Consider the following 48,893-nt stretch of genomic DNA (forward strand, 5'->3'; position numbering starts at 1 on the left):
GGAACAGGCAAGGTCGTCGACAAGTCGGGAGTCAAACTCGGCATCTCCTACATCGACTTCCTCCAGATGCAGCTGATCGCCGTGGTGTTCTTCGCCGTGTTCGTCGCGATCTCCGGACAGCTCGCGGACCGCTTCGGTCGCCGACTCGTCCTGATCATCGCGACGGTGCTGATCATCGTCTACGGTCTGTCATTCCAATGGATCCTCGATCCCGCGCACGTCACGCAGGGGTCGATGCTCGCGGTCCTCATCGTCGGCCTCACGCTGATGGGGTTCACGTTCGGCCCGATGAGCGCTGTCCTGCCAGAGTTGTTCGCGACCAACGTGCGCTACACGGGCAGCGGCATCTCGTACAACTTCGCGTCGATCATCGGTGCCGCGATCGCACCGTTCATCGCGACGTGGCTCGTCGCCGACTTCGGGGTCGGGTGGGTGGGCGTCTACCTCGCGATCGCGGGCGTCGCGACACTCATCGCGCTGATCGTCATGAAGGAGACACGAGACGTCGACCTCGACCGCGTCTGATCAATGGGCGTGATCGACGGACCGGCTGCTGCAGCATCACGAGCCCGATGACGGCGACCGCACCGCCGACGATCGCCAGGGGCGGCACGGTGGCGCCGGTTAGGAGGTAATCGAGACCCGCGGCGCACGACGGAACCACGAGGAACAGGCCGCTGACCACTACGGCGCCGCGCTCGCGTGTGATCCGGTAGAGCAGCGCCGTGGCGATCACGCTGACCACAATCGTCACCCACGCGGCGGCCACGACTGACGACGCAGTCAGGTGGATCTCGCCTGGACCGACGGCCGCGACGACGCCGCCGAACACCGTTGCGCTGACTGTCGATTGAACGGCAACGCACGACCAGCCCGTCGTCGACGTGACCTTGGCCTGCACGAGCGTGCCGGCGGTGATCGCGAGCAGTGCAACCGCTGCGAAGGCGAACGCCACGACGTCGGCGCCGGTGCTCGAGGTGTCGGCGATCACGGCGACCCCGACGCCGACCACTCCCAGGCCCGCACCGGCGGCTGTCCGGCGCGATAAGGCGCCCGCGGCGACGACGGTGAGCAGTGGCTGCGCGGACATGATCAGCGAGATCATCCCGGCGCTGATGTGATGGGCGATCGCGAGGAAGTACGCGCCCTGGTAGGTCACCTGCAGGAGGAGCCCTGCGCCGACGACGATCGCCAGGTCTCGACCGGTCGGAAGCGCAGACCGGGCAGCGAGCACGATGGCCCAGGCGCAGGCGGCGGCGCCGATGGCTCGGACGGTCAGGAACAACTGGGGCGACATGCCGTCGAGTCCGACGCCGATCGCGACGGCACCGCTCGACCAGAGCAGTACGAGGAGTGTGGGTTCGCCGACGAGCCGCAGAGACGTGGTCACCGGTGAGACGGTAGGCCCGTGGTGCGGGATGTCGGGAGTGCCACGATCGCAATACCCATACAGTTGACGTATGGCTGAGATAGAGAGGCTGCGGTACGTCGTGACCGTGGCCCGCGCGGGCGGAATCTCGGCGGCCGCACGAGCCCTCGGGGTGTCGCAGCCGACGGTCAGCCGTGCCGTGGCCGACGTGGAACGGGCCCTCGGGGCCCCGCTGTTCGACCGCCGGTCGACGGGTGCTCGACTCGTGCCTGGCGCAGCCGAACTCTTGGTCGGGATAGGGCGGATCGTCGACGGGTACGACGAATTGTTCGGGACCGGCGGTTCGGACGGCCCTCTGACCATCGGATACGCGTGGGGTGGTCTGACGCCGAAGCTCGAACGAGCGCTCGACGCGGGGCCGTCGTACGAACTGCGGCATGCGGTTGATCCGGTCGGTGAACTGGTCCACGGCAGAGTCGACCGTGCCCTGATCCGGATTCCGTCGCCCGACGTGCCGGTGCCGGCGCACACGACGCTGCTCGTGGAGGAGTCGGAGCGTCGGGTTGTCCTGGTGAACGCCCGTCATCGTCTAGCCGACCGGGAGTCGGTGGCGTTGGCCGAACTGTGCGCGGACTCGACACCGGTTCTGAGCGAAGGGGCGGGGACCGTCCCGCATGATCTCTGGGGCGCGTTCGACGGTGAGCCCGTTGTGGTGCCCGATCCGCTGACCTGGCTGAATGCGATCGCGGCGGTATCGGACAGGTTCGGCGTCACGTCGGTCAGCACCGCCGAGTTCCACATTCATCCGCGGACCGTCTATCTGCAGTGTCCGGATCTTCCGCCAGTCACAGTTCGGCTGTTGGGGCCGGCGCCCCGGCTCCGGTGACCCATCACTCGTGGATGCGGGCGCCGGGTCCCGGTTCGGCGTGAATGTCACGCCGGTTCTCGATCTGATGACCTGCTGCGCACCGCAGGTCAAGCGTGACGGGCGCACCGCAGTCGTCGTGGACCATGGTCAGCGCTGGTCCTGTCGGATCGGCGCGATGCGCGTCGCCCCAACTCAGCAGCGAGAGCAGGACCGGTTGAAGGTCGAATCCGGCCGGCGTCAGTCGGTACTCCTTGCGTCGCCGCGCACCTGTCTCCTGGTACTCGACTGCGTGGAGAACCTCGTTGTCGACGAGACGTCGGAGGCGGTCGGAGAGCACGGAGTCGGAGATGCCGGTGTGTGACTTGATCTGATCGAAGCGCCGCACACCGTTGAACACCTCGCGGAGGACGAGGACGCTCCACCGGTCACCGATCACGTCGAGGGTCCGCTGCACTGAGCAATTCCCCGGGTCGATGTCGAGCCACTTCATTTGTCCAGCCTAGCTGACTTCGCTATTGACAGTCAGAGTTCTCTCGATCTAGCTTCGTAATCAGAAGTCAGATGTGAAGGAGAACCCCAATGACTGACAATGCGATGCCAGACGTCGGCCTCGACGGTGCGAGCGAGTTCCTCCGAGCCGCGGGTCTGATACCGACGCTGGTGACGGGAACTCGTGTGGAGGGATACGTCGATCTCGACGAACGCCATCACACGCCGTGGGGAGTGGTGCACGGCGGCGTGTACGCAACCTTCGTCGAAAGCGCGGGCAGTATCGGTGCGAGCGCCGCCGTCGCCGACCGCGGTCAGTTCGCCGTCGGCGTCCATAACGCCACCGACTTCCTCCGCCCGTCGACGGGAGGTCGCGCGACGGTGACCGCTGAGCCGATCCAACAGGGCCGGACCCAGCAACTGTGGCTCGTCGAAGTGGCGGATGAGGCGACGGGCAAGACTCTCGCCCGCGGGCAACTGCGGCTGCAGAACGTTCCTCTGCCCTCCTGACATGAGCCATGATCGGGGTATGTATCTCGATCCCGATTGGGCGACCTCCGCCCTGCTGATCATCGATGTCCAGAACGACTTCGCAAGTGGGCCGAGTGCGGTCGCTGGGACGGCTGATCGAATTCCGGGACTCGCTCGCCTCGCGACTTCGTTCCGAGCAGTGGGCAGGCCGATCGTGCACGTGGTCCGGTCATACCGGGCGGGGGAATCGGATGTCGACCTCGTACGACGAGCGGCGATCGAGTCGGGCGACGCGGTCGTCCAGCCCGGGACGACGGGCGCGGACATCCCTGCCGCGCTGCTGCCTCACGATCTGACGCTCGATTGGAACCTGCTGCGGAGCGGCGAAATCCAGCTGATCGGCCCCGACGAGTCGGTGATGTACAAGCCGCGCTGGTCGGCGTTTCACCGGACGCCGCTGGACCGCAGGCTTCGCGACCTGGGGATCGACACCGTCGTCGTGGCCGGGTGCAATCTCCCGAACTGTCCGCGCGCGACGCTGTTCGACGCTTCGGAACGTGACTACCGGACCGTTCTAGTCGTTGACGCGACGTCGCAGACCACGCCGGAACGACTCGCCGATCTGGAGTTGATCGGTGTTCGTCTTCGGACGGTCGACGACGCCGTCGCCGAGTTGAGCGTGATCCCACCTGCTCCGGGCGCTCATCGATGTGAAGAGGAGTGATACAGATGAACGCATGAGCTCATTGCGCGTCGCCGTCGAACCGGAACACGACCCTCACGTGGTGGGAGCGGTCAGCGACGCGGGAGCGGAACTCGTCCCGCTGGACCACGCTCAGATCCTGGTGTGGCTGGGAGGGCCAGACGGCTTTCCCGAACTGCCGGACTCCGTCGAGTGGGTCGCACTCAGTACCGCCGGCATCGAACGGTTCGTCGACGCAGGCGTGCTCGACGATCGTCGCGTGTGGACCAATGCGTCCGGTTTCTACGCACAGGGATGCGCCGAACACGCGCTTGCGCTCCTGCTTGCGGGAACACGCCAGGTAGTCGCATCTGCGCGGAGCCGCTGGGCGAAGGACACCGTCGATCCCGCAGTGCGCACGCTGCGCGGTGCGACGGTCGTGATCCTCGGTGCGGGCGGGATCGGCCGAGCGCTCACTCCGATGCTGGCTGCGTGCGGGGCCTCGGTGATCGCCGTCAACAGATCGGGCCGACAAGTCGACGGGGCCGACCTCACGTTGCCTGCATCGAAGACCGATGAGGCGTTGACGCTCGCCGACCACGTGGTGTTGGCGGCACCCGACACCGCGGAGACGCGGCACGTGATCAACGACCGGACTCTCGCTCTCCTCAAGCCCCATTCGTGGGTGGTGAACGTCGCCCGCGGGCCATTGATCGACCAGGAAGCGCTGTACCGGGCGCTGGTCGGTGGCGTGATCGCAGGCGCGGGTCTCGACGTCACAGACCCGGAACCGCCGTCGCTCGACGATCCACTGTTCAGCTTGGACAACGTGGTGATCACGCCGCACGTCGCGAACCCGGCCGGGCGTCTGACAACCGAGATGGCGCCGTTTCTGGCCGAGAACCTCCGACGCTTCGCCGCGGGTGACGACCTGATCTCGCAGGTCGAGGTCGGACGCGGCTACTGAGCCTGAAACGCCCGTCGGTACATGGCGGGCGGCATCCCGGTGTCACGACGCAGGTGGACGCGGAGGCTCGCCGAGCTGCCGAGCCCCGATCGTTCGGCGACTGCGTCGATCGAGAGGTCGCTGCGTTCGAGCAACTCGCGCGCGTGGTCGAGTCGCAGTCGTTGCACCCAGACTCCCGGCGTCTGGCCGGTCTCTTCGCGGAACCGCCGATTGAACGTGCGAACGCTCATCTCCGATTGCCGCGCCAGACGGTCGACAGACAAGTTCTCCGCCGGATTCTCGGTCGCCCACCGTCTCGCCGCGGCGGTGCTTCCTTCGCCCCGTGCGGGCACGGGGCGGTCGACGAACTGCGGATGAGTCCCTTCGCGGGCGGGCGGCAGAACGCAGTACCTGGCGACGCGGGCCGCGGCGGCGGTGCCGTGGTCACCACGGATGATGTGCAGGCACAGGTCGATACCCGATGCGACTCCGGCCGAGGTGAGGATGTCGCCGTCGTCGACGTACAGGACGTGATCTATCAGCGTGACCGTCGGATGCAGCCGATGTAGATCGGCGCCTGCCTGCCAATGTGTGGTGACGGGACGGCCGTCGAGCAGTCCTGCGGCCGCGAGGATGAAGGCACCGGTGCAGATCGACACCAGTCGGGTGCTCGGCCGTATCAGGGTGAGGGCCTCGCGCAGATCGTCTGGCAGTTCACCTGACGCACGTGCGGGTGGGCACTTCGTCCCGGGGATCACCACGGTGTCGGCGCGGGCGAGAACCGACGCGTCCGACTCCGGTGCGATCGCGTAGCCGTTCGTCGACTGGACCGGGTCTCCGCTGACACTGCAGGTGACAACCTCGTACAGCGGATTCCCGTCCTCGTCGTCGGCCTTGCCGAAACAGGTGGGTGCGATGGTCGCGTCGAATCCGATGACGGGTTCGACGAGCAGAACGGCAACGGTGTGCATGGCATTATTCTGCCATTCATTGGCATTCATGCCACTGGTTCTGCGCCTGGACGCCGGGCATTCTGATTCACGTGAAACTTCGCATCCACTACGCCTGGGTGATCGCGGGCGTGGCTTTCCTGACGATTCTCGGGGCGGCAGGCTTCCGGTCGGTCCCCGGCGTCCTGATGGATCCGCTGCACCACGAGTTCGGGTGGTCGCACGGCACCATCGGTGCTGCGATGAGCGTCAACATGGCGCTCTACGGGCTCACCGCACCGTTCGCCGCCGCGCTCATGGACAAGTTCGGAATCCGACCGGTGGTGACGGCGGCGCTGGCTCTGATCGCCGCGGGCACGGGACTCGCGGTTGTCATGACGGCTAGTTGGCAGCTCGTGCTGCTGTGGGGTGTGCTCGTCGGGCTGGGCACCGGCGCGCTCTCGACCGCGTTCGTCGCGACGATCGCCACCCGCTGGTTCGTCCAGCGGCGAGGGCTCGTGACCGGAGTGTTGACCGCGGCCTCGGCCACCGGACAACTGATCTTCCTGCCGATCGTGGCGGCGCTGGCCGACGCGCACGGCTGGCGAACGTCGGTTCTGGTTGTCACCGCCGTCGCTCTCGCGGTGGTGCCGGTCGCCGGTCTGCTGCTGCGGTCGTGGCCGTCGGACATGGGAATGGCTGCGTTCGGGTCGACGGAGGTCACGGCACCGGTTCGGGAAGACCGCGGGATGGCGCGTGCGGCACTCAGCGGACTCGCGCTCGGCGCACGACGACCCGTGTTCTGGCTGCTCGCGGCCAGCTTCGCGATCTGCGGAGCGACGACCAACGGACTCCTGCAGACGCACTTCATCCCGGCGGCGGGCGACCACGGCATGCCCGCGACGACGGCGGCGTCGCTGCTGGCGCTCGTCGGAGTCTTCGACGTGGTCGGAACCATCGCGTCGGGATGGCTCACCGATCGTGTCGACCCGCGGATCCTGCTGGTGATCTATTACCTTGGACGGGGCATCGCGCTGGCCGGACTTCCATCGATCCTCGGGGCGACGGCAACTCCGAGCGTCTGGGTGTTCATCCTGTTCTACGGGCTGGACTGGGTGGCGACCGTGCCGCCGACGATGGCGTTGGCTCGCGAGCAGTTCGGCGACGCGACCCCTGTCGTCTTCGGGTGGATCTTCGCTGCTCATCAGCTCGGAGCGGCCGTCGCGGCGTTCGGCGCCGGAGCGATCCGTGATGCGTCCGGCGGCTACGATCCGGCGTTCTACACCGCGGCGGTCCTGTGTGTCGTCGCCGGATTCTTGTGCTGGGCGGTGCCGCGTCAGTGCGTGATGCGGGAAGAGAGCTCGGCCCGGACTCCGTCGCCGATCGGCTGACCCAGCGGCGTCCGCCAACACGCGCCCAGCACGTCGTAGCCGACGGCCGCGATACGCGTGTGCTCGGGCCATTGCTCACGAGCCCACGCGGGCTCGTCACATGCGCTGTCGGTGGCGGCGAGTTCAGCCTCGACGAGCTGCCACTGCAGGTCGCGGCGGTTCTGTCGCATGCCGTCTGCGTCGACGGGCGACGTCGCGCCGTCGGTGAGCACTCGGGTGCCCGCGTGTAGAACGGCTGAGTCGGCACTGTGCAGTGTCCGCCGGTGGATGCGGGGCAATAGCAGCCAGACGGCGGCGATCGCCACGGCCACGCCGAGAACGGTCTCGCCGATCCGCTCGCCTATCTGTACTGGCAGGGGCGTGCTCGGACCGCCCATGAGCAGCGCCAACGGGGTGATGAACAGGACAGCGACGGCGTAATTCGTCGCGACCGTCAACTCGATCAGCACGTTGAGGATCGCGAGGACGACGATCAGCGGACCAACGTGCAGGTCGAGTACGTGGAGGATCGCGTACAGGGCGACGCCCGCCACTGTGCCGAGCACACGCTGAGCGCCGCGGATGGAACCGTGCACGCGATCGGGGCCGAGTTGCAGAACGAGCACGGCGCCGAGGATCGCCCAATCGGGTCGACCGAGTCCGGAGAGCACGGCGATCGACCCCGCGAGTGCTGCGGCGACTGCCGCACGGAACGCCGACACCGCGGCGTGGCTGTCGAGTCGCGCGGCGAACGCCAGGCGGCGGGCGACGCTCGGCCGGGGGAGCGGGGCGACAAAGCTGCTGACCTGCGCGTCGTGGACCTTCTGATGCGCCGCCCACAAGCGTTGCGCGAGCTCGCTGTCGGTGGCGGCCGCATCGTGCAGGACCGTCCACGCGTTCAAGGTCGAGAGTGCAACGCCGTGTCGCGCCGCGGGATCGGCGCCCGAGTTCGATGCGAGGTAACTTTCGGCCGCCTCCAGCGCCGCAGTCGTCGCGGCCGTCTCCGGTCCACGCGGGTGCGACAGCACGGGCGCCATTCCCACGACCAGCGAGGCCAGGGCCCCCGCCGCACTGAACATCACCAGATGACCGACGTCGACGCCGTGACGAGTGACGAGTTGGGAGACCCCCGCGACGAGGACGAAGAAGAACGGTCCGGGAGGACCGAGGCGCAGCGCGTTTCCTGCGAACACACTGATGCCCGCGCACACGGCGAGGGCGCCGACAACACCCAGGTCCACCACGGTCGAGGCGTCCGGGCCTGCGAGCGAACCGAGAGCGCCGAAGAGCGCGGCCATCGCCGTCAGCAGCACCCCGGCGGTCAGGATCACTCGCCATCGGACCAGATACGCACGCCGCTCCCCATACAGGACGGCGAACGCGCCCATGGCGGCGAGGAGCGAGCCTGTGCCGAAACCGCAGAGGGCGAGGATCGTTGCGGGCAGCGCGAGCGACAGGCCGGCCCGAGCGGCGGGCGCCCATCGTCCGCGTGCAGACGGCCGGCGCAGGAGCACACCTCGAATCGCGGGCCGCTGTGGCGGGAGCGGATCCGAAGTCTGCCCGGTGGTCACTCGGCCGGATCTGCCTCGACGTCGGATTCGGCGGCTGCCTCCGCCTCGGCCTGCTCCCGAGCTCGACGGCGATCGCCGTGCAGCGACCGCACACGGCGCTCTTCGCGCAATACCTCGACGTGCAGGGCGCGTTCTGCGGCCAGCCACTCCGGCATCTCTTCGAGCAAGGCGTTGATCTGCTCAGTCGTCAGTGCTTCAGTGATCTCGCCGCGGACGAGTGCCGAATTCGAGATGCCGAGCTTGCCCGCCACCAGGTTCTTCGGATGCGGTCCATTGGCCCGCAGGTCACGGAGCCACTGCGGCGGATCGGCCTGCAGGGCTTCGAGTGCGGTGCGGGTGATCAGGCCTTCGCGGAACTCTGCGGGGGTCGCCGGCAGGTAGACGTCCAACTTCTTGGCGGCGGTGGCCGGTTTCATCGACTGCGAGCTCATGAGTCCAGGGTATCGGGCGGTAGCCTCGAACCGTGACCTCGCCCGAAACGCCGCGCCGCTTCACTCTCGGGTACGTGCCCGGCGTCACCCCGGCCAAGTGGGTGAGGATCTGGAAAGAGCGGCTTCCGCAAGTGCCGCTCGACCTCGTCGCCCTCGACGTCGCCGACACCGCTGGAGCGGTCGCCTCCGACGACGCGGACGTCACGATCACGCGCTTGCCCGATGCTCTCGCACACGGCGATCCCGGCCCCCACCACACGATCTCGCTGTACGAGGAGACCACTGTCGTGGTGCTGCCGAGGGACCACGGCCTCACCGCGGGTGACGAGTTGACGTTCGCGGACGTCGCGGACGAGCCGTTCCTGTGGCCGCTCGACGAGCCGCTTGTGGTGCCCGACCGTCCGGGTGCGGCTGTCGAACATCGACCCGACACGGTGGCCGACGCGATCGAGCTCGTCGCCGCCGGAATCGGACTCCTGTTGGTCCCGCAGTCGTTGGCGCGACTGCATCACCGCAAAGACCTCGTCTACCGGCCGGTGACGGATGCACCGACGAGCACTGTCGGTCTCCTCTGGTCGGCACCGACGTCTGAGCTGTGTGACGAGTTCATCGGCATCGTCCGGGGCCGCAAGGCCACGTCGTCGCGTGGGGGCTCCGAACCCGCTCCGAAACGGTCGGCCAAGGAGAAGGCCGCAGCCAAGCGCGCAAACCGCGAAGCCGCGGGGAAGATCCCGGGCAAGGGGAAGAGCGCAGGCCGCCGTCGTCGGCCGTCACGCTGATCACCGGAGTCTCTTCGCACACAGGTGGAACTCGGGGAAACGGTGGAATCCTTCCGCCGGTCGGCTCACCGTCCGCCACAGTTCAGTGAAACCGGCATCTGTGACGGCTTCGGCGATCGAGTCGGGATGCCATCGCCAGGCGGGGGCGACTGCGTGATCGAACTCGGCGACGCCGGGTTCATCGCTCGACTGTCCGGCCAGGAGGACGCACGCCCCGGACGGCAGACGGGACGCCCAGTCAGCCAGAGCTTCGCGCACACCGATCGGCGGTACGTGGATGAGGCTGTACCGGGCGACGACCCCGGCGACCGCCGACAGGTCGACGGTGCTCAGCGATGCGTCGTCGGCGGAGAACTCCAGGTCGGGGTGCGCGAGTTCGGCCTGTTCACGCATGCCGGTGCTCGGGTCGACCGCCAGCACGGTGAAGCCGGTGTCGGTGAGATACGCCGCGACATGTCCGATGCCGCAGCCGACGTCGACGATCGTCGAGCCGAGGTCCGAGCCGCGTGCCTCCGAAGCGAACGCGTCCACCGCGGCCTGTTCGAGCGGCGATCCGAACGTGTCGGGAATCAGGTCGGCATACGTCTGCGCCATCTTGTCGTAGCCGAGTTGTTCGGCGGTCATGTGTTGCTCCCTCGGGCGATGCGGACGAGTTCGGCTGCGGGGCCCCGCAGTTCACGTGGAGGTCGCCACACGGCGCGGAGCGCACGGGACAGGTCGAGGCCGTCCACCTCGACCGGCCGGACCGCACCGGAGCGTGCGTCGTCGGCGATCGCGAGGCTGCTCAGCACGGCGGGCCCGACTCCGGCGGCGACCGACGTTCGGATCGCGGCGCTGCTCCCCAGTTCGAGGATCGGCTCGGCGCGCGGGAACGCTGACAGCGCGTCGTCGAGTGTGGTGCGGGTGCCCGACCCGGGCTCTCTGACCAGGAGTGGAGTCGCAGCGAGCTCTACTGCGCTGACCTTCCGTCGGCGCCGCGTCCACGGATGATCGGGTGGAACCACGAGCACGAGCCGGTCGCGGGCGACGACGGTGCTGCACAGCTTCGACGGCACAGACGGAGACTCGACAAAACCGAGGTCGCAGGCGTCGTTCGCCAACGACACGAATACGGTCGACGAGTTCTGCACACGTAGATGGACGGTCACCTCGGGAAACTTGGCGCGGAATGTGCCGAGCCAGCGGGGCAGCAGGTGCTCGGCGACGGTCATCGACGCGCCGACGGTCAGTTCCGCCGTGTGATCGGACTTGAGGCCCTCTGCGACGTCCAGGAGTTCGGTGGCGCCGTCGACGATCTGGCGGGCCCAGTGGACCAAGACGGTTCCCTGGGGAGTGAGCGTGGAGCCTGCGGTCGCCCGTTTGATCAAGGGCACACCCAGCTGACGTTCCAGGCGTGAGATCGATCGGCTCGCGTTCGGCTGGGCGACGCCCGTCATCCGGGCCGCCGCGCTCAGGCTGCCGTGGTCGTCGACGCCGACGAGCAGCTCCAGCGCACCCAGGTCGAGTGATCGCACATCCATGCCATGACCATAACCTGCGGAGATGTCGTTCAGATATGGATCACCCATATCAAGTAGATATGAATCCATGCTCGGGATCGGGGTACCGGGTGCACCGATCCGCGGCCACAGTGGACGTATGACGATCCTCAAGCCGCAGACCGCCGGAGTCCTCCCCGGCCTCGCACTCGCAGGTCTCGGGGCGGCCGTGGCGGTCAGTCTGTCGGCCGTGCTCCCAGCGATGAGCCCGTTGCTCATCGCGATCCTGCTCGGCGCCGTGTGTGCGAACATGATCACCCTGCCGGCCACACTTCGTCCGGGTCTAACGTTCGCGTCCAAGACGCTGCTGCGCATCGGCGTTGCGCTCCTCGGCCTGCAGCTCGTCGTCGGCGACATCCTCGGCCTCGGCGTCGGTGTCATCGCGGTGGTCGTGGCGATCGTGGGCGGCGGCATCGTCGGCACCCTCTACATCGGCAAATTGCTCGGTGTGCCCTTCGCCCAGCGGCTCCTGATCGCGTGTGGCATGTCGATCTGCGGTGCAGCGGCGGTCGCCGCCGTCGACGGAGTGATCGACGCCAAAGAAGAGGACGTCGCGGCCGCGGTCGGATGTGTTGTCGTCTTCGGCACTCTCATGATTCCGGCAGTGCCGTTCCTGTCGAGCGTGATGGGTCTGTCGGATTCGACCGCGGGCATGTGGGCCGGCGGCTCGATCCACGAGGTCGCACAGGTCGTCGCGGCCGGTGGAATGATCAGCGGCAGCGCGTTGGCCGTGGCGGTGGTCGTCAAACTCGCACGCGTCGTGATGCTCGCGCCGGTGCTCGCCGTGATCAGCGTGCGGCAGCGCAAGGAGATCGGTGACGGCGGAAAGCGTCCTCCGCTGGTCCCGCTGTTCGTGCTCGGGTTCCTCGGCTTCGTCGCGTTGCGGTCGTCCGGTGTGCTGCCGGACGTGGCGCTCTCGATCGGTGGTGACCTTCAGAAGATCGCCCTCACCACGGCGATGTTCGCTCTCGGCGCCGGAATCCGGATCGACGTCATGCGTCGTGTTGGACTTCGCCCCCTCGTCCTCGCCGCGTCGGGCACGGTCCTCGTGGCCGCGATCGCGCTGGTCGGTGTACTGCTCGCCGCCTGACAACCATTGCCGTAACCGCCGGTAACGCTTACTCTGAGGTCGAAACGGCTCAGGGAGGCACACATGAGTTGGTCTGCGGATCACATCGGGGATCAGACCGGGCGGCGTTTCATCATCACGGGAGCCAACGGCGGCCTCGGCTCGGTGACGGCGAAGCGACTGGCCGACAAGGGCGGCGCCGTTGTCCTGGCGTGCCGGGACGTCGCCAAAGCGGAGAGGGTCGCAGGTGAGATCGGCGGTGATGTGACCGTCGCTCGGCTCGACCTCGCCGACCTGTCGTCGGTGCGATCCTTCGCCACAGGGCAGGGGGAGTTCGACGTCCTCATCAACAACGCCGGGTTGATGAACATCCCGTTCCGCCGCACCGTGGACGGGTTCGAGATGCAGTTCGGTGTGAACCATCTCGGGCACTTCGCGCTGACCGGGCTGCTGCTCGACAAGATCACCGACCGAGTGGTCACCCTGTCGAGCATCGCCCACAGTCAGACGCCCAAGCTGTGGATCGACGACCTCGACTATCGACACCGCAGGTACCAGCGGAACCTCGCATACGCGCAGTCGAAGCTCGCGAACTTGATGTTCGCTCGCGAGTTGGAACGACGGCTCCGCGACGCCGGGAGCTCGGTCCGCTCATACGGAGTCCATCCGGGCGTGTCGGGGACCGATCTGTTCGCTCGGACGGAGACCGTCTTCGATCGCGTTGGCGTGCTGGGCGCGAGCCTGGTGGGACATCCGCCGGAGAAGGCGGCCGAGTCGACTCTGTTCGCGGCGACGGAAACGGCCGATCCCGACGTGTTCTGGGGACCGACGGGGCTGCTCATCGGGTCCCGCGGGCCGGTGCGGCCATCACGCTCGACACGCCTCTCGCGGAACTCCCGCCTCGCTGCACGGCTGTGGACGGAGTCGGAGAAGATGACCGGCGTCGAATTCGCCTTCGACGGCGCGGTGCGCGACGGAGTCCAGTCATGAGCGCGGGACCGTTGGACAGGCTGTGGGGAGCGCGGCGCGGGATCGAGCGCTATGTCGTCAAGAACGCTGCGTCGGCCATGCGTTTGGGCGCTCTCGACCTGGTCGGGCGTGTGGTGGTCGTGACCGGTGGAAGCTCTGGGATCGGCCTCGCGACGGCACGTCGGTGCCTCGGCGAGGGCGCTCGCGTGGTCATCGTCGCCCGGCGACTGGACGAACTCGAGCAGGCGCGCGCCGAGCTGTCCCGATCGGGTGAGATCCACGTGCGCCAGTGTGATGTGACCGACGAGCACGCGGTCAGGTCGATGATGGCCGACATCGAAGAGTCTGTCGGTCCGATCGATGTGCTCGTCAACAACGCGGGTCGATCGATTCGTCGGTCGACGGTGAATGCGGCCGATCGCATGCACGACTACCGGCGGACCATGGACGTGAACTATTTCGGCGCCGTCGCCTGCACGCTGGCAGTGCTGCCGGGCATGATCGAGCGCCGCCGCGGACGGATCGTGAACGTGTCGAGCATCGCGACTCAGGCCCTCGGTCCGCGCTTCGGCGCGTATGCCGCGAGCAAAGCCGCGCTCGACGCGTTCGGCGAGGTGTTGGCCGGCGAAGTCGCGGGTCGTGGCTTGACCGTCACGTCGGTCAAGATGCCGCTGACGCGGACTCCGATGATCGAACCGACGGGCGCGTACCGGAAGGCGTCGAGCATCAGCGCCGGTCAGGCTGCCACGTTGGTCATGCGAGGGATCAAGTACGGCCGTCCGCGGGTGTCGACGCTCGTCGGTGAAGCCGCAACGGTCGGGACGACTGTCGTGCCGGGGTCGATGGCGCTCTGGCGGCAGGTCGACTACTTGGCGGTCCCGGAGTCGGCTGCGGCACGCGGCGGACGGGGACCGTCTGAGCGGTCGTGATCAGACCGCAGGCGTATAGGTCGACGAATCGCTCGTGTACTCGGGCTTGCCGTACGTGACGAGGCGTCGGTCGAGCAGGCGGACGAGATAGTGATCCACCGGGTCACGGAGAACGGGTACCCGGACCGCGGTGCGGACCGCGGCGATGCGACCCACGATGAACGGCGCGGTCGCGGCGATGCGGGCGTAGTCGGCGACGCCGATGTCGACTCCCATGCGCGCCGCAGCTCGACTGTCGCCCCCGCAGAACGCGATCATGAAACCCACTGCGCTGTAACTGCGCTCGACGGCGTCGGCGATCCGGTCGAACCACGACTCGGTGGGTCGTAGATAGGCGCTCATGGTGGAATTCACCAGGCGCCGGCATGTCTCGTCGAACCCGTGACGCAGCACTGCGGCCCGGCCGTGGAACTGACGAATGATGTCGTCGGGCTCCGACGGCACCAACTCCTCGGGCAGGCCGAGGAGGAAGCATCGGTATCGAGAGAACTCGACGAGCGCACGTTCGCCCGGCGTGAACGACGACCGGCCGGCCCGGATCACCCGCTGGGACAGCAGGTACATCCCGATGAGCCCGGCGGGCATCTGGTCGACCTGCGGAACTGGCAGTCCGTACACCGAGGTGTCCCACACGTCCGACTTCGTGAGGGCGTGGAAACGGACCATCGAGTGCATCAGACGCACCATCGCCGCCGCCTCGAACCCCGGGCCGAAGCGGTCGAGCGCACCCGGCATCGTGGTGACCGCGAAGAAGCTTGTCGTCTCGTTGACGCGATGGGCCGCCCGCTTGCCCGACAACGCGCCGGTCAGAGCCATCGGGAGGGCGGCGTACGTGTTGGTGAACGTTGCGATGAACGCGCCGCGGGTGATGAAGGGCGCCAACAGTGCTGCGTCCACTCGGGCGCGGCGCGCGCCCTCGGCTACCAGCGACATGTCGATCCAGTCGGGCGTGTCCTCGAGGGCACGGATGAACGACGAGAGCTCTGGCGGAGCGTCGGGCACCGCGTCCAATCCCTGCTGGCACGCGGTACGCAGCATCGCGATCAGGTGCGACACGCTGTGCGACGCCGACAGCGCCGCGTAGCTGTCGGCCGGGATGTCGCCGAGAAATGTGGCGATGCTCATCAGCTCGACGGTCTCCGGGTCGTCGAGCAGCGATTGCCGGTCGCCGACGCGGGCCGGAAGGGCCGAGGCGTCAGACGGATCAGTCGTGAGCCGGTACGGGACTGCGTCGAAGTCGAAGTCGCCGTACAAACTGGGGAGTCGGTGTTGTTGGCTGTGGACCGTCTCCGCGAGTCGGGGGAAATGCGTGGTCACGACATCCTCATTTCTCACAGTGTGTGAGTTGATGCTCACAGACTGTGAGTTATGATGTCAAGGGTGACCACGGGACGACGACGAATGAGCGCGGCGCAACGCCGTGAACAGATTCTCGACGTCACCAGGTCGATCGTGCTGGACGAGGGATTTCACGAAGTGACGCCCGGCCGGATCGCGGCAGGGGCAGGCGTCGACCGGTCGCTCGTCTACCAGCAGTTCGGTGATCTCGCAGGCCTCTTCGTCGCGCTCATCGACCGTGAGATCACCATCGCGGGCGAGGGGTTCGCTGCAGCGGTCGCCGCGGCCGCAGACCAGCCGGAGCGCCCGACGTTCGACACGGTCTTCGACGGTGTTCTCGCCGCGATCGACGAGAATCCGTCTGCGTGGCGACTGTTCTTGTCTCCGCCGCAAGGCGCTCCGCCGGAACTGCACGCGCGTCTCGCGGAGTCGACGAAGCTGGTCCGGGGCTTTCTGCAGGACGAACTCGAGCGTTTGAATCCCGACTTGGAAGACCCAGAGCTGACGGCGCTCGCACTGCACGCGGCAGGCAGTGAACTACTCCACCAGCACGTCGTGAATCCAACGGCCGTCACCGCCGATCGGCTCCGTGCGTTCATTCCCGCTGCGATCGCTCGCCGCTCCGGACGGTGAGGCTCGCTCGTCGACGTGTCAGTCGAAGTCCGCTCCGACCTTCGGCGGTGACGCCTCCAGCAGGTTGTTCTCGTCGTCGGTGAAAGCGCGGGCGCGGGACAGGAAACGCACACCTTCGGGCGCTTCGAGGGAGAAGCCCGCACCGCGACCGGGGACGACGTCGATGATCAACTGCGTGTGTTTCCACGCCTCGAACTGGTCGCCTCCGATCCAGACTCGCACCGCGGGGAGTGGATCGGGCAGATCTATCTCGCCGACGAGCACGTCGCGCTGACCGATGCGGAACTCGCCGACCGGGTAACACATCGGCGCCGACCCGTCGCAGCAGCCGCCGGACTGGTGGATCATCAGTCCGCCGTGCAGCTCCGACAGTTTGGTGAGAAGGTCGACGCCCGCTTGGGTCGCTACTACTCGGTCGGGTGCGGTGGTGGTCATGGGTTGATCCTTTCACCTGGTTCCGGTGGAGAGATGGGACTCGCCCGGACCGGGAACGCCGGTCCGGGCGAGGGTTCTCGACTGCGCTCGAACGGCGGAGGGGACGCTCGAACGGCGGTGGAGGGGGCTAGAACGGCGGTGGAGGGGCTAGAAGAAGCCCTTGGCGTTCTGCGAGTAGCCGACGAGGAGGTTCTTCGTCTGCTGGTAGTGGCCGAGCATCATCAGGTGGTTCTCGCGTCCGACGCCGGACTGCTTGTAGCCGCCGAACGCCGCGTGTGCCGGGTAGTCGTGGTAGGTGTTCGTCCACACTCGGCCGGCCTGGATGTCACGACCGGCGCGGTAGGCGACGGCGCCGTTGCGGCTCCACACACCGGCACCGAGGCCGTACAGGGTGTCGTTGGCGATCGAGATCGCGTCGTCGTAGTCGGTGAACGACGCGACCGCCAGCACCGGACCGAAGATCTCCTCTTGGAAGATTCGCATCTTGTTGTCGCCTGCGAACACTGTCGGCTGGATGTAGTAGCCGCCGGACAGGTCGCCGCCGAGGTCGGCGGGTTCGCCGCCGGTGAGCACCTTGGCGCCCTCGTCCCGGCCGATGGCCAGGTACGACTTGATCTTCTCCCACTGGTCGCTGCTGGCCTGTGCGCCCATCATGGTGTCGGTGTCGAGCGGGTTGCCCTGCTTGATGGCCTTGACGCGGGCGACGGCCTTCTCCAGGAAGTCGTCGTAGATTCCGCCCTGGACGAGCGCGCGGCTCGGGCAGGTGCAGACCTCACCCTGGTTGAGGGCGAACATCGAGAAGCCCTCGAGCGCGCGGTCGAGGTAGCCGTCGTCGGCCGACATCACGTCGTCGAAGAACAGATTGGGGCTCTTGCCGCCGAGTTCCAGGGTCACCGGGATCAGGTTCTCGGTCGCATACTGCATGATCAGGCGGCCGGTGGTCGTCTCACCGGTGAACGCGATCTTGCGGATGCGGTTGCTCGACGCCAGCGGCTTGCCCGCTTCGACGCCGAAGCCGTTCACGATGTTCACGACGCCGTCGGGCAGCAGGTCGCCGATGATGCTCATCAGGTACAGGATCGACGACGGAGTCTGCTCGGCGGGCTTGATGACCACCGCGTTGCCCGCCGCGAGTGCCGGTGCGAGCTTCCACGTCGCCATCAGGATGGGGAAGTTCCACGGGATGATCTGGCCGACGACGCCGAGCGGCTCGTGGAAGTGGTAGGCGACGGTGTCCTGATCGATCTCCGAGATGCCGCCCTCCTGGGCGCGGATGGCGCCTGCGAAGTAGCGGAAGTGGTCGATGGCGAGCGGGATGTCGGCGGCGAGCGTCTCGCGGACGGCCTTGCCGTTCTCCCAGCACTCGGCGACGGCGATCTTCTCGAGGTTCGCCTCCATGCGGTCGGCGATCTGGTTGAGGATCACCGCGCGTTCGGCCACCGAGGTCTTGCCCCAAGCAGGTGCGGCGGCGTGTGCGGCGTCGAGTGCGAGGTCGATGTCCTCGGCGGTCGAACGCGCGACCTCGCAGAAGGTCTTGCCGTCGACGGGAGACGGATTCTCGAAGTACTGGCCCTTGACCGGGGGAACCCACTTGCCGCCGATCCAGTTGTCGTAACGCGACTCGAAGCTCATGACGGAACCCTCGGTTCCGGGCTTGGCGTAAACGGCCATTGTGGTGACTCCTTCGCACAGCTTAAACGGTGATCATTGGTGATGTGAGACACACCGTAGGCCGGTGATGGTTGCAGTCACGTTGCAACGATGACGGAGGTGTCGATGGAGTCGCCGTCTGTGCGAGGTTGATCCCGTAGTGCGCCGCGTCAACGCTCCAGTTCGGTGCCGCTCTGGGTGTCGGATTGGTTCTGAGTGTGCGACTGGGTGACGGTTCGCACAAGCACGGTGCCCGCCTGAACGACTGGGACTCCGAGGGCCCACAGTGCTTGCGGGTAGCCGAGGGCCAGCCCGACGAACACCGCGGCCAGGCATAGTGCACTGATCGACCATGAGAGCCACTGTCCTTGGTTGAGCGCGGCTCGGTCGGCTTCGGCGAGCGTCGTATTGACCGCGACTTCTCCGAGGACAGCCTCGCGAACCGTTTGTTCGCGTGCTTCCGAGATTCCGAGCTCGCGTTCGATTGCACCCATGCGCCGCTCGTTGATTGCGACAAGGCGATCTGCGATTCCGGGGAGGATCGACTCGTATTCGGCCAGGTCCTCGGGCCGGGGGAGGTCGCCACTCCACTGGGTGATGGCGGTGATCATGCGGGCATCGGAACCGCCGATGATCTCGGCGTCGAGTGTCTCGTCGAGCTCCGCTACTCCGCTGTACGTCTCGCTGAGCGAACCTTCGCGGTGGCCGAAGCCACTATCGCCTGCGCGCTTGTCGCCTGGCGTCGGGTCGTTGTCGTCAGGGGGCGCGGGGTCATGCTCATGGTGTCCACGCCGCGTCGTGCTGCGCGACTGTTCGCGTCCCGAATCTTCGTCACCATTCAAGAGTATCCCCAACCGTGGATCGGGACGGCTGAGATCGCCGCAATCAATCGTTTAAGGGTATTACGGTGAATAGTCTGATTACTCGTGTATCGGGGAATGTTGATGCGCGGTGATCGGCGGCCAATGATGTGACATCCGGGGCAACATACCGGTGCCCTTCAGGTTTTACTTAGCGCGACGGCTTAGCATCACCTCGATGTCTACTCGGCCTGAAGCACCCTCACGGACGTACGCGATCATCGCGGCTGTCGCCGGATCGATCGCGATCGCGGCGGCGGTGTTGACGCCCTTTCTCCCTGTTCAGGAGCAGTCCTCGACCATCGACTGGCCCAGTGGGCAGTCGCTGAACTCGACGGACGCATCGGTCGTCGCACCGCTCGCGACTCAGACGCCTGCATCGCTCGACGTGAGCGTTCCGTGCGCTGTGCTGCGCCAGGTCGACGCCGACACGCCCAAGACGATCGTGGCGTCCATGCCGACGAAAGCCGAAGGGTTTCGTGAGAACGCACTGTTGGTCTCGGGATCCCAAGCGGGTGTGACGGTCGCCGTTCGCGGTGTGGAGCTGGTCTCGGCGTCTCGTGCCGACCTCGCGAAGTGCCGCAGCGTCCACGTCTGGTCGGACGGACCGACGATGTTCGCGCAAGTTGTGGGCGTCGGACCGGCCGTGACCGATCCGGACGCCCAGAAGCCTCAGGTCACCGGAGTGTTCACCGATCTCGACGGCGCGCAGGTCAAGGCAGCGCAGGCGGCGGGCCTCGCCGTGACGATCGACGTCGACAACCGGTTCGACGTGACCCCGACGATCCTCAAGTGGCTGGTCATCATCGTCGGCGTGATCGCCGTGGTCCTCGCCCTGTTCGCCGCGTGGAAGCTCGACTCCGCGAACGGCCACCGCCATCGCTTCTCGCCGGTCGGACGCTGGAAGATCCTGATCCCGAGCGTTGTGGATCTGCTGGTCACCGCGTCGCTCGTGGTCTGGCACTTCCTCGGCGCCGGATCCTCGGACGACGGTTACATCCTCACGATGGGACGCAACGCGTCCGACGCGGGCTACCTCGGCGACTACTACCGCTGGTTCAACGTCCCCGAGGCGCCGTTCGACTGGTACTACTCCTTCCTCGGACACTGGGCCGAGATCTCCACCGCCGCGATCTGGATGCGGCTGCCCGCTCTGCTCGCGGGACTGGCGTCGTGGTTCATCCTCAGCCGTGTGCTGCTGCCACGCCTCGGCGTGGCGATCCGCGGATCGCAGTGGGCGGCATTGACCGCCGCCGCCGTGTTCGTGGCCTACTGGATGCCGTTCGCATCGGGCATGCGCAGTGAGGCGATCATCGTCCTCGGCTCGCTGCTGACCTGGTGGATGACCGAGCGCGCCGTCGCCACCCGCCGCATCCTGCCCGCGGCGCTCGCCGCACTCTTCGCAGGCATGACTCTGGCGACCGCACCGCACGGCATCATCGCCGTCGCAGTACTGATCGCCGGTTCCCGACCGATGCTGCGCGTGATCCGCGCCCGCCATCGTGAAGCCGGACTGCTCCCGCTCATCGCGCCGATCGGCGCGGCCTTCGCATTCGTCGTGCTGGTGGTGTTCCGCCAGCAGACCATCGCCACGATCGGCGAAGCGATCCGCGTGCGCTACGAAGTGGGTCCGACCGCGGCCTGGTACCAGGAACTCCTGCGCTTCTACTTCCTGACCCTCTCGCACGACGACGGCGCCCTCGCCCGTCGTCTGCCGGTCCTCGTCCTGGTCCTCTCATTGTTGGCGACGCTCGCGGTCCTGTTGCGTCGCAAGCACATCCCCGGCATCGCCCGAGGCCCGGTGTGGCGTCTGGTCGCGGCGACCCTCCTGACGATCCTGCTGCTGTCGTTCACGCCCACCAAGTGGACGGTGCAGTTCGGCGTGTACGCGGGTCTCGGAGCGGCACTGGCCGCCGTCGTCACCGTCGTGATGGCACAGCAGGCCCGCCGCTCTGCCCGCGACCTCTGGATCTATCTCGCAGCGCTGATGCTCGCGTGTGCAGGCGCCACGGCGGGCTCCAACGCGTGGGGCTGGAGCTACGACTTCGGCATCTCGTGGTCGGACAAGATCCCCGGCCTCAAGGGCATTCCGGCTCCGACGCTGTTCCTCGGCCTCACGGGCGTCGCGTTCCTCGCTGCCATCTGGTGCCACGTCCGGCCGCCGACGTCGAAGGTGATCGATCACGACACCCGGTGGCGGACGGTCGCCCGGTCGGCGCCCATGCTGGTGCTGGTGGTCGCGGTGCTGCTCGCCGAAGGCGCGCTCTTCGCCCGCGCGGCCGTCCAACGATCCGACAGTTACACCAACCTGAGCGCAGGTCTGCGCGCCGTCACGGGCGACACCTGCGGCATGGCCGACGACGTGCTCGTCGAATCGGACTCCAACGCCGGGATGCTCACGCCGATCGGGACGTCCGACGTGTCGAAGGCCCTCTCCGGTGACTCCGTCGGTTTCACACCCGACGGTGTGGCCGCCGATCTGACGCCGGAGAACATCGTCATCGGGGCAGGCACCATCCACACCGGCCGCAAGGTGTCTGCGCCGTTCGTCGTCACCCCCGGAACTCCGGGAACCCTCGGCGGACGCGGAGCGACCACGGTCAACGGATCGGTCGCTGCCCTCCCGTTCGGTCTCGATCCCGCCCGGACGCCGGTCCTGGGCAGTTACGGCTACGACGACGGCACGGCCCACCTCACGTCGTCGTGGTACTCATTGCCCGCGCGCGACGCCTCGCCCCTGCTGGTGATCTCCGCAGCCGGCTCGATCTTCTCCATCGACCAGGACGCGGCAGCCCGGCCCGGACGCTCGCTTGTCGTCGAATTCGGACGCGGCGAGGGAACCGAGTTCACGTCGATCGGCAGCTACGTGCCGATCGACCCCGACTGGGGCTCCAACCGGCCGTGGCGCAACCTGCGCATCCCGATGGCCGCAGTGCCCCGCGACGCGACAGCCATGCGGATCGTCGCCGAAGACTCCAACGTGAACCCGGACGAGTGGCTGGCGTTCACCCCGCCGCGCGCCCCCGTCCTCAAGACTCTGAACGACGTCATCGGGCACGATACCCCGGTGCTGTTCGACCTGTCTGTCGGCGCGCAGTTCCCGTGCCAGCGGCCGATGACGGCCCGCGACGGCGTGTTCGAGCAGCCGAGGTGGCGCATCATGCCCGACCAGGTGACCGCGGGGTCGAAGTCGACGTCCTGGCAGGACCGGTCCGGTGGCGGCATCCTCGGTGTCACCGACGGCATCGCATCCGAGTCGACGGTGTCGACGTATCTGAAGAACGACTGGTACCGGGACTGGGGAGCACTGCTGAAACTGACGCCGCTCGCTCCCGACGCGGCGACGGCGCAGGTCTCGACATCGACGGAGACGGCGTGGGGATGGAAGCGATCGGGTCCGATCCGGGCGGTGTCGCCCAATGAGTAGGGGTCGCCCAGTGAGTGAAGTGAAGAACGTGGAATCCGCAGCCGTCGACCCGTCGCGCGGACCGAGTGAACGCACAGTTCGGATCGCGAAGATCGTCGCCGTGGTCGCCGGTCTGCTCGGTGTGCTGCTGGCCGTCGTCTCTCCGGTGCTGCCCGTCTCGTACACGAAGACCGAGCTCAACTGGCCGCAGGCCGCTGCGCAGGACGCGACGCCGGTGGTGCAGAACGTCGCGGCGCCGAACGTGTCGTACGTCCCCGTCTCGATGGACATCGCCGTGCCGTGTCGGCTCGCCGCCGACCTTCCGGCGAGCGGCGGAGTCCTCGTGTCGACTGTTCCCGCCGCAGGCGCCGAGGCCGGCAAGGTCGGACTCTTCGTCCGTGCCACCGCGGATCGCATCCTGGTGACGCAGCGGAGTTCGGTCGTCCTCAACGTTCCGCGCGCGCAGGCGCAGCGCGCGTCCGACTGCCGGATCGTCGTGCACGCCGACTCCGAGGGAACCAGAGGTGCGGTCGAAGGATTCACCGGCGACGGCCAGACCACCTTCGACGTCCCCGACCCGAACTCGCGCCCGCAGATCCTCGGTGTCTACACCGATCTGCCGAAGACGACGCCGCCGGACGGGCTGACGTTCCGCTCGACTGTCGACACCCGTTTCATCTCCAGCCCGACGACGCTCAAGGGCGCACTGCTGATCATCGGCGTCCTCGCGACGCTGTTGTCGATCGCGGCGCTCGCCGTGCTCGACGCACGCGACGGCAAGAAATTGCGTCGCCTGCTGCCGAAGCGCTGGTGGCGGCCCACCGTTCCCGACGTCTTCGTGACGGCTGTGCTCGGGGTATGGCTGTTCATCGGCGGCAACACCGCCGACGACGGCTACCAGGTGACCGTCGGGCGAGTCGCGCCCGGAGCCGGTTATCTGGACAACTACTACCGGTACTTCGGCGTCCCCCAAGATCCGTTCGGCTGGCACTACCAGTACCTGTCGCTGTGGATGCAGGTCAGCACATCCGTGCCGTGGCTGCGCCTGCTGCCGCTGCTGTTCGGCCTCGCCGGATGGTTCCTGATCAGCCGGTTCGCACTGCCCCGCCTGGGCCGCGCGGTCCGGACGTCGAAGTCGGCGTACTGGGCGGCGGCGCTCGGGTTCCTCGCCGTCTGGCTGCCGTTCAACAACGGACTCCGTGTGGAACCGGCCATCACCGTCGGCGTCCTCGCGACGTGGGTTCTGGTGGAACGTGCCATCGCGTCCGGTCGCCTGGTCCCGTGGGCGCTGGCGATCATCACCGCCGCGTTCACGTTGACGATTCACCCGGTCGGCGCGATCGCAGCCGTCGCCCTTCTGGCCGGGTTGCGCCCACTGCTGGCTCGGCTCCGCGCCCGACGCGCCCGGGACGGCTGGCTCCCGATGCTGATGCCGCTCCTCGCCTCCGGCGTCGCCGTGCTGTACGAGATCTTCTCCGATCAGACCATCGCGTCGATCATGGAAGGCGTCCGAGTCCAGGGCGTCGTCGGCCCCACCAACAAGTGGTGGAACGAGGGCATGCGCTACTACGTGCTGCTGAACCCGACTCCCGACGGTTCCATCGCGCGCCGCATCGGCATCTTCGTGACGATCTTGTCCGTCCTGCTTGTCGTTCTGCTGCTGCTCAGTCGACGCCGGATCACCGGCATGCCGACCGGACCGTTGTGGCGTCTCGTGTCGGTGACGGCGGGCGCGGTTGTGGTGTTGGCTTTCGTCCCGACGAAGGCGACCCACCAGATGGGCGCCATCGCGTGTCTGACCGGCGTCCTCGCTGCGGCCGCGACCACGATGATCCGCCCCGAAGTACTGCATCGGCGGTGCAACCGGACGTTCTTCGCCGCAGCCGCGACCTACGCGCTCGCGGTGGCGTTCGCCGGCCGCAACCAGTGGTGGTACGTCGGCAGCTACGGCATTCCGTGGGCTGACGACACGCCGCACTTCGGTCCGTTCGCCCTGTACATGCCGATCTTTGCGGCCGCCGTCGCCCTCACCGGCCTCGGCATCTGGCAGTACTACCGCGACGACGCGTTGGGCCAGACGCAGGATAGAGACGCAGAGTCCGCCCCACAGCACCTCGGACTCATCAGCAGGCTTCCTCGCTACGCGCTGTCCATCGTGTGCGCGATCGTCCTGCTGTTCACGTTCGCTTCGGTCGGCAAGGCCGCGATGGGCGACTCGTGGACGTGGGCGCGGTCGAACGTCGACTCGCTGCGCGGGCAGTCGTGCGCGTTGGCCGAGGACGTCCTCGTCGAGGCCGACCCGAACAAGGGCCTGCTCGCTCCCGCGGACGTCGCCGGTCAGAAGGGCATGAGCGTCGCCGATGCACTGGCAGGCGGCAAGGGCAAGGCCGACGGCTTCACGCCGAACGGCGTCCCGACTCATCTCGAGAGTGAAGACGACTCCGACAGCGACTCCAGCGGAGCCGTTCAGCAGACGTCTGACGCAACGGACTCGTCGTCGACTTCCGGCGGGTCGGCGGACACCGATGGCGGCACGGTCGGCACCGAAGGCGTCAACGGGTCGTCGGTGAAACTGCCGTTCGGTCTGGACCAGAAGCGGGTTCCGGTCCTCGGCACCTACGGATCGCCGAACGGGCGCGGGAAGCTCACTTCGTCGTGGTACGGCCTGCCGGCGCGCAGTGGTGACGCGCCGCTGGTCACCATGTCGGTCGCCGGTTCGGTCGAGTACCTCGACGATCTCGCAGTGCTCAACAGCGGGCAGTCGTTGCGACTGGAGTTCGGTCGCGTCGAGAAGGACGGCCGAGTCACAACGGTCGCCTCGATGGTCCCGTTGGACGCGGGAGGAGCTCCGCAATGGCGCAACCTGCGGTTCCCGCTCTCATCGGCGCCGCCGCGTGCGACGGTCGTCCGGATCGTGGCGTCCGACGTCTCCGCGGCACCCGCACAATGGCTCGCCGTCACACCACCTCGCGTCACGAAGCTCGTGACGCTGAACGAACTCGTCGGTTCGCAGGCGCCGGTCCTGCTCGACTGGGAGGTCGCACTGGCGTTCCCGTGCCAGCGTCCCGCGGCCGCGATCAACGGTGTGCTCGAGGTCCCCGAATGGCGGATCACGCCCGACGCCGAAGGCGAGCGCGTGAACTCGCAGCGCTGGATGGCCGGCGACTACGGCGGCCCGCTCGGCATCACCGAGAACATGCTACGGTCGGTCACCAAACCCGGCTACCTGCGGAACTCGTGGGCCAAGGACTGGGGCACGCTCCGCCGACTCGAACCCCTCGCCCCGCAAGTCACCGCACGCCTCGACGTCTCGACGATGCAGCACAACGGACTCTGGACGCCGGGCCCGATGAGGCCGTACAAGAACTGACGGCGCGGGGTCGGTTCAGGCACCGAAGCGGCGGTTGAGGAGCCGGACGCGGCTGGCGGCGATCGCGGCGTCGGGGTGACCCGACGGGAGGTTGTTCCGGAGGATCGTCCACGCCTGGAAGTCGTCGCGGCCGTGCGGCGACGACGCCCACGCCTGCAGCGCCGTCACATCGCCGCTGGCGAAGACAGCCGACCGCAGGTCTTCACGTAGTTCGTCGAACAGGTCGACGATGCCGGGGGCCGCGGAGTCGGCGATCAAGCCGCCGCGGCCGAACAGGGCGAGGGCGCCGCGGAGGTCGCCGGTGAGGATCGCCTGGCGCATCTCGGCGACGTCGGAGGTGACGTCGCCGGACAGACGGTAGGGGCGTGACGCGACGACGTCTCCGATGTCCCGGCGGAGTCGGGAGATCTCGGCGCGGACCGTGACAGACCCGAGTTCGCCGTCGGACAGGAGTCCGGCGAGCTGGTCGGTGCTCAGACCGTCCGGATTCAGATGGAGGAGCAGCAGGATCTCGGCGTGACGGGGCGACAGCAGTTTGGCCGGCCGACCCGGTGCGCGCCAGCCGGGTTCGTTCGTCAGCACCGACAACCGAGACTGCAGGCTCGCGGTCAACACCCGCTCGGCTGACAGGTCGACGGCCGTCGACTGCAGTTCACGTTCCACTGCTGCGACCACGGATCGGACCGCGGCCAGTGCGAACGGTGCGGCGGCAGCTGCTCCGCCGGTCACGTCGATCGCGCCGATGACCTCGCCCGTCACCGGGTCGTGGACGGGCGCGGCCGTGCAGTTCCACTTCTGGACCGGGCTCGCGTAGTGCTCGGGGCCGATGATCTGGATGCTGCGGTCCAGACTCAGAGCCAGCCCCGGGGCGTTGGTCCCGACCGAGTCCTCACTCCACACGGTGCCCTCGACGAAATTGATCTTCGCCGCCGCACCACGCGTCGAGCGGTCGCCGTCCACCCAGAGCAGGCGCCCGTTCCTGTCGGTCAGGGCCACCACGACCCCGGCGTCGGCGATGTCGTCGAGCATCAACGACTTGATCAGCGGCCGAACCGACGCGAGCCGGTGAGCTGCACGGTAGGCGGAGAAGTCGGTGTCGGACATGCCGTCCGGCGACGCTTCCGGGGTCGCCGTGACACCCTGCCGGAGTGACCGCGCCCACGAGTCCCGAACCAGCGAACGCACCGCGCCGTCGGGTGGAGTGACCCCGGACAGAAACTGTTCGTACGCACGCCGAACTCGCGTGGTCGCAGACTTCCCGTTCGACATGGCTTCCTCCGGTGGCACTCGTACCTTGATTGTGCCAAATCGGGGTGATGCCGGTCACGGTCGGTGCGTTTGTCTGGTGCGACGCACACCCTACTGCTCGTTGAGTGCCTTTCGGCTCGCAAGCTCGCTCAACGAGCAGAGGGGCGAGTTCGCTTGACGGCCAGTGGGGTGCGTTCGCCGAAACGAGCAGGGGGCGTTCGCTTGTCGAGCAGGGGCAATCAGGGCTGGGCATGACACCTGTCATGGGAAGGACGTGACATCTGCGCTGGGTGCAGGCTCGGCAGAAGCGGGAACGTAGATGGCATGAACAGCGCACTCGCCATCTCAGCAACACAGTTGACCAAGAGCTTCGCGGGGCCCAAAGGCGCCGTCGTCGAAGCGGTGAAAGGCGTCGAGCTCGCCGTACAGCCGGGGGAGGTCGTCGCCTTCCTCGGACCGAACGGCGCAGGTAAGACGACAACCCTCGACATGATCCTCGGGCTGTCGTCGCCGGACTCGGGAGAGGTCCGCGTCTTCGGTCGCGAACCGCGCAAAGCGGCTCGCGACGGGCGGATCGCCGCCGTGATGCAGACCGGCGGATTGATGGACGACTTCACCGTCGCCGAGACCGTCGGCATCGTCGCGTCCCTGCACAACCGGAACTCCGACGTCGACGCAGTCATGGCCCGCGCGGACATCGCCGACATCGCGGACCGCAAGGTGTCCCGTTGCTCGGGCGGCGAACAGCAGCGCCTCAAGTTCGCGCTCGCGCTGCTGCCCGACCCCGACCTCATCGTCCTCGACGAGCCGACCGCCGGGATGGACGTCGAATCGCGCCGCACCTTCTGGGCTGCGATGCGAGCGGACGCACGTCACGGCCGCACGGTCTTGTTCGCCACGCACTACCTGGAGGAAGCCGACGCGTTCGCCGACCGGATCGTGATGATCGCAGGCGGACGTGTCGTCGCCGACGGATCCACCGCAGCAATCCGCAGCCAGGCGAGTCGGCGGGTGGTCTCCGCGCAACTCGACGAGGCCGCCGTGCCCGGACTGCTCAGGGTGTTCCCCGACCTGGAAGTCGTCGAACGGCGTGGCGGACGGATCTACCTGTCGCTGCCCGATTCGGATGCCCTTGCCCGACATCTCCTCACCAGTACACGGGCTCGAGACGTCGAGATCGCCGCCCACAATCTCGAAGACGCTTTCGTCGCACTCACTTCAGCCACCCTCACCGCAGGAAAGTAGAGACAAGCCATGACTGCACTGTCCGGCGCGGGAATCGCGCCCACCTACCTCAAGTACGACGTTCGGCGAGTGCTGCGGAACCGCCGCGCGATGATCTTCACCATTGCCATGCCCGCGCTGCTGTACCTGGTGTTCGGCGCCACCCAGAAGCATTCGGAGATGGTCGGCAGCGGAAACGTCGCGTTCTACGTCCTGATCGGAATGGCCGTCTACGGCGCGATCCTGGCCGCGTCGTCGAACGCAGCCTCGGTCTCCATCGAGCAGCAGGCCGGGTGGACCCGGACGCTGATGATGACACCGCTCAAGCCGAGCGGCTACGTCTCCACCAAGGTTGCGCTGGCGTTGACGATGAGTGCGCTGCCCGTCCTGGTGCTCACCGTGGTCGGCGCGATCAGCGGCGCGAAGGCGTCGATCGGCGTCTGGATCGCCTGCCTGCTGATCGGCTGGCTCGGATCGTCCGTCTTCGCGGCCCTCGGCCTGGCGCTCGGCAGTGTCCTCAAGGCAGACGGCGCGATGCAGGCTCTCGGCGGAGTGCTCGCACTCCTCGCCTTCGCGGGCAACGTGTTCGTCCCGCTCTCGGGGACCATGCTGCGCATCGCCGAGTTCACACCGATGTTCGGTGTTGTCTCGCTGGCGCGGTATCCCCTCGACAACGGTGTCACGATCGACGGTACCGGGATCAGCGTGTGGGTGATGGTCGCGAACGCGGTGTTCTGGGCGGCGACCTTCGCCACCGCGGCCGCCTTCTTCTACTCTCGCAGTAGCAACCGCCAGTAAGGACTCTCATGGGCGCCCTCCGGGACCGGATCGACCGGATCGCCGCAGACGACCGGATGCCCTGGCGCCAATGGCGCTGGGCGTTCGGCGCCGTGTGGCTGATCTTCCTCGTGTACCCGATCTCCTCGCTGATCGCCTCCGACCACTCAGTCGGCGTCAAATCCCTCGGGTTGGTCTTCATCGGTGCATTCGGGCTGGTCTACGTCGCTGCCTGCATCCTCTTCATGAACAACGGACCGGGCGTCGACGTCGACACGGAACGCTCACGGTGGGTGTTCGCGGGGGTGCTCGTCGCACTCGTCCTCGCGTTGTTCCCGATTCTGCACGAGGCGACATTCGGTCTCGCCGGATTTCTGATGGCGATCATCTCGTTCATCGCGCCGCGTCGTCTGCAGGTGGCCGTCATCATCGCGCTCATCGTCGCGGCCTGGGTGGTCCCGAAGGTGCTGGGATGGTCCGTCGACTTCGGCGTGGTGGCGATCATGGCGGCCATCGGCATGACGATGATCGCCATGCGAGCGGTCAGCGAACGCGAATCGGCACGCGCCGAGATGCATGAGCGGCAACGGGAGCTCGACGCCGAACTCGCCGTCGTCGCAGAACGGGAGAGCGTCGCGCGCGACGTCCACGACATCCTCGGGCACTCCCTGACCGTCATCTCCGTCAAGACCGAGCTGGCGGGAAGGCTCGTCGATCGTGATCCCGAACGCGCGAAAGCCGAGATCGCTGAGGTGAACGCACTCACCAGGGCGGCGCTCGCCGAAGTCCGGACGACCGTCGGACGGCTGCGGACTCCGGACCTGCCGAGTGCTCTCGCATCGGCGGGAAGCGCGCTCCGCGCGGCGGGGATCACCGCGGACCTGCCGGACCCGGCCACCGTGTCGACGCCGAACGCCACGTTGTTCGCGTGGGTTCTGCGGGAGTCGGTCACCAACGTCGTCCGGCATTCGGGGGCGTCGTCGTGCGAGGTGACGGTGACCCCCGAGACACTGGTGGTCCGCGACGACGGTCAGGGATCACCGTTGCTCACGTTCGGCAACGGCCTGCGTGGTCTCGCGGAACGGGTCGACGCAGCGGGCGGCCGGCTCGAGGTCTCCTCGGACAGCTGTGGAACCGTGGTGACCGCGACCATGACCGAGGAGAACTGATGATCCGACTGCTGCTGGCGGACGACCAGGCGCTGGTCCGCGGTGCGCTCGCCGCACTTCTGGACCTCGAGCCCGACCTGACGGTCGTCGCGCAGGTCGGACGCGGCGACGAAGTGGTGGCCGCGGCGCGAGAGTCTCAGGCGCAAGTGTGCCTGCTCGACATCGAGATGCCCGGTATCGACGGCATCGACGCCGCCGCTCAGGTGACCGCCGAACTCCCAGGCGTTCGCTCGTTGATCGTGACCACCTTCGGACGGCCCGGATACCTGCGTCGTGCGATCGATGCGGGAGCGTCCGGGTTCGTCGTCAAAGACACTCCCGCCGCCCAACTCGCCGACGCCGTCCGTCGGGTGCACGCCGGACTGCGCGTGATCGACCCGACCCTCGCGACGGAGAGTCTGACGAGCGGCGAGAATCCGTTGACGCCTCGTGAGTCGGACGTGCTCGCCGCCGCATTGTCGGGTGGAACCGTCGCAGCCATCGCCGCCCAGGTGCATCTGTCGCAGGGCACCGTCCGGAACCACCTGTCGTCGGCCATCGGCAAGACCGGGACGTCGACGCGTGCCGAGGCCGCTCGGGTGGCGCACGAACGTGGCTGGATCTGAATCGCCGCACCCGAGACGTGCGGGCCGCCTCGTGAGCCATCCGATGTGGCGAGGTTCGCAGGGGCGGACTGTCGGCGCCCGCCGGTAGCATGTGGTCATGTCCGAGAATGCTCGCTCAACCACGGTCGCCGATCTGCGGCAGTGGACGAACGACGCCCGCGTCCCCGGCCAGCCCCCGGAACTGTCCGACCTGTCGTGTCTGCTCATCGCGTCCGCGTATCTGACGCCGACGGCGCGAGCGACCGTCGTCCGTCGGGCCTCGAGCAACCTCCCGCTTCCGTCGCCTGCCAACGGGTACAGCGAACTCCGGCGGGTGCAGCGCAGCATCCTGCACGCGGAGGGATACCTCGGCACCACGGTGCTCCCCGGACTCGTCCTGCCCATCGTCCGTTCGCGGTTGGCCGGTCTCAACCGTCGTCGAGAAGACGCCCACCGCGCGGTCGTCACCGCGAAGGGAGTCCTTCCGAGCGGCACCCGTGCGATCCGCCGAGAGCGCCGCGAGAACACATATCTGGAGATTGACGAGCGCGAGCAACTCTTCTCGGGACTGCTGTGCACTCCGGTCCCGAATCGGCCGGTCGGTGCGCGTAAAGCCGGTTCGGACATGTTCGACAAGATCGTCGGCGCCGTCGGGCAGGTCGGTGGCCGCGGTCCTCGTCGTCAGATGGAGGAGATGGCGGCGAAAGTCTTCGGACCGGATGCGGTCGCATCCGGGACACTTGCACGCGGTGCGGCCTTCGCCGACGGCTACGAGACGTTGCTGTTCGTCGCGGGTCACTATTACGACCGCATCCGGACGAACCCGGCCTGGCTCTCGGATCACTTCGAGATGCAGCGTGTGCAGGTGAATCTCCACGCCGAGCTCGCCGAGATCGCCGCCGACATCGTCGCCCTGCGCGCGCTTCGTGTCGACCTCGATCAGGCGAAACGAAACGGCGGCTTCGACGCGGGCTTCGCCGAGCACATCGCTGCACGGGAGAACGCACTCCGCCCGGTCTGGTCGGAACTGATCGACCGGGTGCATGCGCTCAGCGAGATCGCCGCGACGGTCGAGTCGGCCGCCGTGGAACTTCGACTGCTTGACGAGTTCGACCGCGCCTCCACCATCGACGCCCGCATCGATCATCTCCTCGCGAGGTCGGGCGACCGTGAGATCGGCGCCGACCACACGCGGCGGCTGTCGCAGCAGGTGCGCAGCGGCGAAGAGCAACTCCGGGTGTATCGCGACGTGTTGCAGGGCAACATCTCACAGCTCGGGCCGGGCCTGATGCGGGAGCTTCCGGAGCGATACGAACCCTGACGCGGGTGCCCGTTTCATCGTCGTGTGAATGCCACTCGAGTTCGCATCTGTGCCGTCTCTCTCGACATGTGACCAGTGGGACAATCCCGATGGGGTGTGATGGTCGCCTCGCCGCTACGGTTGGCGTCCATGTCCTCCTCGCGGTTCGTCCGCCTCGCATCCGTGCTCGCGGTTGCCGCAGTGTCTCTCGTCGGCGTCCCCGCCTCGGCGGGTCTCGCGGCAGCTGCCCCGGCAGTTCCCGCCGACTCCGGCGTCGCGTCGACGATCTCCTCGGAGAAGCAGATCACGCCGTATCGCGTCGACCTGACCGTCACGTCGGCCTCGATGGGCGGCGACGTCAAGGTCACCGTGCTCTCGCCGACCGGTGACGCACCCCGCCCGAGCATCTACATGCTCGACGGTGCGGGTGCGGGTGAAGACGTCAGCGATTGGATCACCAAGGGTGGGGCGGAAGAGTTCTTCGCCGGCCGCAACGTCAATGCAGTGTTCCCGGCGGGCGGTGCTGCGTCGTTCTACACGAACTGGTTGAAGGAGGATCCGAAGATCGGCCGCCCACAATGGGAGACATTCCTTACTCGCGAACTGCCTCCGCTGATCGACGCGAGGTTCCACGGCAACGGCAGCAACGGCGTCGCCGGCTTGTCGATGGGCGGCCAGTCGGCGTTCACGCTCAGCAGTCGCAATCCGGGACTGTACCGCGCGATCGGATCGCTCAGCGGTTGCCCGGTCATCACGGGCGCCAAGAATGAAGCGTTTGTGAAGGCGACCGCCGCGATGTACGGCGGCAACGCAGAGAAGATGTGGGGCCCGGCGGGCGGAGAGTACTGGCGCTCGCACGATCCGCAGTTCCGCCTCGACGCACTGCGGGGAACCACGATCTACATGGAGTCTGCGCAGGGAAAGCCCGGTGAGCCCGATCGCCGCGGTGATCCGGAGTCGGACCTGCCGCCGCAGATCGTGTACGGAATCGCTTCGGGTGTCGAGATCGGCGCGGACAGCTGCACGCGGGAGTTCGCCGTCAAATTGACGAAGGCGAAGGTGCCGTTCACTCTGGACTTGCGGCGGGTCGGAACGCATCGCTGGGACTATTGGAAGCTCGGCCTCGGGCGCATGTGGAAAGTGCTCGAGCCCGCCCTGTGACATCTGCGTTGCGATCAAGCCACACCTGCGTATGTATGACCTGCGACACATCTACCCGCTCGTAAACTTAGGTACTCTTAGCGACCATGTGGTCTAACCGGTTTACGCGCATCGCCTCTGCTGTCACAGCAGTCGCAGTAGTCACAGCATTGGTGCCCGCTGTGGCAGATGCGGCACCGTCTCGCCACCGTGCCGCACGGATCGTCGCGGCGAAGAACGTGTCCCTCGAACGGGTGGACATCACTGTCGACTCGCCTTCGATGGGCCGCAAGATGAAGGTGACCGTGCTGACGCCCGGCGGAACCGATCTGCGCCCGAGTCTCTACATGCTCGACGGGGCGGACGCGGGCGAGGACGTCAGTGACTGGATCACCAAGGGCGGCGCCGGACAGTACTTCGCCGGCCGCAACGTGAACGTCGTCCTTCCCGCCGGGGGTGCAGCGTCGTTCTACACGAACTGGCGCAACACCGACGCGAAGCTGGGGAAGCCGCAGTGGGAGACGTTCCTGACGAAGGAACTGCCGCCGCTGATCAATGAGCGGTACCACGGATCCGGAAACAACGCGGTGATGGGCCTGTCGATGGGCGGCCAGTCGGCATTCGCGCTCGCCGCCCGTCACCCCGAGTTGTACCGCGGTGTCGCGTCGTTGAGCGGCTGCCCGCCGATCACCGGGCCCGCCAACGAGGCCTACGTGCGGTCGACGCTCGCCAAGAGCGGCGCAGACGCCGTGAAGATGTGGGGTACTCCCGGTGGCGCGTACTGGCGAGATCACGATCCGGCACGAAAGCTGGACGCGCTGCGCGGCAAGCGGATCTTCATCTCGGCGGGATCCGGCGCCATCGGCCCCTTCGACCTCACGGCCGACTACGACCCGTCCGAAGGCCCGCGCGACGCGCAGATGGCTGCCGGTTCGGCGCTCGAGGTGGGCGCATACCGCTGCTCCCTCGAATTCGCGGCCGATCTTCAGCGTGAGGGGATCGCCTTCACTCCGGGCTTCCGCCTCATCGGCACCCACCGCTGGGACTACTGGAAGCAGGACCTCCCCAAGGCCTGGGAGACCCTCGCTCCGGCCCTCTGAGACGCCTGACGCGGCCGTCGTCGACACACGCTGCACTCCTCGACGCGGACCGACACTTCAACGACAAACGCGGCCTTCACGAAGGCCGCGTTTGTCGTTGAAGGTCGCGGTGTGAACTACCGGCTGACGTATGCCGACGCGAAGGCCAGGAATGCGTCGTCCTCGTCGCGGTCGGTCACCGTGACGCGGACTCCGTCGCCGGCGAAGGGGCGGACGATCACACCCGCTGCGGTGCTCGCCTCGGCGAACGCCGTCGACTCATCGCCGAGATCGAGCCAGACGAAGTTGGCCTGCGAGTCGGGCACGCGGTACCCGAGGTCACGCAACGCTGCCGTCACACGGTCACGCTCGGCCACGACGGCTTCGGTGCGCGCCAGGAGCTCGTCCTGGACGCGCAGAGACGCCACTGCGGCCACCTGGGTCAGTGTGCCGACGCTGAACGGCACATGGATCTTCCCGAGCGCTGTGATGACAGTCGGGTGCGCGACGGCGTATCCGACGCGGAGGCCTGCGAGACCGTATGCCTTCGAGAACGTACGCAGCACAACGAGGTTCTCGAACTCGCGGCGCAGTTCCAGGGCGTCGTACGCGTGGGGGCCGTCGAGTCTCGTGTACTCGAAGTAGGCCTCGTCGAGTGCGACGACGACGTCGCTCGGGACCGCCTCCAGGAACGCGCGGAGTGCAGCAGCCTCCACGACGGTGCCGGTCGGGTTGTTCGGGTTGCAGACGAAAATGAGACGGGTGCGGTCGGTGATCGCCGCGGCCATCGCCTCGAGGTCGTGGACGCCGTCGCCGGTCAGTGGGACCTGCACCGGAGTCGCACCTGCGACGCGCGTGGCCAGCGGGTACGTCTCGAACGACCGCCACCCGAACAGGACCTCATCGCCCGGGCCGGAGGTGGCGGTGATCAGGTTCTGGCACAGGATCACCGATCCGCACCCCACCTGGATCTCGTCCGGTGTGACGCCGAGCGACTTCGCGAGTTCGTCGGTCAGCTCCACCATCCCGTTGTCGGGGTACCGGTTGAGTGTCATGACGGCGTCGGCGATCGCACTCTGCACGCTCGGCAGCGGGGGATGGGTGGTCTCGTTGCTCGCGAGCTTGATGGCGCCCGGGAACGTCTTGCCGGGGACGTACACGGGCAGGGAGTCCAGGTCTGATCTCATGCGTGGGGCCACCCCCCGAATGTATGCCCCGGGCGCGTCTGGCACGTCGGCGACCTGCCGATTTGCTACTGCGCGAAAGGTCTGTGTAATGTTCTGCCTCGGAAGTTCGCGATACGAACTCCGCTGGAGGCGTGCCAGAGCGGCCGAATGGGACTCACTGCTAATGAGTTGTTCCGCGTAAAACGGAACCGGAGGTTCAAATCCTCTCGCCTCCGCCGACCGAGGTTCGCCCTGGGTAAAATTGAAGAATGACGATCGGGTACACTCGATCAGGCACGCGCCCGTAGCTCAACGGATAGAGCACTTGACTACGGATCAAGAGGTTAGGGGTTCGAATCCCTTCGGGCGCACCATGTTTCAAGATCCCCATCCGGTATCCGGATGGGGATCTTTTGCTCTCTGCCCAGGGCTCCTCGTCAGACTGTGACCGAACGCACCTGCAGTTAACTGTTGAATAGCTGGATTCTCGGTGAGATTCGTGTAACGCTCAGTTCGTCGGGCGCAGATGTCCGACATGACTCGAATAACGGGGGGAAATATGAAGAATCGTCTATTCGCAATCGTGCTTGCAGCGTTTGCTGCACTCGGACTCGTCGCCACGGGGGCTGTGGCGACGACGGGCCAGGCGTCGGCGGCGACGGTCCGCGACACCGGTTCGCAGGTGTTCGTCGGTTTCACCAAGGCCGAGACCAAGCAGCTTGCACGCACAGGTGTCGCGGGGGTCATCGACCATCCAGCGATCAGCCCGAACTTCTCGGTCTCGGTCGATTCCGAGTCGCGCTTCAAGCGCGTGTACGTGCCCGGGCGCGGATACGTCCGTTACGCGACCGCGAACGGCCTGGTCCGTGAGGCGGCCGCGCACAATGGCAACGTCTGGATCAGCTACAACAAGGGCCGCCGCTACCCGTTCACACTGTGGACCCGTTGGTGACGATCCCCTGAGGCGTCGGGTGACGTCCCTTGCTGACGACGCGGGCCGGATTCCTTTCCGGCCCGCGTCGATCCGTACGCGTCGCTCACCCGCCCTGCTTGCCGCCGCGTAGGGTGTGCGACGTGGACGCGGGACAGTGGAACGGACGGCCTGGCTACCGGCCGCCGATGGCCGCGGGGCAGCAGTACCCGCCGCTCGGATACGCCCCGGACGGTGGTGCCCGCTACGGTTACATCCCCGAACCGGGTGCCGAGTTCCCGCGAGAACAGCCCGAGACCGTCGTCGAAGCTGCGCACATCGGGCCGTCGAGCGCCCCACCGTCGAACAGTCCCCAGCGGCTCGCATGGGGCGTGGTGTCCGTGGTGGTCCTGGTGCTGGTCGTCGTCGGTGGTCTGAAGCTGATGTCGGGCGGTGGTTCGGACGATTCGCCGACACGCGCTGATCCGCCTGCCTCGCAGAACACCGATGACCCGTATCTGCCGGAATCGATCACTCCCACCGAGACCGTGCCAGGCGAAAGTCGGACTCCCGCACCGCGGAACAGTCTCGAGGCGATCCTGTCGGTCGAGGCGGCACCGGGCTCGACGGTGATCTATTTCAACAACGGACGTGTCCAGGTGGACTTCATGGACTCGAGCCGCTGGGAACAGAAAGTGATCGCGACGCCGGGACTGCTCCGGATCAACGTCGTGGCACGCGCAGGGGCTGCCGCGTCGTGCACGATCACGGTCGACGGCGCGCCCGTCGCGCACGAGGAACTGCCCGAAGGCGACCCGTCCGGCGTTGTGGTCTGCCGTGCGGCCGGGTGAAAGCTAACGTAGAGACGTGACTTCCCCCGAATCGGCTGCCGAGACCGGCGCAAAGACGATGTTCACCTGGCGCAGTCCCGACGGGGGCAGACTCGAACAGGTGCGGCTCAAGAGCGGCGGCGGCCGACTCCGTGCGTACGGCCGCATCATCTGCGCAGCGAGCGCCGATGTCGAGGCCTACTCGGCGTCGTACGAACTGGTGACGAATGACATCGGTGTGTCGCGGCGGCTCTCGGTCCGCGTGCTCCGAGCCGGCGGTGAAGGCCAGCTCGAACTGAGCCGCGACATGGACGGGAAGTGGATGGTGCAGACCGCCGACACGACCGTGCAGAGCGAATTCGGCGGCGCCGAAGCGGTCGACGTCGTCGGATCGCCGTTCTTCAAGATGCTGCCGATCAATCGACACAAGATCGTCAGCGGCGGCAGCGCGACCGGAGTGCATCTGGTCAGTCTGAAGCTGCCGACGTTCAACATCGAACCGGCTCAGGCCGACTACACGGTGGCTGACGGTCGGCTCACGGTCGTCACGAACGGGCTGACAAGTGAGCTGACGGTCGACGGCCAGGGCGTCGTCCTCGACTACGTCGGAAACGCCACCCGAATCGTTTAGCGCGACACTAGCCCAGCCAGACTCGCGCGAGGTGCGCCTGCCGCCGCAGTTCCTGCTGCCAGCCGTCGTCGCCGACGGTCACATCGATGATCGGCTGCAGTTCGCCTCCGGCGATCGCGTCGTATCGCTGTCGCGCCCGGTGACCCGCCTCGACGAGTGACGCCACGTCGCCGTGGTCGCGGAGACGGTCACGCGCCGCGACGAGCAGGTCGATCGTCTCGCTGAGGGTGTTGAGCAGGGCCACCGAGTTGGCCTCGAGCATCGCGCGCTGGAGGTCGGGCGCCGTTCCAGCCACTCGCGTTCCGTCGCGGAAACTGCCCGCAGCCAGTCGCAAGGACAGCGAGCTCTCGCCTGCGCCGACGGCCGCTGTCACCGCTGCGGTCAGATGGGGATTGTGCGAGATCGCCGCCGCCGCACGGTCGTGTGCGTCGTTCGCCGCAGGGACGACGTTCGATCCGACAGCGCGGGCCATCGCCGCAACGGCGAGCCAGTCGTCCGCGGGAGTGTCGTCATGCGTCGTGACCATCCACATCGCGCCCTCGAACAGCGACGGGTCGGTGGCGTCCCACCCGGAGTACGCGGTGCCCGCCATCGGGTGCCCGCCGACGTAGCGTCCTCCGGGGTGGTGTCGCGCGACGATCCTGGCGACTTCTTCCTTCACACTCACCACGTCCGTCACCAGGCATGCAGGCGCGTGATCGGCGATGGCGTCGACGATGGGGCCGAGCGTCGTCACCGGCGTCGCCAGGACGATCACCGCGTCGAGTTCCGCCGCCTTAATGAGGGTCGCCACCAGATCGGATGAGGCGTCGTAGCCGTCAGCGGTCGCGGCGTCGACCGTCGCCTGGGACCGGTTGTAGCCGAACACGGGGGCCTGGTCTGCGGCGAGCCTGCGAAGCAGGGAACCGCCGATCAGTCCGAGGCCGAGAATGCAGACGGGGCGCGACGATGCGGTAGACACGCCTCCAAGCGTGGCATACCCAGGCCGAATCCGACTTGGGAGAGTGTCGAAAAGCGGCTACCGTGGCGGACATGGCGAAGCCTGTCGCGAAGAGCGATTACTCCGATGTCGACGGCTTCGCGGTGGCCGTTGCACTCAGTGAGTCCGGTTGGAAGGTCACGGCGCTCAAACCGTCGGCGCTCGACAGCCTCGATGACGCCGAACTCCAACTCCGGGAGCTCCGAGCGACGGGTGCTGTCTTCGGCCTCCTGGACGTCGACGATGAGTTCTTCATCATCGTCCGACCCTCCCCATCTGGCGCCCGCCTGCTCATCTCCGATGCGACGGCGTCCGTCGACTACGACATCGCCGTCGATGTACTCGACGCCCTCAACATCGACGTTCCCGATCTGGACCCGGATGAGATCGACGACGTCGACCCGTGGGAGGAGGGGGACCTCGCCATCCTCGCCGACCTCGGCCTGCCCGACGCGGTGATGAGCGTCATCGTCGGCGACACCGACCTGTACGCCGACGAGCAGATCGGCATGATCGCCGCGCGGCTCGGGTGTGCCGACCAGCTGTCCACCGTTCTCGACGATCTCGGTCACTGACTCCGGCGATGACGCCTGATCGCGGCGCGGTGCAGCGCGACGCCGAGCGGATGATGCGGCTCGCGCTCGACGCCGCCCATCACGCGGGCCCGGACGACGTCCCGATCGGCGCCGTGGTCGTCGGGCCGGACGGCTCCGTTCTCGCATCCGCAGCGAATCGGCGGGAGGCAGACGGTGATCCGACCGCGCACGCAGAAGTCCTCGCCCTACGCGAGGCGACGAGGCGGCACGGAGACGGCTGGCGACTCGAGGACTGCACATTGGCCGTCACCGTCGAACCGTGCACCATGTGCGCCGGGGCGATCGGTCTCGCCCGAGTCTCCCGTGTGGTGTTCGGAGCGTGGGAGCCGAAGACCGGCGCTGTCGGCTCGCTGTGGGACGTGCTGCGCGATCCCCGGCTCGTTCACCGCCCGGAGGTCCTCGGCGGAGTACTCGAAGCGGAGTGCGCGGTGCTCGTCACCGACTTCTTCGCGGCCCGACGCTGAATCTGCGGCACACTGGTGGTGCGGGCGCACAGCCCACCAGGACTCCGAAAGGAAACGTCATGTCTGATCCGATGGACAAGGTCAATGAGGTCGTCGAGGCGGTCCGCGGCAAGGTCAATGAGATCGCCGAAAGCGAGCAGGTGAAGGCCGCCGTCGAGACGGCGCGCACGAAGATCGACGAGATCGCCGCCAACGAACACGTTCAAGGCGCCGTCAACACCGCCATGGGCAAGGTCAGCGAGATCGCGGCGAACGAGCATGTTCAGAACGCCGTGAACACTGCCGTGGACAAGGTCAACGAGGTCGCGGCGAACGAGCAGGTGCAGAGTGCGGTCAACACTGCCGTGACCAAGGTGAGCGAATTCGCCGACAAGCTGACCGGTGGCGGTTCCGGGGGTCCCGGCAGCGCTCCGGGAACGCCGACCGACAAGTAGTCGAATATCGCGGAAACTGGCTCTGACCAGCTGATTTCGTGCGACGGGACCTCTGCCGTATAGTTCTTCCCGGTGGCGTGTCCGAGCGGCCGAAGGTGCGACACTCGAAATGTCGTGTGTAGTAACCCTGCACCGGGGGTTCAAATCCCTCCGCCACCGCTCGAGGCCCCCGATCTGCATCGCAGGTCGGGGGCCTTTTCCATTCTCGGGAGCCGTCGTGTCCGACTGACCCAGTGCTAGCGCGCGCTGAGCAGACCGGTTTCTCGAGTTGGCCTAACCTGACAGGCATGACCGCCATCGCCGTGACGATCGACTCCGCACGATTCGCATCAGTGCTGTTTCGCCCTGTGGCCAGCGCGGTCGTCGACGTCGATGGTGTTGAGCACATCGTGCCGTGGCGGGAGACGGCGACATTCGAGGTCGATCCCGGTGCTCATCGCGTAGCGGTCTTGTGCAGGTGGTTCGGCCGCTGGGAGACGCGACGGGCGTCCAGCGTCATCGATGTGGCCGCAGGCACGACAAAACTGCTGTGGATGAGGGTGGGAAATCTCAGCGGCGAACGGTTCACCATTCACGAGAATCCCCGCGGCGCCTACGTGTACGGGCGGTGACTGCACACTTTGGCGACGTTTCTCCCTGTGGGGCCGGGAAAAGTCGCCGAAGTTGTACGGCGCCGTCAGTGCTCGGTCGAGAACGAGCTGCGGCGGCGGTGCACTTCGAGGGCGAGAGTGACAAGGCGGTCGATGAGGTCGGGGTAGGCGATGCCCGACGCCTCCCACATCTTCGGGTACATCGACGCGGGGGTGAAGCCGGGGATGGTGTTGATCTCGTTGAGAAGCCAGCCTCGGCCGTCCTCCTCGTAGAAGAAGTCCACCCGGGCCATGCCGGCGCAGCGCAGCGCGACGTAGGCGTCGGCGGCCAGTTCGCGGACCTCGGCGATCGCGGCGTCGGACAACGGCGCCGGGATCATCAGCTCGGCGGCACCGGTGACGTACTTGTCCTCGTAGTCGTAGAAGTCGCTGCCCGGCTTGATCTCGCCGGGAAGGGTGGTGTCGGGTGCGGTGTTGCCGAGCACCCCGACCTCGATCTCACGACCGGTGACGGCCTCCTCGATGACGACGACGTCGTCGTAGTGGAGAGCGACATTGATGGCCTTGTCGAGCTCGTCTGGGGTGGTCGCGCGTGAGACGCCGACCGACGAGCCCATGTTGGCGGGCTTCACGAACACCGGGAGACCGAGTTCTTCAACAGCCTGGTCGACGACGGTGCGGGCGTCGTCCACACCGTCCCGGAAGGTGATCCATGCGCACTGCGGAATCCCGGCGCGTGCCGCGACCTCCTTGGCCATCGCCTTGTCCATGCAGAGGGCGGACGACAGGACGCCGCATCCGACATACGGTGTCTTGAGGAGCTCGAGCATGCCCTGGACGGTGCCGTCTTCACCGTGCGGACCGTGCAACAACGGCAGGACGACGGTGATCTCCCTCGACTGCGCTCGGGAAGCGGAGTCGGTACCGCGGATCACGGACAGCGGGTCCACTTCCGGGCCTTCGACGTCGAGACGGTTCGGCAGCGTCTCGCCTGCCGCGAGGGCTGCGGCAGCGGTGTCGTTGCGATGCCACACTCCGCTCTTGTCGATCCCGACGGGGACGAGGACGTACTTGTCGGAGTCGGCGGCGGCCAGCACGTGGGCGGCGGTGACCCGCGACACGTCGTGCTCGGCGGACACTCCGCCGTAGAGGACGACCAACCGCAGCAGGGGGGTGCTCATGGGTGCCAGGATACGTGTTCGCCTGTAGCGTTTCTCTTCGTGCACCTCCTCGCCAGTCAGATCGCAGCAGCCACCGGTGGAACTCTTCACGGGCCGGACGTCCAGGTCGTTTCGGCGAGTATCGACTCGCGGACGATCGCGCCCGGTCAGTTGTTCGTGCCGATCGTCGCAGCGCGTGACGGTCACGATTTCATTCCTGTCGCCGTCGACAAAGGCGCCACCGTCTACCTGACCGACCGTGCACCGGACCCCGCGGTGACCGCGACAGCCGTGCAGGTCGCCGACACCGCGGTGGCCCTCGCCGACATCGGACGGGCCGTCCGAGCATCGCTCCCTCCGCGCGTCGTCGGCGTGACCGGGTCCGTCGGCAAGACGTCGACGAAGGACCTGCTCGCAGGCGTCCTCGCGACCACGTACCGCACTGCGGCCAGTGAGAAGTCGTTCAACAACGAACTGGGTCTGCCCCTCACACTGCTCGGCGCACCCGACGACACCGAGGCAGTCGTCCTCGAGATGGGCGCACGAGGAGTCGGGCACATCGCGCTCCTGTGCGACATCGCGTCACCGACAGTCGGTGTCATCACGCGTGTCGAAGCCGTCCATCTGGAGATGTTCGGAACTCTCGACGACGTCGCTCAAGCCAAGGGTGAACTCGTCGAATCACTGCCCACCGACGGAATCGCAGTCCTCAACGCCGACCATGCCGTGGTCAAGGCCATGCGGTCGCGCACACAGGCGCGGGTCCTCACCTACGGAGTCGCCGACGACGCGGACGTCCGCGCCACCGACGTGGTGCTCGACGCGCAGCTTCGAGCGTCGTTCACGCTGCACAGCCCGTGGGGTTCGACACCGGTGGCGCTGCAGGCACGTGGCGAGCACCAGGTCCCGAACGCGCTCGCTGCGGCTGCCGCAGCGTGTGGACTCGGTGTCCCGCTCGACGCCCTGCCGTCCGGGCTGAACGACGCCGCCCTGTCCGGACTCCGCATGGAGATGAGCACAACGGCAGCCGGCGTCACCGTGATCAACGACGCCTACAACGCGAACCCGACGTCGATGATCGCAGGTCTCTCATCGTTGCACCGCCTCGACGCACGCCGACGCTTCGCCGTTGTCGGGACGATGGCCGAACTGGGGTCAGACGGCCCGGCCGCACACCTGGACGTCGCCCGCCAGGCGACCGACCTCGGGATCACGGTCATCGCCGTCGACGAGCCTGCCTACGGAGACGCCGGGGTTATTCACGTGGCCGACGTGGCAGGGGCGGTCGAGGCGCTCGGCGACCTGGCCGAGGGCGACGCGGTCCTGGTGAAGGGCAGCCGCGTCGCCCAGCTCGAACGCGTCGCGCAGGCGCTCGCGTAGGCGGCTACGGGACCAGGGCGAAGGCCTTGGAGTCGTAGGTGCAGCGGGCGAGTTCACCGACGACGGTCGATGGGCCGCATTCCCAGTCGCGGACCTTCTGCGTCTGGCCGGTCGCGATCAGCGGGCTGTACTCCTTCGCGATGGCCTTCGCGGTCGCGCACGTCACGTCGCCTTCGACCAGATGGATCTGCAGCGCTCCGTCCGGGCCCTTCGCCGGCCCGCACGACTTCGCGTCGTCCGGGGTGCTCGACTCCGGGGCGGTGGCGGTCTCCGACGTGGGCTTTCGGCCGGGAACGACGGGGACGCTGCGGTCCGTCGGGGGAGTGACTGCCGCGGTGGCCGATGTCGACTCGGCGCTCGGGGCGGCGGTCTCGTCCCCACAGGCGGCGACGGTTCCGGCGAGCGCGAGGCCCAGGACTGCGGTTGCGGCCAGCTTCATCGTGCGAGTCATCATGGTCCCCACGGTAGCGAACCTGGAACAATGGTTCCTCGTGACCAGCAGTGAGTTCATCCGGCGTGCCACCCTCGACGGGACGGCCGGTCGTACCGGCACCATCGTCACCCCGCACGGAGAGATCCAGACGCCGGCCTTCGTGCCCGTCGGAACCAAGGCGACAGTGAAGACGGTGGTGCCCGAACAGGTGGCGGCGCTAGGGGCTCAGGCGGTGCTCTCGAACGCGTACCACCTGTACCTCCAGCCCGGCGCAGACATCGTCGACGAAGCCGGCGGCCTCGGGCGGTTCATGAACTGGCCCGGACCGACGTACACCGACAGCGGCGGCTTCCAGGTGATGTCGCTCGGGGTCGGGTTCAAGAAGGTCATCTCGATGGACGCCGCAGGCCCGCAGGACGACACGATCATCGCCGAGGGCAAAGAACGGCTGGCGAACGTCGACGACGACGGCGTGACCTTCAAATCGCACATCGACGGCACCAGTCACCGATTCACACCCGAGGTGTCGATGCAGATCCAGCACCAGCTCGGCGCCGACATCATCTTCGCGTTCGACGAGCTCACCACGCTGATGAACACACGCGGGTACCAGGAGCAGTCGCTTGAGCGGACCCGGCAGTGGGCCATCCGCTGCCTCGCCGAGCACAACCGGCTGTCCACCGAGCGTTCACACCGCCCGCAGCAAGCGCTGTGGGGCGTGATCCAGGGTGCGCAGTACGAGGACCTGCGTCGCAAGGCAACGCGTGACCTCGTGGAACTGAGCCGCATCGACCGTGACAACGGCGGCAAGGGCTTCGGCGGCTACGGCATCGGCGGTGCCCTGGAGAAGGACAACCTCGGAACCATCGTCGGATGGGTCACTGAGGAGATGCCCGACGACGCGCCGCGGCACCTGCTCGGCATCAGCGAGCCGGACGACATCTTCACAGCCATCGAGAACGGCGCCGACACCTTCGACTGCGTCTCTCCGACACGCGTCGCCCGCAACGGGGCCATCTACTCGTTCGACGGCCGGTACAACATCACGAACGCCAAGTTCAAACGCGATTTCACGCCGCTCGACGCGGAACTCGACAACTACTCCACCCAGTACACGCGGGCCTACCTGCATCACCTGTTCAAGGCGAAGGAGGGCCTGGCGTCGACCCTGGCGACACTGCACAACCTGTCGTTCACGATCACGCTCGTCGACCGGGCGCGCAAGGCCATCGAGGACGGGAACTACTTCGAGTACCGCGACGAGTTCCTCGGCCGCTACTACGCGGGGACCAAGCGCAATGGGTGACATGGTCGGCACCCCGACGGTGATCGTCGACGCCGACGTCCTGGACCGGAACATCGCCGCGATGGCCGCTGCGATGGCCGCCAAGGGCGTCGACCTGCGGCCGCACGCGAAAACGCACAAGATCGTCGAGATCGCTCACAAGCAGATCAAGGCCGGGGCCGTCGGGCTGTCTGTCGCGACCATCGGTGAGGCGGAGGTCTTCGCCGACGCCGGGATCGACGACCTGTTCATCGCCTACCCGCTGTGGCTCACACGGTCGTCTGCGGCGCGGCTCGCAGCGCTGGCCGAGCGGGTGGACGTCTCGTTCGGAATAGACTCCGCGGCGGCCGCGGTGACCGCGGCGCGGCTGCTCGGCGATGCCGTCTCGAGAGTCGAAGTGGTCATCGAGGTCGACAGCGGGCATCACCGCACCGGCGTGCTCATCGACGACGTGGTCGACGTCGCGAACGCCGCCGCCGATGCGGGCCTGCGGGTGAGCGGTGTGTTCACCTTCCCCGGCCACAGCTACGGGCCCGACGCTCAGGTGCCTGCAGCGACGCAGGAGGCGACGACTCTGCGTGATGCGGCAGACCTCCTCACCGAGGCCGGATTCCGCGTGGACGTCCGCAGTGGTGGGTCCACTCCGAGCGCGCTGCTGTCCGACGCCGACGTGCTCACCGAGGCCCGACCGGGCGTCTACGTGTTCGGCGACGCCCAGCAGTGGGAGCTCGGGCGCATAGAACCCGACGACATCGCGCTGACCGTGCTCGCCACGGTCGTCAGCAGGCACGACGGCCCGGCGAATCGGCGCATCGTCCTCGACTCCGGAAGCAAGGTGCTCGGCAGCGACCGACCGGGGTGGACCACCGGGTTCGCACGGCTGCGAGATCATCCGGACGCGCGGGTGACGGCCCTGTCGGAGCACCACGCGACCGTCGAGTTCCCGAAGCGGGCGGCGCTGCCGGCGCTCGGCTCGCGCATCCGAGTGGTCCCCAACCATGTGTGCCCGGTGTTGAACCTCGTCGACGACGTCGCGGTGGCCCGCGGTGGGCTCGTCGTCGGACGGTGGACCGTCGCCGCGCGCGGCCGCAATAGCTGAGCGAGCGGATCATGGCCGACGATCGGGACACCAGGCGGGAGACCGTCGTCGCGATGCGTCGGGTCCGGGACCGGATCGACCGCGAGTTCGACAAGCCGCTCAACGTGGAGGAACTCGCGAGCGGCGTGTTCATGTCGGCAGGTCACCTGAGCCGCGAGTTCAAACGCGTCTACGGGGAGTCGCCGTACTCGTATCTGATGACGCGGCGGGTGGAACGTGCGATGACCCTGCTCAGGCGGGGCGACATGTCAGTGACCGAGGTCTGCTTCGCAGTGGGATCGTCGTCGCTGGGAACGTTCAGCACCCGATTCACGGAGCTGGTCGGGGTGCCGCCGAGCGTGTACCAGCGCGACAACGGAAGCGAGTGGGACGGCGTCCCGGCGTGCCTGGCCAAACAGGTCGCCAGACCGGTCAGGAATCGAGAAGCGCGTCGGCCGGCCGCCGAATAACGTCGACGGCATGACCATGAACGTGAAGATCCAGTACGCATTCCTCCCGCACAACGACGCTGACGAATCGCTGAAGTTCTACCGCGAGATGCTCGGCTTCGAGGTGCGCAAGGACGTCGGCTACAACGATCTCCGGTGGATCACCTTGGGGCCTGCCGGGCAGACCGATGTGTCGATCGTGCTTCACCCGCCGGCCGTCGACCCCGGCATCACCGACGCCGAGCGGGCGACCATCCTCGATCTCATGGCGAAGGGGTCGTACGGCGCGGTGACTCTCGCCTCCGACGACCTCGACGCGCTGTTCGAGAAGGTCGCCGCGGCCGGAGCCGACGTGGTGCAGGAGCCGACCGACCAGAACTACGGGGTCCGCGACTGCGCGTTCCGCGACCCGTCGGGCAACCTCGTCCGCATCGACCAGCTCTGACCCGACGTGACACGCACGGACCCGACGCCCCTCCGGCGTCGGGTCCGCACTCGTGGGATCACCTATGCGGTGATCGTGGTCTGCTCGTCGATCGCGTCCATCGCCTTCTGCAGTGCGTCGGCCTGATCCTCGTTGCTGGTTGCGTTCAGCTGCAGGACGTACACGGCGTCGGCGGCCTCTATGACGACGGTCTGCTGCGCGGTGAGCACCGTCATGCCCTTGAGGGTGTACTGCCCGGCCATCTTGTACGACCCGAATCCGGACAGCGCGGACTTGCGTCCCGACCCGATCTCACTGAAGTCCTCGAGGTTGCGGAGTTCGCCCGGCGCGAGTTCGAAGAGCTTGTCCACGTCGACTGGGCCGGTCAGCTTCGAGAACAGCGCCACGATGTTCGCGGTGTAGTCGGAGCCCTGAGCGCCGGAGTACTTGATCGCTCCGAGGGCGTACTCGGGTAGGTCGCTCTTCTCGACCTGATCCCAGCCGTCGGGTGTAGGCATGTCGATGCTCGGAGCCCCGTTCTCACCTGGCCTCACCTGTGTCTCGGTGATGCCCTGCTCCTTGATGTAGTCGGCGATCGTCGGGTTCGCGCCCGTGCTGCTGGTCGACGTCGCCGGAGTAGCGCTCGTCGTTGCCGACGTCGACGTGTTCGTCGTGGAAGCGGCGCTGCTCTGCGAGTCGTCCTTGCTGCACGAGGCGACTCCTACGACAAGTGCGCAGGTCGATGCGGTGACGACGAAGCCGCGCATGAGAGTCGAGATTGTCACTTCAGTCCTCCTGAGCCGGTGATGTCCGGGACTTCCGACGCCGTCGATGACGTCGCGAACACGGTCAGCGTAGGAGCCTTCGCTTGGAGAACGGTTGGAACGACAGATTGCGTGACGATCGAACTATTTCACGAACATACTATGATTTGTCGCACAGTAGGTCTACACTGGAGATAACAGCAAAACCGGACACGTTCCACGACTCACGGAAGGGAGGCGGACACCATGACCAGCACCTTTGATCTTCCCGATTCGCCTCTCGAACTCGCTCGCCTACAGGACGCGGTGGCCGCCAAGCTGTCATCGGTGTCGCTGACCCCGATGTCCGATGATGACGTCCTGCACATGTCCGAGGTGTTCGAGCGTTCCAATCGCCGGTCCGACGGCATCGGAGCCCGCCTGTACGCGGAAGTGTCCACCCGCGGCGCCTACCGCAAAGCCGGCGTCCAGACGCCGGGCAAGTACCTCACCGCCGCCCTGCGCCTGGGCCTCGGCGCCAGCAAGCGCCGCGTCGCCGCAGCATTGGCGATCAGCCCGATGTACAACTACTCGGGCGACCAGCTCGACCCGGCACTGCCGGCCACCGCCATCGCCGTTGCCGATGGCGACCTGTCGGTCGACCACGTCAATGAGATCGTCGCCGTGATCGACGAGATCCCCGCCGCCATCCCCGCCG

General features: G+C 67.2%; 50 protein-coding genes and 3 tRNA genes (1 of these 53 cut by a window edge). 36 read left to right on the top strand and 17 right to left on the bottom strand.

Going from position 1 to position 48,893, the window contains the following annotated elements:
• On the top strand, nucleotides 1-525 hold the final stretch of the coding sequence (locus GM1_RS07330) for an MFS transporter (RefSeq protein WP_008377686.1). It extends 795 nt beyond the left edge of the window; 525 of the gene's 1,320 nt are visible here — the last part of the coding sequence; its start codon lies off the left edge, out of view; it ends in the stop codon at nucleotides 523-525.
• Here the strand turns inward: GM1_RS07330 and GM1_RS07335 are convergent.
• Nucleotides 485-1,390: a DMT family transporter gene (locus GM1_RS07335; protein ID WP_008377688.1), complete on the bottom strand. Its 906-nt coding sequence runs from the start codon at nucleotides 1,388-1,390 to the stop codon at nucleotides 485-487. The two genes, GM1_RS07330 and GM1_RS07335, sit on opposite strands and share 41 nt — an antisense overlap.
• Nucleotides 1,391-1,460: 70 nt before the next feature.
• Here GM1_RS07335 and GM1_RS07340 point away from each other — a divergent pair, with 70 nt between their 5' ends.
• Complete coding sequence (locus GM1_RS07340; protein WP_008377691.1) at nucleotides 1,461-2,255, top strand: LysR family transcriptional regulator; 795 nt, start codon at nucleotides 1,461-1,463, stop codon at nucleotides 2,253-2,255.
• Nucleotides 2,256-2,259: 4 nt separating this feature from the next.
• On the opposite strand, the gene GM1_RS07345 is transcribed toward GM1_RS07340, so the two are convergent.
• Nucleotides 2,260-2,727: a winged helix-turn-helix transcriptional regulator gene (locus GM1_RS07345; protein ID WP_008377693.1), complete on the bottom strand. Its 468-nt coding sequence runs from the start codon at nucleotides 2,725-2,727 to the stop codon at nucleotides 2,260-2,262.
• An 89-nt stretch (nucleotides 2,728-2,816) separates the two neighbouring features.
• Here GM1_RS07345 and GM1_RS07350 point away from each other — a divergent pair, with 89 nt between their 5' ends.
• The 3 genes from GM1_RS07350 to GM1_RS07360 are packed head-to-tail and all read left to right on the top strand — an operon-like array spanning nucleotide 2,817 to nucleotide 4,846.
• On the top strand, nucleotides 2,817-3,236 hold the full coding sequence (locus GM1_RS07350; RefSeq protein ID WP_008377695.1) for a PaaI family thioesterase: 420 nt from the start codon (nucleotides 2,817-2,819) through the stop codon (nucleotides 3,234-3,236).
• A 1-nt stretch (nucleotide 3,237) separates the two neighbouring features.
• Nucleotides 3,238-3,921 carry a cysteine hydrolase family protein gene (locus GM1_RS07355; RefSeq protein ID WP_052005341.1) on the top strand — a complete coding sequence of 228 codons (684 nt, stop codon included), beginning with the start codon at nucleotides 3,238-3,240 and terminating at the stop codon, nucleotides 3,919-3,921.
• 13 nt (nucleotides 3,922-3,934) lie between these two features.
• The gene (locus tag GM1_RS07360; RefSeq protein ID WP_008377699.1) at nucleotides 3,935-4,846 is read left to right on the top strand and encodes a D-isomer specific 2-hydroxyacid dehydrogenase family protein; all 912 of its coding nucleotides are present in this window, start codon (nucleotides 3,935-3,937) and stop codon (nucleotides 4,844-4,846) included.
• Here the strand turns inward: GM1_RS07360 and GM1_RS07365 are convergent.
• Entirely contained in the window at nucleotides 4,840-5,796 is a 957-nt protein-coding gene (locus GM1_RS07365) for a GlxA family transcriptional regulator (protein ID WP_008377701.1), read from the bottom strand. The two genes, GM1_RS07360 and GM1_RS07365, sit on opposite strands and share 7 nt — an antisense overlap.
• Nucleotides 5,797-5,867: 71 nt before the next feature.
• On the opposite strand from GM1_RS07365, the gene GM1_RS07370 reads away from it, so the two are divergent.
• A complete protein-coding gene (locus GM1_RS07370) occupies nucleotides 5,868-7,145 on the top strand; it encodes an MFS transporter (protein ID WP_008377703.1) in 1,278 nt (425 codons plus the stop codon).
• Here GM1_RS07370 and GM1_RS07375 read toward each other — a convergent pair.
• Nucleotides 7,091-8,695 carry an FUSC family protein gene (locus GM1_RS07375; RefSeq protein WP_008377705.1) on the bottom strand — a complete coding sequence of 535 codons (1,605 nt, stop codon included), beginning with the start codon at nucleotides 8,693-8,695 and terminating at the stop codon, nucleotides 7,091-7,093. The two genes, GM1_RS07370 and GM1_RS07375, sit on opposite strands and share 55 nt — an antisense overlap.
• Complete coding sequence (locus GM1_RS07380; RefSeq protein WP_040519693.1) at nucleotides 8,692-9,111, bottom strand: DUF5997 family protein; 420 nt, start codon at nucleotides 9,109-9,111, stop codon at nucleotides 8,692-8,694. The genes GM1_RS07375 and GM1_RS07380 overlap by 4 nt, the downstream gene beginning before the upstream one ends.
• A gap of 47 nt (nucleotides 9,112-9,158) precedes the next feature.
• Between GM1_RS07380 and GM1_RS07385 the strand changes: the two genes are divergently transcribed.
• Nucleotides 9,159-9,905: a LysR substrate-binding domain-containing protein gene (locus GM1_RS07385; RefSeq protein ID WP_008377709.1), complete on the top strand. Its 747-nt coding sequence runs from the start codon at nucleotides 9,159-9,161 to the stop codon at nucleotides 9,903-9,905.
• Here GM1_RS07385 and GM1_RS07390 read toward each other — a convergent pair whose 3' ends face one another.
• Nucleotides 9,906-10,529, bottom strand: a complete 624-nt coding sequence (locus GM1_RS07390) for a class I SAM-dependent methyltransferase (protein WP_008377711.1) — start codon at nucleotides 10,527-10,529, stop codon at nucleotides 9,906-9,908.
• On the bottom strand, nucleotides 10,526-11,425 hold the full coding sequence (locus GM1_RS07395) for a LysR family transcriptional regulator (RefSeq protein ID WP_008377712.1): 900 nt from the start codon (nucleotides 11,423-11,425) through the stop codon (nucleotides 10,526-10,528). The genes GM1_RS07390 and GM1_RS07395 overlap by 4 nt, the downstream gene beginning before the upstream one ends.
• Nucleotides 11,426-11,543: 118 nt before the next feature.
• Between GM1_RS07395 and GM1_RS07400 the strand changes: the two genes are divergently transcribed.
• The 3 genes from GM1_RS07400 to GM1_RS07410 all read left to right on the top strand — a co-directional run bounded on the left by GM1_RS07400 (nucleotide 11,544) and on the right by GM1_RS07410 (nucleotide 14,410).
• Nucleotides 11,544-12,533 (top strand): YeiH family protein, encoded by a 990-nt coding sequence (locus tag GM1_RS07400; RefSeq protein ID WP_223291413.1) that lies wholly within the window; start codon nucleotides 11,544-11,546, stop codon nucleotides 12,531-12,533.
• Nucleotides 12,534-12,596: 63 nt separating this feature from the next.
• The gene (locus GM1_RS07405; RefSeq protein ID WP_008377716.1) at nucleotides 12,597-13,502 is read left to right on the top strand and encodes an oxidoreductase; all 906 of its coding nucleotides are present in this window, start codon (nucleotides 12,597-12,599) and stop codon (nucleotides 13,500-13,502) included.
• Nucleotides 13,499-14,410 (top strand): SDR family NAD(P)-dependent oxidoreductase, encoded by a 912-nt coding sequence (locus tag GM1_RS07410; protein WP_008377718.1) that lies wholly within the window; start codon nucleotides 13,499-13,501, stop codon nucleotides 14,408-14,410. Before GM1_RS07405 ends, GM1_RS07410 begins: the two co-directional genes overlap by 4 nt.
• Here the strand turns inward: GM1_RS07410 and GM1_RS07415 are convergent, their stop codons facing one another.
• On the bottom strand, nucleotides 14,411-15,727 hold the full coding sequence (locus GM1_RS07415) for an oxygenase MpaB family protein (protein WP_008377719.1): 1,317 nt from the start codon (nucleotides 15,725-15,727) through the stop codon (nucleotides 14,411-14,413).
• Between the two features lie 54 nt (nucleotides 15,728-15,781).
• Between GM1_RS07415 and GM1_RS07420 the strand changes: the two genes are divergently transcribed.
• Complete coding sequence (locus GM1_RS07420) at nucleotides 15,782-16,381, top strand: TetR/AcrR family transcriptional regulator (RefSeq protein WP_223291461.1); 600 nt, start codon at nucleotides 15,782-15,784, stop codon at nucleotides 16,379-16,381.
• Nucleotides 16,382-16,399: 18 nt separating this feature from the next.
• Here GM1_RS07420 and GM1_RS07425 read toward each other — a convergent pair whose 3' ends face one another.
• The 3 genes from GM1_RS07425 to GM1_RS07435 all read right to left on the bottom strand — a co-directional run bounded on the left by GM1_RS07425 (nucleotide 16,400) and on the right by GM1_RS07435 (nucleotide 19,308).
• The gene (locus tag GM1_RS07425) at nucleotides 16,400-16,816 is read right to left on the bottom strand and encodes a DUF779 domain-containing protein (protein ID WP_008377724.1); all 417 of its coding nucleotides are present in this window, start codon (nucleotides 16,814-16,816) and stop codon (nucleotides 16,400-16,402) included.
• Nucleotides 16,817-16,963: 147 nt separating this feature from the next.
• Nucleotides 16,964-18,487 (bottom strand): acetaldehyde dehydrogenase ExaC, encoded by a 1,524-nt coding sequence (gene exaC / locus GM1_RS07430; RefSeq protein ID WP_008377726.1) that lies wholly within the window; start codon nucleotides 18,485-18,487, stop codon nucleotides 16,964-16,966.
• A gap of 149 nt (nucleotides 18,488-18,636) precedes the next feature.
• Nucleotides 18,637-19,308, bottom strand: a complete 672-nt coding sequence (locus tag GM1_RS07435; RefSeq protein WP_008377727.1) for a DUF2335 domain-containing protein — start codon at nucleotides 19,306-19,308, stop codon at nucleotides 18,637-18,639.
• Nucleotides 19,309-19,504: 196 nt separating this feature from the next.
• Here GM1_RS07435 and GM1_RS07440 point away from each other — a divergent pair, with 196 nt between their 5' ends.
• Together GM1_RS07440 and GM1_RS07445 are read left to right on the top strand one after the other, a co-directional pair.
• Entirely contained in the window at nucleotides 19,505-22,753 is a 3,249-nt protein-coding gene (locus GM1_RS07440; protein ID WP_008377729.1) for an arabinosyltransferase domain-containing protein, read from the top strand.
• On the top strand, nucleotides 22,746-26,102 hold the full coding sequence (locus tag GM1_RS07445) for an arabinosyltransferase domain-containing protein (protein WP_052005343.1): 3,357 nt from the start codon (nucleotides 22,746-22,748) through the stop codon (nucleotides 26,100-26,102). The genes GM1_RS07440 and GM1_RS07445 overlap by 8 nt, the downstream gene beginning before the upstream one ends.
• Before the next feature lie 15 nt (nucleotides 26,103-26,117).
• On the opposite strand, the gene GM1_RS07450 is transcribed toward GM1_RS07445, so the two are convergent.
• On the bottom strand, nucleotides 26,118-27,371 hold the full coding sequence (locus GM1_RS07450; RefSeq protein ID WP_008377733.1) for a helix-turn-helix domain-containing protein: 1,254 nt from the start codon (nucleotides 27,369-27,371) through the stop codon (nucleotides 26,118-26,120).
• 303 nt (nucleotides 27,372-27,674) lie between these two features.
• Here GM1_RS07450 and GM1_RS07455 point away from each other — a divergent pair, with 303 nt between their 5' ends.
• The 7 genes from GM1_RS07455 (at nucleotide 27,675) to GM1_RS07485 (ending at nucleotide 34,644) form a co-directional block, all read left to right on the top strand.
• Nucleotides 27,675-28,595, top strand: a complete 921-nt coding sequence (locus GM1_RS07455; protein ID WP_008377734.1) for an ABC transporter ATP-binding protein — start codon at nucleotides 27,675-27,677, stop codon at nucleotides 28,593-28,595.
• A 9-nt stretch (nucleotides 28,596-28,604) separates the two neighbouring features.
• Nucleotides 28,605-29,372, top strand: coding sequence for an ABC transporter permease (locus GM1_RS07460; protein ID WP_008377736.1), 768 nt, complete (start codon nucleotides 28,605-28,607; stop codon nucleotides 29,370-29,372).
• Nucleotides 29,373-29,380: 8 nt separating this feature from the next.
• The gene (locus tag GM1_RS07465; protein ID WP_008377738.1) at nucleotides 29,381-30,520 is read left to right on the top strand and encodes a sensor histidine kinase; all 1,140 of its coding nucleotides are present in this window, start codon (nucleotides 29,381-29,383) and stop codon (nucleotides 30,518-30,520) included.
• Nucleotides 30,520-31,125: a response regulator transcription factor gene (locus tag GM1_RS07470; protein WP_008377740.1), complete on the top strand. Its 606-nt coding sequence runs from the start codon at nucleotides 30,520-30,522 to the stop codon at nucleotides 31,123-31,125. Before GM1_RS07465 ends, GM1_RS07470 begins: the two co-directional genes overlap by 1 nt.
• A 97-nt stretch (nucleotides 31,126-31,222) precedes the next feature.
• Nucleotides 31,223-32,425 (top strand): hypothetical protein, encoded by a 1,203-nt coding sequence (locus GM1_RS07475; protein ID WP_008377742.1) that lies wholly within the window; start codon nucleotides 31,223-31,225, stop codon nucleotides 32,423-32,425.
• 129 nt (nucleotides 32,426-32,554) lie between these two features.
• Nucleotides 32,555-33,565 (top strand): alpha/beta hydrolase, encoded by a 1,011-nt coding sequence (locus tag GM1_RS07480; protein WP_008377744.1) that lies wholly within the window; start codon nucleotides 32,555-32,557, stop codon nucleotides 33,563-33,565.
• 86 nt (nucleotides 33,566-33,651) lie between these two features.
• A complete protein-coding gene (locus GM1_RS07485; protein WP_008377746.1) occupies nucleotides 33,652-34,644 on the top strand; it encodes an alpha/beta hydrolase in 993 nt (330 codons plus the stop codon).
• 116 nt (nucleotides 34,645-34,760) lie between these two features.
• On the opposite strand, the gene hisC is transcribed toward GM1_RS07485, so the two are convergent.
• On the bottom strand, nucleotides 34,761-35,810 hold the full coding sequence (gene hisC / locus GM1_RS07490) for a histidinol-phosphate transaminase (protein WP_008377748.1): 1,050 nt from the start codon (nucleotides 35,808-35,810) through the stop codon (nucleotides 34,761-34,763).
• 125 nt (nucleotides 35,811-35,935) lie between these two features.
• On the opposite strand from hisC, the gene GM1_RS07495 reads away from it, so the two are divergent.
• The 5 genes from GM1_RS07495 (at nucleotide 35,936) to GM1_RS07515 (ending at nucleotide 38,160) form a co-directional block, all read left to right on the top strand.
• A tRNA-Ser gene (locus GM1_RS07495) sits at nucleotides 35,936-36,025 on the top strand.
• 62 nt (nucleotides 36,026-36,087) lie between these two features.
• Nucleotides 36,088-36,163: transfer RNA gene (locus GM1_RS07500), tRNA-Arg, on the top strand.
• A 185-nt stretch (nucleotides 36,164-36,348) separates the two neighbouring features.
• Nucleotides 36,349-36,741 carry a hypothetical protein gene (locus GM1_RS07505; RefSeq protein WP_008377749.1) on the top strand — a complete coding sequence of 131 codons (393 nt, stop codon included), beginning with the start codon at nucleotides 36,349-36,351 and terminating at the stop codon, nucleotides 36,739-36,741.
• A gap of 122 nt (nucleotides 36,742-36,863) precedes the next feature.
• Complete coding sequence (locus GM1_RS07510) at nucleotides 36,864-37,550, top strand: hypothetical protein (RefSeq protein ID WP_157435877.1); 687 nt, start codon at nucleotides 36,864-36,866, stop codon at nucleotides 37,548-37,550.
• A 16-nt stretch (nucleotides 37,551-37,566) separates the two neighbouring features.
• Nucleotides 37,567-38,160 (top strand): putative glycolipid-binding domain-containing protein, encoded by a 594-nt coding sequence (locus GM1_RS07515; protein ID WP_008377753.1) that lies wholly within the window; start codon nucleotides 37,567-37,569, stop codon nucleotides 38,158-38,160.
• Nucleotides 38,161-38,167: 7 nt separating this feature from the next.
• Here GM1_RS07515 and GM1_RS07520 read toward each other — a convergent pair whose 3' ends face one another.
• Entirely contained in the window at nucleotides 38,168-39,121 is a 954-nt protein-coding gene (locus GM1_RS07520; RefSeq protein WP_008377754.1) for a prephenate dehydrogenase, read from the bottom strand.
• A gap of 71 nt (nucleotides 39,122-39,192) precedes the next feature.
• Between GM1_RS07520 and GM1_RS07525 the strand changes: the two genes are divergently transcribed.
• The 5 genes from GM1_RS07525 to GM1_RS07545 all read left to right on the top strand — a co-directional run bounded on the left by GM1_RS07525 (nucleotide 39,193) and on the right by GM1_RS07545 (nucleotide 41,244).
• Nucleotides 39,193-39,714, top strand: coding sequence for a tRNA adenosine deaminase-associated protein (locus tag GM1_RS07525; RefSeq protein WP_040519668.1), 522 nt, complete (start codon nucleotides 39,193-39,195; stop codon nucleotides 39,712-39,714).
• 8 nt (nucleotides 39,715-39,722) lie between these two features.
• Nucleotides 39,723-40,199, top strand: coding sequence for a nucleoside deaminase (locus GM1_RS07530; protein ID WP_008377756.1), 477 nt, complete (start codon nucleotides 39,723-39,725; stop codon nucleotides 40,197-40,199).
• 59 nt (nucleotides 40,200-40,258) lie between these two features.
• Nucleotides 40,259-40,633 carry a hypothetical protein gene (locus GM1_RS07535; RefSeq protein WP_008377757.1) on the top strand — a complete coding sequence of 125 codons (375 nt, stop codon included), beginning with the start codon at nucleotides 40,259-40,261 and terminating at the stop codon, nucleotides 40,631-40,633.
• 71 nt (nucleotides 40,634-40,704) lie between these two features.
• Nucleotides 40,705-40,792, top strand: a tRNA-Ser gene (locus GM1_RS07540).
• Nucleotides 40,793-40,920: 128 nt separating this feature from the next.
• The gene (locus GM1_RS07545) at nucleotides 40,921-41,244 is read left to right on the top strand and encodes a hypothetical protein (protein ID WP_040519670.1); all 324 of its coding nucleotides are present in this window, start codon (nucleotides 40,921-40,923) and stop codon (nucleotides 41,242-41,244) included.
• A 65-nt stretch (nucleotides 41,245-41,309) separates the two neighbouring features.
• Here the strand turns inward: GM1_RS07545 and GM1_RS07550 are convergent, their stop codons facing one another.
• Entirely contained in the window at nucleotides 41,310-42,404 is a 1,095-nt protein-coding gene (locus GM1_RS07550; protein ID WP_008377759.1) for a D-alanine--D-alanine ligase family protein, read from the bottom strand.
• A 39-nt stretch (nucleotides 42,405-42,443) separates the two neighbouring features.
• On the opposite strand from GM1_RS07550, the gene GM1_RS07555 reads away from it, so the two are divergent.
• Nucleotides 42,444-43,763 (top strand): UDP-N-acetylmuramoyl-tripeptide--D-alanyl-D-alanine ligase, encoded by a 1,320-nt coding sequence (locus tag GM1_RS07555; RefSeq protein ID WP_008377760.1) that lies wholly within the window; start codon nucleotides 42,444-42,446, stop codon nucleotides 43,761-43,763.
• 4 nt (nucleotides 43,764-43,767) lie between these two features.
• Here the strand turns inward: GM1_RS07555 and GM1_RS07560 are convergent, their stop codons facing one another.
• A complete protein-coding gene (locus GM1_RS07560; protein WP_223291412.1) occupies nucleotides 43,768-44,217 on the bottom strand; it encodes a hypothetical protein in 450 nt (149 codons plus the stop codon).
• Here GM1_RS07560 and tgt point away from each other — a divergent pair.
• Genes tgt through GM1_RS07580 form a run of 4 tightly spaced genes read left to right on the top strand, consistent with a single transcriptional unit; the run spans nucleotide 44,216 to nucleotide 47,453 of the window.
• Complete coding sequence (tgt, locus tag GM1_RS07565) at nucleotides 44,216-45,502, top strand: tRNA guanosine(34) transglycosylase Tgt (protein ID WP_008377762.1); 1,287 nt, start codon at nucleotides 44,216-44,218, stop codon at nucleotides 45,500-45,502. The genes GM1_RS07560 and tgt overlap by 2 nt on opposite strands.
• The gene (locus tag GM1_RS07570) at nucleotides 45,495-46,580 is read left to right on the top strand and encodes an alanine racemase (RefSeq protein ID WP_008377763.1); all 1,086 of its coding nucleotides are present in this window, start codon (nucleotides 45,495-45,497) and stop codon (nucleotides 46,578-46,580) included. The genes tgt and GM1_RS07570 overlap by 8 nt, the downstream gene beginning before the upstream one ends.
• An 11-nt stretch (nucleotides 46,581-46,591) precedes the next feature.
• Nucleotides 46,592-47,029 carry a helix-turn-helix transcriptional regulator gene (locus GM1_RS07575; RefSeq protein WP_008377765.1) on the top strand — a complete coding sequence of 146 codons (438 nt, stop codon included), beginning with the start codon at nucleotides 46,592-46,594 and terminating at the stop codon, nucleotides 47,027-47,029.
• Nucleotides 47,030-47,045: 16 nt separating this feature from the next.
• A complete protein-coding gene (locus tag GM1_RS07580) occupies nucleotides 47,046-47,453 on the top strand; it encodes a VOC family protein (RefSeq protein WP_040519701.1) in 408 nt (135 codons plus the stop codon).
• Between the two features lie 62 nt (nucleotides 47,454-47,515).
• Here GM1_RS07580 and GM1_RS07585 read toward each other — a convergent pair whose 3' ends face one another.
• A complete protein-coding gene (locus GM1_RS07585) occupies nucleotides 47,516-48,217 on the bottom strand; it encodes an LpqN/LpqT family lipoprotein (RefSeq protein ID WP_008377768.1) in 702 nt (233 codons plus the stop codon).
• 225 nt (nucleotides 48,218-48,442) lie between these two features.
• Here GM1_RS07585 and GM1_RS07590 point away from each other — a divergent pair.
• Nucleotides 48,443-48,893 (top strand): DUF222 domain-containing protein (locus tag GM1_RS07590; RefSeq protein ID WP_008377769.1); only part of this gene is annotated, 451 nt, incomplete at its 3' end.

It is taken from the genome of Gordonia malaquae NBRC 108250 (assembly GCF_000344135.1).
Taxonomy (GTDB): domain Bacteria; phylum Actinomycetota; class Actinomycetes; order Mycobacteriales; family Mycobacteriaceae; genus Gordonia; species Gordonia malaquae.

Bases quoted from the DNA above. Each gene is read 5' to 3' on its own strand.
- GM1_RS07580 (WP_040519701.1), top strand. From the start codon at position 47,046: ATGAACGTGAAGATCCAGTACGCATTCCTCCCGCACAACGACGCTGAC.
- GM1_RS07470 (WP_008377740.1), top strand. From the start codon at position 30,520: ATGATCCGACTGCTGCTGGCGGACGACCAGGCGCTGGTCCGCGGTGCG.
- GM1_RS07425 (WP_008377724.1), bottom strand. From the start codon at position 16,816: ATGACCACCACCGCACCCGACCGAGTAGTAGCGACCCAAGCGGGCGTC.
- GM1_RS07365 (WP_008377701.1), bottom strand. From the start codon at position 5,796: ATGCACACCGTTGCCGTTCTGCTCGTCGAACCCGTCATCGGATTCGAC.
- GM1_RS07525 (WP_040519668.1), top strand. From the start codon at position 39,193: ATGGCGAAGCCTGTCGCGAAGAGCGATTACTCCGATGTCGACGGCTTC.
- GM1_RS07535 (WP_008377757.1), top strand. From the start codon at position 40,259: ATGTCTGATCCGATGGACAAGGTCAATGAGGTCGTCGAGGCGGTCCGC.
- GM1_RS07360 (WP_008377699.1), top strand. From the start codon at position 3,935: ATGAGCTCATTGCGCGTCGCCGTCGAACCGGAACACGACCCTCACGTG.
- GM1_RS07545 (WP_040519670.1), top strand. From the start codon at position 40,921: ATGACCGCCATCGCCGTGACGATCGACTCCGCACGATTCGCATCAGTG.
- GM1_RS07485 (WP_008377746.1), top strand. From the start codon at position 33,652: ATGTGGTCTAACCGGTTTACGCGCATCGCCTCTGCTGTCACAGCAGTC.
- GM1_RS07550 (WP_008377759.1), bottom strand. From the start codon at position 42,404: ATGAGCACCCCCCTGCTGCGGTTGGTCGTCCTCTACGGCGGAGTGTCC.
- GM1_RS07350 (WP_008377695.1), top strand. From the start codon at position 2,817: ATGACTGACAATGCGATGCCAGACGTCGGCCTCGACGGTGCGAGCGAG.
- hisC (WP_008377748.1), bottom strand. From the start codon at position 35,810: ATGAGATCAGACCTGGACTCCCTGCCCGTGTACGTCCCCGGCAAGACG.
- GM1_RS07570 (WP_008377763.1), top strand. From the start codon at position 45,495: ATGGGTGACATGGTCGGCACCCCGACGGTGATCGTCGACGCCGACGTC.
- GM1_RS07505 (WP_008377749.1), top strand. From the start codon at position 36,349: ATGAAGAATCGTCTATTCGCAATCGTGCTTGCAGCGTTTGCTGCACTC.
- GM1_RS07560 (WP_223291412.1), bottom strand. From the start codon at position 44,217: ATGATGACTCGCACGATGAAGCTGGCCGCAACCGCAGTCCTGGGCCTC.
- GM1_RS07460 (WP_008377736.1), top strand. From the start codon at position 28,605: ATGACTGCACTGTCCGGCGCGGGAATCGCGCCCACCTACCTCAAGTAC.
- GM1_RS07530 (WP_008377756.1), top strand. From the start codon at position 39,723: ATGACGCCTGATCGCGGCGCGGTGCAGCGCGACGCCGAGCGGATGATG.
- GM1_RS07405 (WP_008377716.1), top strand. From the start codon at position 12,597: ATGAGTTGGTCTGCGGATCACATCGGGGATCAGACCGGGCGGCGTTTC.
- GM1_RS07400 (WP_223291413.1), top strand. From the start codon at position 11,544: ATGACGATCCTCAAGCCGCAGACCGCCGGAGTCCTCCCCGGCCTCGCA.
- tgt (WP_008377762.1), top strand. From the start codon at position 44,216: ATGGTCCCCACGGTAGCGAACCTGGAACAATGGTTCCTCGTGACCAGC.
- GM1_RS07355 (WP_052005341.1), top strand. From the start codon at position 3,238: ATGAGCCATGATCGGGGTATGTATCTCGATCCCGATTGGGCGACCTCC.
- exaC (WP_008377726.1), bottom strand. From the start codon at position 18,487: ATGGCCGTTTACGCCAAGCCCGGAACCGAGGGTTCCGTCATGAGCTTC.
- GM1_RS07410 (WP_008377718.1), top strand. From the start codon at position 13,499: ATGAGCGCGGGACCGTTGGACAGGCTGTGGGGAGCGCGGCGCGGGATC.
- GM1_RS07480 (WP_008377744.1), top strand. From the start codon at position 32,555: ATGTCCTCCTCGCGGTTCGTCCGCCTCGCATCCGTGCTCGCGGTTGCC.
- GM1_RS07575 (WP_008377765.1), top strand. From the start codon at position 46,592: ATGGCCGACGATCGGGACACCAGGCGGGAGACCGTCGTCGCGATGCGT.
- GM1_RS07475 (WP_008377742.1), top strand. From the start codon at position 31,223: ATGTCCGAGAATGCTCGCTCAACCACGGTCGCCGATCTGCGGCAGTGG.
- GM1_RS07390 (WP_008377711.1), bottom strand. From the start codon at position 10,529: ATGACCGCCGAACAACTCGGCTACGACAAGATGGCGCAGACGTATGCC.
- GM1_RS07445 (WP_052005343.1), top strand. From the start codon at position 22,746: ATGAGTAGGGGTCGCCCAGTGAGTGAAGTGAAGAACGTGGAATCCGCA.
- GM1_RS07380 (WP_040519693.1), bottom strand. From the start codon at position 9,111: ATGAAACCGGCCACCGCCGCCAAGAAGTTGGACGTCTACCTGCCGGCG.
- GM1_RS07420 (WP_223291461.1), top strand. From the start codon at position 15,782: ATGTCAAGGGTGACCACGGGACGACGACGAATGAGCGCGGCGCAACGC.
- GM1_RS07395 (WP_008377712.1), bottom strand. From the start codon at position 11,425: ATGGATGTGCGATCACTCGACCTGGGTGCGCTGGAGCTGCTCGTCGGC.
- GM1_RS07440 (WP_008377729.1), top strand. From the start codon at position 19,505: ATGTCTACTCGGCCTGAAGCACCCTCACGGACGTACGCGATCATCGCG.
- GM1_RS07345 (WP_008377693.1), bottom strand. From the start codon at position 2,727: ATGAAGTGGCTCGACATCGACCCGGGGAATTGCTCAGTGCAGCGGACC.
- GM1_RS07450 (WP_008377733.1), bottom strand. From the start codon at position 27,371: ATGTCGAACGGGAAGTCTGCGACCACGCGAGTTCGGCGTGCGTACGAA.
- GM1_RS07455 (WP_008377734.1), top strand. From the start codon at position 27,675: ATGAACAGCGCACTCGCCATCTCAGCAACACAGTTGACCAAGAGCTTC.
- GM1_RS07465 (WP_008377738.1), top strand. From the start codon at position 29,381: ATGGGCGCCCTCCGGGACCGGATCGACCGGATCGCCGCAGACGACCGG.
- GM1_RS07340 (WP_008377691.1), top strand. From the start codon at position 1,461: ATGGCTGAGATAGAGAGGCTGCGGTACGTCGTGACCGTGGCCCGCGCG.